The sequence below is a fragment of the Pseudoxanthomonas sp. SORGH_AS_0997 genome (genome assembly GCF_031453535.1).
Taxonomy (GTDB): Bacteria; Pseudomonadota; Gammaproteobacteria; order Xanthomonadales; family Xanthomonadaceae; genus Pseudoxanthomonas_A; species Pseudoxanthomonas_A winnipegensis.
The window spans coordinates 3,922,124-3,977,059 of record NZ_JAVIZI010000001.1 but is presented as its reverse complement, the minus strand read 5'-3'; the positions used below and the strand labels follow the sequence as shown (position 1 = coordinate 3,977,059).

Below are 54,936 nucleotides of genomic sequence, written 5' to 3'. Positions count from 1 at the left end.
CATCAGCGACACCGGCACATTGAGCAGGCCGAAGGTCAGGGTGCCGCTCCAGATCGGTCGGGCCATGACGGGTCCTTCGCACGCGGCAGGCGCCGCAAGGCCCCCGAGTGTGCGAACTGCGCCCGTGGATGGATCGTGACGGGCCGGCGGCGACTCAGTCCGCGTCGGGCAGCGCGTAACTCAGGTCGTAGAAGTGCTGGCCGTGCTCGATGCGGATGGCCAGCGTGCCGGTGATGCCGGCCAGCGCGCCGGTGCCCGATCCGGGCGAGACCTGCACCTCCAGCTGCTGGCGCTCGCCCTGCATCACGCCGCGATGCACCAGCACGAAGCTGCCGGTCCTGCCGTCCAGCGTGCCGGTGACCCGCTCGATGGCCACGTACGAGGCCGAGGTCGGCACCGCGGCGCGCGCGGCCAGCATCTCGCCGACGCCGGTGCCGACCAGGTCGCCGCTGAAGCGCTTGTCCAGCGACAGGCGCGAGAGGCTGTTGCCATCGTCCGCCTCGGGGCCGATCCCGCCCTGGGGCTGCAGCTTGACCTCGAAGGTCCCGGTGGCGTGATGCATGGCAGGCTCCCGTGCGCAGGCGAATGACATCGATGCAAGGCGCCGAGTCTAGCCCAAGCCGCAGTCTTCCCTTCAGTGCCTGGTGGGAGCCGCCATGGCGGCGATGGGGCTCTACCGGTGGAAGCCCGAAATTTCGGGAACGCCACATCGCCGCCATTGGCAAAACAGGCCGCAAGGGTCCCACCCGTGGAGCGGAGCTTGCTCCGCTGGGGCCTTTCCCGCGAACCGAACGAAGAGCAGCGGAGCAAGCTCCGCTCTACAAGGAGGCTCCGACTCGATCTGGGAGACAGTTGCTCCCACCGAGCGCGGAAGGCGCGGCATAACGCCGGCCAAACGCGACGCGCGCGAGCCCCGGCGGCCGGCGCAACTTCAGGGGCACGGGCGTAGCATCGGCGCATCCCCCAAGGCGGGAGTTCCGTCATGAAGCGCTCTGCCCTCTTCGCCAGCGTGCTGCTGGCCGCCCTCAGCCTGCCGGCGCTGGCCGCGCAGTCCAACGTCACCGACCCGAACCTGCCCCGCGCCCTGCCCGCGCAGGGACCGGTATCGGTGTCCTGGACCGATCCGGCGCAGTTCACCGACATCCGCAACAGCCCCAACCGCTGGGAAGCCCAGCGCGGCACCTGGGTCACCGACCTGGCCGGCTATCTGCGCCAGGCCGCCGCCAAGCAGCTGCCGCCCGGGCAGACGCTGGATGTGCGCATCACCGACATCCATCGCGCCGGCGAGTACGAGCCCTGGCACGGGCCGTCGGCCGATCACATCCGCTTCCTCAAGGACATCTATCCGCCGCGCCTGAGCTTCGACTACACCCTGCACGACGCCAGCGGCAAGGTCGTCGACCAGGGTCAGGCCAAGCTGGTGGACCTGTCGTATCTGATGGGCGCCCGGCCGATGGACAGCGATCCGCTGCGTTACGAGAAGCGCATGATCGACCAGTGGACGCGACGCGAGCTGGGCCCGGACACGCGCGCGGCCGGCGCGCCGTGAAGGCCGCGGCGCGTGGGCAGGTACAGTTGAACCCTGCACGCACCGCCGCCATCTTCCAGCCTTCTCCTTGAGACCGCAGGCCCCGCCATGTCCGACTTCGACCTGACGCCCCCCGACACCCTCCAGCGTGCCGAACTGATCGCCGGGCTGAGCGAGGAGGAGCGACATGTCCTGCTCCAGCACGGCACCGAGGCGCCGTTCTGCGGCGCCTTCCTGGACAACAAGCTCGAGGGCGTCTACACCTGCCGGCTGTGCGGGCTGCCGCTGTTCGCCTCCAGCGCCAAGTTCGACTCCGGCACCGGCTGGCCCAGCTTCTTCAAGCCCTTCGATCCGGCCCACGTCAAGACCATCCGCGACACCAGCTACGGGATGATCCGCACCGAGATCACCTGCGCGCGCTGCGGCAGTCACCTGGGCCATGTCTTCCCCGACGGGCCGCCGCCGACCTACGAGCGCCACTGCCTCAATTCGGTCTCGCTGGCCTTCACCGAGGCCGGTCAGCCGCTGCCCGACCCGCTGCGTCGCGGCGGCGCCGAGGCGCAGCTGGCGCAGGCCGCCTGAGCGCGGCGCATCAGCGCCAGCTGAAGTCCCACCGCGTCAGGCGCCCGTCGCCGTCGCGGTCGTACTGGGCCATGGCCTGTTCGGCGTAATCGACAAACTCGGCCTCGCTGATCAGCTTGTCGTAGTTCTTGTCCATCGCCTCGATCCGCGCGCGGGCCGTGCCTTCGCGGCCGATGCCGCCGGTGTTGGGGTCGATCGAGGCGCGCATCTCGTCCAGGGTGATGAAGCCGTCGTGGTCCAGGTCCAGGGCGGCGAAGGAGGCGCGGGCGCCGGCGTCGTACTCCGCCAGGTCCACCACGCCGTCGTGATCGGCGTCGAGCTGTTCGAAACGCGCCTGCGAGACCTGCGCCAGCACGGGCGCGGACAGGCCCAGCAGGACCAGGCCGAGCAGCGGTTCGGGACGGAGACGGGGCATCGCGGGCGCGCCAGGCAGGACGAGGGCGCCATCCTGCCATGCCGCGCGCCGCCGCAGCCAAGCCGGCGCCGGCGATTCCCATGCCCGGCTATGCTGTGCCCATGAGCGTGTACGTGGACGATGCGGTCTGGCCCTGGCGCGGGCGCCGCTGGGCGCACCTGATGGCCGACTCGCTGGACGAACTGCACGCCTTCGCCGCGCGGCTGGGCATGCCGCGCCGCAGCTTCCAGGACAAGACCAGCGGCGCGCATTACGACATCGACGCGGACACCCGCGCGCTGGCCCTGGCGCTGGGCGCGATGGCGATCTCGCGCCACCGCGACCGCGCCCAGGTGCGCGCGGTGATCGCGCGGGCCAAGGCGCAGGGACGCGGGCTGGCGCCATAGCGGGGCTGGGCGGGCCCTGGCCGTCGCCGCCCCAGGGCGTCTTCGGGCGGCGCGAGGCCGATCAGCGGCCCGGATGGGGTTCGTCCGCCTCCCGCCTACGCGGCCGAAGCGAAGATCCGGCCTGCTCCCGCGCCGCGCGCTCAGCCGGCCTCGCTGGCCAGGCGCAGGTCGAAGCCCAGCAGTTGGCTCAGCGCGCGCATGGCCTCGTCGTCGCGGCGCAGCGCCATCCAGCCGCCATAGCCGTCGGCATCGGCGTTCCAGCACCACAGCGTGTAGCCGTGCGGGCGCAGGCTGTCGTAGGCGATGGACAGCAGCTGCGGCACGTCCAGCCCCTCCATGAAGTCCTCGTCGTCGCGGTCGCCGCCCCACTCGATCTGCAGGCCGTAGCGCGCGGCCAGCTCGTCGAGCGCCTCCATCGTGGCGTCGATGTCGTCCGGGCCGACGAAGAAGCCCGAGGTCCAGTCCACGATGTCGCGCAGCAGCCAGGGCAAAGGCTGGTCGTCGCCGGCGGCCAGGCGCTCGCGCAGCAGGTCGAACTGGCGCACGGCGGTGTCCTCGTCGCCCGGATTGATCAGCACCAGCAGGTTCCAGGCCAGCGCCTCGGGCGTGTCGGCCTCGTCCAGGTCCAGACGATCGGCGTCGTCTTCGTAGTCGGCGGTGTTGTCGGGCATGGCGGAACTCGGCGTGCGGGAAAGGGGCCGGCCCTCGCACGGGGTGCGCGCGGCCGGGGCGGCCATTATCCTGTGCGCCCTCGTTGCCCGCAGTGACCGTCCCACCATGTCCGAGACCCCTCCCGACCGCCTGGCCGTCGATCCGTCCAGCCGCTTCCACGATCAGGCCGCGCTGGACCGCGGCGTCGGCGTGCGCTTCAACGGCGTCGAGCGCGACAACGTGGAGGAGTACAGCGTGTCCGAGGGCTGGATCCGCGTGCAGGTGGGCAAGTCGCTGGATCGCCGCGGCCAGCCGATGACGCTGAAGATCAAGGGCAAGGTCGAGCCGTACTTCAAGACCGAGGCGGCTTGATCGCCGCGTTCCCATGGGCCCTTGTGGGCCTTTAGGCCCATGAGAGCAAGGGTTTCCCGAGAAAGCCCCTCGCCGCCATGGCGGCTCCCACTTGTAGAGCGGAGCTTGTGGCAATCCCCTCTTGGGGACTCCGCTGCCCTTCGTTCGGTTCGTGGGAGAAGGCCCCAGCGGAGCAAGCTCCGCTCTACAGGGAGGGGGCTGCAAGATTTGAGGGGGATTTGCTCCCACCTGGCGATAGCGCTCAGCGCTGGCGGGTTTCGAGCAGGTCCAGGTTGCGGACGAGCTTGCGCGAGACTTCTTCGGAGATCTTGCGTTCGCGCGCCAGGCGGAACAGTTCGGCGCGCTCGGCGCGCAGGCCGGCCTGGCGCATCTGGCGTTCGACCTGTTCGATCCGGCGCGCCTGGGCCGGGGCGATGTCGGCCTCGCCGCCCAGGCGGTCGACGTGACGCTGGTAGAGCTGGCTGACGCGCTCGGCGCAGGCGCCGTAGAGCTCCTGGTCCTCGACCGCCTCGGCCGAGGCCACCAGCCGCTGGCGCTCGCTCTCCACCGCCACCAGCGCCGCGCGGGCGGCGGCCTTGCGCGCCAGGTCCTCTTCCAGCTGGTCTTCCTGCTCCTCGGGCAGCTGCAGGTTCTTCAGCAGCGGCGGCAGCGCCACCGAGGCGATCAGCAACGAGACCAGGATCACCGCGGCGGCCAGGAAGATCGCCAGGTCGCGCGCCGGGAACGGCGAACCGTCGCCCATCGCCAGCGGCAGGGTCAGCACGCCGGCCAGGGTGATGGCGCCGCGCACGCCGGCCAGCGAGGTCGCCACGATGATCCGCCAGTTGGGGCTGGTCCGCTCCACGCCGCGCGCGCGGTCGCGCAGGAGGTTCAGACCCAGCGACACCCACACCCAGATCAGGCGCAGCAGGATCAGGCCCAGGCTGATGGCGGCCACGTAGATGGCCAGCCACCACGGCTGCAGGTGGCCGGTCTCGTCGATGCTGCGGATGGCGTTGCGCACGATGCCCGGCAGCTGCTCGCCCAGCAGGGTGAAGACGATGCCGTTGAGGGTGAACTGCACCATGTCCCACACCGCCGTGCGCTGGATGCGCACGCTGGCCGCGGCGCGGCCGGACAGCTCGACATAGCTCATGGTGATGCCGGCCGAGACCGCCGCCAGGATGCCCGAGGCGCTGACCGCCTCGGCCACCACGTAGGCGGCGAACGGGGTCAGCAGGCTGACCAGGATCGACGAGCCGGCCTCCTCGCCAAAGTGGCGCATGATCCAGCGCTGCAGCACGTTGATCGCCCAGGTCACGCCGATGCCGCAGCCCAGGCCGGCCAGCGCCACCCACAGGAAGGTCAGCGAGGCGTCGGCCAGCGAGAAGGCGCCGGTCAGCGCGGCGGCCACGGCGAACTGGAAGCACACCAGGCCCGAGGCGTCGTTGAGCAGCGATTCGCCTTCCAGGATGTGCATCAGGCGCTTGGGGATGGGCACGCGCGAGGAGATCGCCGACAGCGCCACCGGGTCGGTGGGCGAGAGGATGGCCGCCAGGGCGAAGGCCACCGCCACCGGCATCGCCGGGATCATCCAGTGGATCAGGAAGCCCGCCCCGACCACGGTGAACACCACCAGGCCCAGGGCCAGCTCCAGGATCACCGTGCGGTCGCGGGAACAGCCCCTGCTTGGGGATGCGCCAGCCGTCCAGGAACAGCAGCGGCGGCAGGAACAGCAGGAAGAACAGCTCCGGGTCCAGCTCCACGCCGTGGTTGAACATCGAAATGACCGCGCCCAGCCCGATCTGCACCAGCGGCAGCGGCAGCGAGAACGGCAGGACGCGGACCAGGAAACCACTGGCGGCCACGGCCAGTAGCATGGCCAGGACGATTTCGATCGAGTGCATGACGGTGAACTTACCAGACCGACATGCACTGTCTGCTGATCCGGACCGGGCGATGCGTCAGGTCTTGATCTTCCAGCCGGTGCGGAACATCGCCCACACCGCCACCAGGCACAGCACCAGAAAGCCGCAGATCGCCGCCAGGCTGACGCCGACGTCCACGTCGGCCAGGCCGAAGAAGCTCCAGCGGAAGCCGCTGATCAGGTACACGACCGGGTTGAACAGGGTGATCTTCTGCCACACCGGCGGCAGCATCGACACCGAATAGAACGCCCCGCCCAGGAATGTCAGCGGGGTGACCACCATCAGCGGGATCACCTGCAGCTTCTGGAAGTCGTCGGCCCACAGCCCGATGATGAAGCCGAACAGCGAGAAGGTCAGCGCCGTCAGCAGCAGGAAGGCCACCATCCACACCGGGTGCTGGATCTCGTAGGGCACGAACAGCCGCGCGGTCACCAGGATCAGCAGACCCAGCATCAGCGACTTGCTCGCCGCCGCGCCCACGTAGCCCAGCACCACCTCCACGAACGAGACCGGCGCGGAGAGCAGTTCGTAGATCGTCCCGGACCACTTGGGCATGTAGATGCCGAAGGAGGCGTTGGAGATGCTCTCGTTGAGCAGCGACAACATGATCAGACCCGGGATGATGAAGGCGCCGTAGCTCACGCCTTCCACCGACCCCATGCGCGAGCCGATCGCCGCGCCGAACACCACGAAGTACAGCGAGGTCGACAGCACCGGCGAGGCGATCGACTGGGTGATGGTGCGGAAGGTGCGCGCCATCTCGAAGCGGTAGATCGCCAGCACCGCATGCCAGTTCAGGCCAAGATTCATGCGCGCGCCTCCCGCACCAGGTTGACGAAGATCTCCTCCAGCGAGGACTGCGAGGAATGCAGGTCCTTGAAGTCGATGCCCTGCTCGCCCAGGCGCTTGAGCAGCGCAGCGATGCCGGTCTCCTCGGCCTGCACGTCGAAGGTGTAGACCAGCTGGGTGCCGCCGGCATGCAGCTCCAGCGGCAGGTCGGCCAGGGCGGCCGGCACGGCCTCCAGCGGCTGCTGCAGGGTCAGGGCCAGCTGCTTCTTGCCGAGCTTGTGCATCAGCGTGGCCTTGTCCTCCACCAACACCAGCCGGCCGCCGGTGATCACGCCGATGCGGTCGGCCATCTCCTCGGCCTCCTCGATGTAATGCGTGGTCAGCACCACCGTGGTGCCGCGATCGCGCAGGGCGCGCACCAGTTCCCACATGTCGTGGCGCAGCTCGACGTCCACGCCGGCGGTGGGCTCGTCGAGGAACAGCACGCGCGGCTCGTGCGCCAGGGCCTTGGCGATCAGCACGCGGCGCTTCATGCCGCCGGACAGCGCCATGATCTTGGCATCGCGCTTGTCCCACAGCGACAGATCGCGCAGCACGCGCTCCAGCAGCGCCGGGTCGGCCGGCTTGCCGAACAGCCCGCGCGAGAAGCGCACCGCGGCCCAGACGGTCTCGAAGGCCTCGGTCGCCAGTTCCTGCGGCACCAGCCCGACCAGCTTGCGCACGGTGCGGTAGTCGCGCACCACATCGTGGCCCTCGATCTGCACCGTGCCCTCGCCCGGGCGGACGATGCCGCACAGGATGCTGATCAGCGTGGTCTTGCCGGCGCCGTTGGGGCCGAGCAGCGCGAAGATCTCGCCCTTGCGGATCTCCAGGTCGACGCCCTTGAGCGCCTGGAAGCCGCCGTCATAGGTCTTGGTCAGCCCCTTAACCGAGATGGCCGAGGTCATGGTGGCTCCTGTGTTTCATGGATGGAACGACGCGCCGCGCGTGCGGGCGGCGGCGTAGCCTGCGGCAAGCCTCGTGATCGGGCAATGCAGGCCGGCGCGACGCTGTGTCCGTGCGTCGGGTTGGCGAGGGGCCTCTTGCGTTCGACGCGGGTGCCATCAAGGGCGCGCGGCAGCGGGTCGACGCGTGTGCGCTTGAACGCGACGGCGTACCTCCTCGTCGTGGCGAGCGCTGGCTAGCGTTCGCTGGCGCCGGGCTCGCCTGGGGCCAGGTGCGCATTGCGCCGCTGCGGCAGCAGGCGCCAGCCGAAGTTCACCCCAGCCGCCGCCAGCAGGATCAGCAGCGCCCCGAGCACCTGCGTCCAGGCCAGCGACTGGCCGAACGCGATCCGGTCGACCGCGATCGCCACCACCGGATAGACGAACGACAGCGCGCCGGTCATCGCGACGGGCAGCTTCTGGATGGCGCCGTACAGCAGCACGTACATCACCCCGGTATTCACCACTCCGAGCACGACCAGATCGAGCCACTGGCGTGGGCTGGAAGGCAAGGCATCGAACTGCGCGAACGGTGCCAGTAGCACGATGCCGACGCCCAGCTGCAGCAGCGCGAGCAGGTGCGGCGGCGTACCTTTCAGATGCTTGGTGACGATCGAGGACACCGCGTAGAGGAAGGCGGCACCGAGCGCCAGCGCGATCCCGTGCAGATACTCGCCCGGCACCGCGAGGACGGCGGGCGGCACGCGCACCACGCCTACCAGTCCGACGAACGCCAGCGCCAGCCACGCCAGGGTCGAGGCGCTGATGCGCTCGCGGAACACGATCGCACCGATGCCGACGAGCATGAACGGCTGCGTGTTGTAGACCGCGGTGGCCATCGAGATCGAGGCGCGCCCGTAGGCCGCGAACAGCAGCAGCCAGTTGCCCACGATCGCCAGCCCGCCGAACAGGACCAGCGCCAGCATCCGCGGCGAGAACGCCTTGCGCCGCAACAGGCCCAGCGCGGCGCAGACGATGATCAGGGTGGCGGCGCCGAACAGGCAGCGGAAGAACACCACATTGGTCGGCGACTGCTGCGAGGACACGACCAGCCAGCCGATCGTGCCGGACATGAGCATGGCCACGACCATCTCGGCCGCGCCACGGCGAATTTCGTTGGAGGCCATTGCCGGGAGTTCCTATCAAGCGTTCGGACGGCTGAAATTCTAGGAACCCAATCGCCTCGAATACATGCTAAAAATTACGCCAGAACTTGATTCTTCTTTCGGAATAAAGGCCATTATGGCAAAGCACCTTCCAACCCCCAGCGTCGCCACGCTGGACGCCATCGATCGCGCGATCCTCGCGGCACTGGCCCAGGACGCGCGCATGCCGAACAGCGAACTGGCCCGTCAGATCGGCCTGTCGGCGCCGGCCACCGCCGAGCGGGTACGCCGGCTTCAGCACCAAGGCGTGATCGCCGGGTTCGCGGTCGAACTCGATCCGCGCGCGCTGGGCTACACCTTGCAGGCGATCGTGCGGGTCAAGCCGCTACCGGGTCAGCTGCACCTGGTGGAGGAGCTGCTGCAGCGCATTCCCGAGTTCGTCGAATGCGACAAGGTGACCGGCGACGACTGCTTCATCTGCCGGCTCTACCTGCGCACGATCCAGCATCTGGACGGCATCCTGGCCAAGGTCACCGAGCGCGCGGAAACCAGTACCGCGATCGTGAAATCCACCCCCGTGCCGCGGCGGCTGCCGCCGCTGGTCGAAGCAGACTGAGCGAAAGGCAGGAGCCGCTTCGGCGAAGCCCAACGCTCCGCACGCACCCGCCATTGGATCTTGTGCCGCGCCGCGATCGTTCCACCACGGCCCGAACGGCCGTTGGCTCAGGCCGACGGCACACAGGCCGCGGCGCGGGCGCGCATCTGCTCGGCCTCGCGCGCGTTGCGGGTCAGTGCGGCGGCCTGCTCGAAGCAGGCGCGCGCCTCGTCGAGGCGGCCGAGACGTTCGAGCAGATCGCCGCGCACCGCCGGCAGCGCGGGGTACTCGCGCAGCGCGGCCTCGTGGATGAGCGTGTCGGCCAGCGCCAGGCCAGCCTGCGCACCGGCGGCGCGGCCCAGGGCGACGGCACGATTGAGCTCGATCACCGGCGACGGCGCGACCTGCGCCAGGCGCGCATACAGCGCGGCGATGCGCGGCCAGTCGGTGTCCTGGCTGCGCAGCGCGCGCGCATGGCAGGCCGCGATCGCCGCCTGCAGCGTGTACGGCGCGTCAGCGCCGCCCAGCCGCACGGCGCGCTCCAGCGCCTGCAGCCCGCGCGCGATCTGCAGCCGGTCCCAGCGCGCGCGGTCCTGCGCCTCCAGCAGCACCGGCGTGCCATCCGCCAGGGCGCGCGCGGCGGTGCGCGAGGCCTGCAGTTCCATCAGCGCCAGCAGGCCGAAGACCTCCGGCGCGCGCGGCATCAGCCCGGCCAGCACGCGCCCCAGGCGCAGCGCCTCGGTGCACAGCGCCGGCCGCATCCAGTCCTCCCCCGCACTGGCCGAATAGCCCTCGTTGAAGATCAGGTAGAGCACGTCCAGCACCGCGTCCACACGCTCGGGCAGGTCCTCGCGCGCCGGCGCTTCGAAGGCCACCTGCTGCGCGGCCAGCGTGCGCTTGGCGCGCACGATGCGCTGGGCCACCGTCGGCTCGGGCTGCAGGAAGGCGCGCGCGATCTCGGCGGTGCTCAGCCCGCCGAGCAGGCGCAGGGTCAACACCACGCGCGAGTCAGCCGGCAGCACCGGATGGCAGGCGATGAACATCAGCCGCAGCAGGTCGTCGCCGATGGCGTCGTCCAGCTGCGCGGTGCTGTCAGGCCCCGCCACGACCTGGCCCTCCAGTTCGAAGGCGATATCGGCGTGCTTGCGCTGGTGCAGTTGCCGCTGGCGCAGACGATCGATGGCGCGGCGCTTGGCGGTGGCCATCCACCAGGCCGCCGGATTGTCCGGCAGGCCTTCGCGCGGCCAGTGCTCGAGCGCGGCAACCAGCGCGTCCTGCGCCAGTTCCTCGGCCTGGTCGATGTCGCGCAGCATGCGCGTCAGCACCGCCAGCACCTTGGAGGCTTCCATGCGCCACAGCGTGTCGATGGTGCGGTGGAGGTCGGCGGCCATGGTCGGCGATCAGACCACCGGCCGGCGGCGTGCGCAACCGCGCCGGCGCGGTGCATGCGCCGACCTGGCGCGACGTCGCGCGCATCGATGCGGGGACGCGCCGCGGCGCTCCCCTACGCGTCCCGGCCATGCCCGCGACGCCGCCACGCGCCTAGCGCTGCACGAGCGTCTTGAAGCCGCCCCAGAACATGCGCTTGCCGTCGAAGGGCAGATTCTCCGGACCCCACCGCTTGAGGCGTGGATCGTCCATCGCGCGCTTGTTGACCTGATCGCGATGCGCGCGCGATCTGAACACGATGTAGGCGAACACCACGACCTCGTCCGGCTTGAGCCTGACCGCCTGTGGGAACGAGGTGTGCTTGCCGGGTTTGACGTCGTCGGCGATGCATTCGACGTACTGCAGCGCGCCATGGTCCATCCAGACCTTGCTGCCCATCCGCGCCATCGCGCGGTAGGCGACCAGCCTGGCGGTGGGAACGGGGATCACGAAACCATCGACATAGGCCATGTCGGTCTCCTTCGCATTGGACTGGGACGTATCGGGTTGGAACCGGGCTCAGACCTCACAGCCCGGTGCAGGGACGACCACGTTGAGCATCCACGGCGTGCCGAAGCGGTCGGTGAGCATGGCAAAGCCCGGCGACCAGAAGGTCGGCCCCAGCGGCAGCTGGATCTGCGCGCCTTCGGCCAGGGCCGCGTACAGGCGTTCGGCCTGGGCCACATCGTCCAGCTGCAGGCTCACGGTCATGCCGTGCGGCGGCGTGTAGTCCTGCGGCGGGCAGGCGTCGGAAGCCATCAGCGTGACGCCGCCGGCGATCACCATCGCGTGCATCACCGCCTCGTCGGGCATGCCGGGCATCCTGGCGTCCGGCGGCGCCTCGCCGACGGTGGCCATCGCCACCACCGCGCCACCCAGGGTCTGGGCATAGAAGCGCATCGCATCGCGGCAGTTGCCGTTGAAGAACAGGTACGGGGCTACGTTCATGGGCTTGCTCCTTGGGAGGGGGAATCAGGACTGTCCAGCGGTGCATTCGCGCAGCCGGGCTTCCTGCTCGCGCAGTTCCGGCGTCATGGCCTGGCCGAAGTCCTCCATCTCGAACAGCGGACGCACCTCGACCTCGGCCCCGCCGTCGAACGGCGCACGCTTGAGCCACTCGATGGCCTCGTCCAGCGAGCGCACCTGCCACAGCCAGAAGCCGGAGATCAGCTCGCCACTGGCCGCGAACGGGCCGTCGATCACCTCGCGCGCCTTGCCGTCGAACCGCACCCGCGCGCCGCGGCTGGACGGATGCAGGCCCTCGCCGGCCAGCATGATCCCGGCGTTGACCAGCTCCTCGTTGTAGCGGCCCATGGCGGCGAGCAGCTCGGTTGAGGGCATGACCCCGGCTTCCGAATCCGCATCGGCCTTGACGATCACCATCACTTTCATCGCATCGCTCCTCTCGGTGGATACGCAGGCCGCAAGGCCCGCGCTGTGATGGAACGACGCACCAGCGCGTGCCGGATCGACATCGCGGCGCGAAAAGAATTCGCGATTACCGCCAGGCCAGCGCTGCGGACGCGACCGGCGCACCTGCGGCATCATGCGCGCACGCCCTCGCCCAGGAGCCTGACATGCAGTTCCTCATGCTGATCCACGTCGATCCCGCGCTGATGCAGGCCCTGCCGCAGGCCGAGTTCGACCGCCTGATGCGCGGCTGCTTCGAACACGCCGACGCGCTGCAGCGGCAGGGCGTGCTGCTGGCCTCGCAGCAGCTGGAGGACGTACAGACCGCGCGTTCGCTGCGCGTGCGCGGCGGCCAGACGCGCGTGACCGACGGCCCCTTCGCCGAGACCAAGGAGCTGCTGGCCGGCTTCAACCTGATCGAGGCGCCGGACATGGCGGCGGCCGAGGCGATCGCGCGGAAGTTCCCCTGGGCCGCCTACGGCTGCATCGAGCTGCGCCCGGTGCGCGACATGAACCGGGTGCGCGAGCAGGTGGGCGCCGCGCCTGGCGCGCTGGAGCTGGCGCGCGCTTGACGGCTGCTTCACCGCCGCCGCTCCTAAAGTGCGATGTCGTCCGACATCGACGCCAAAGGAGGGCTGCATGTCCGTCTCCACGCCATCGACCGAGCCGGGCGCGCGCGCCATCGTGGTGGATATCCAGCACGAGCTGCGCTGGTGGCGCGAGCACTATCAGCAGACCGGGCGCGGCGGCTTCGCCCAGGCCGAGCCGACGCTGAAGTTCGCCTACGACAGCTATCTGCTGCACCCGCACGAGCGCCTGCACGCGCTGTGGCCGGACATCCACCGGCGCTACGCGCTGCTGCCCGCGCACGAACAGCTCGGCCGCGCCCAGGCCGAACGGATCATCGCCGAGGTCTGGCAGCACATCCACGGCGACGCTCCGACCGCCTAGCGCCGCGTCAGCGCTTACGCGGCTTGCAGCAGCGGGCGAAGCAGGGCCAGGTCGCCGCGCAGCACGTCCAGCGCCTGCGCGCGCGCGTCGGCATCGGGCTGGCGCAGTACCCAGGACGGATGCACGGTGGCCAGCGCACGCGCGCCGTCGGCCATCACCCGCCACTGGCCACGCTGAGCCATCAGCTGGAAGTCGCCGCCCAGCACCGCGCGCGCGGCGTTCGCGCCCAGGCAGACGATCGCCTGCGGATCCAGGCGTACGAGCTCCTGCTGCAGCCAGGGACGGCAGGCGGCCACCTGCGATGAGGTCGGGTTGCGGTGCAGGCGGCGCTTGCCGCGCTGCTCGAAGCGGAAATGCTTGACCGCATTGGTCAGGTACAGCGCGCTGCGGTCGATGCCCAGTTCGGCCAGGACGCGATCGAGCAGCTTGCCGGCCGGGCCGACGAAGGGCCGGCCGCTGAGGTCTTCTTCGTCGCCGGGCTGCTCGCCGACCAGCACAATGCGCGCATCGGGCGGGCCCTCGCCGAACACGGTGCGCGTGGCCGGCTGCCACAGTTCGCAGCGGCGGCACGCGGCGGCGGCGGCGCGCACCGCGTCGAGCGAGTCGTCGGCACGCAGGACGGGTTCGGGTGCGGCCTCGGGAATGCGGCGGCGCGGCGCCTCGGGCATGCGCTCGGCCATCTCGCGCACGCGCGCGCCGGCGGACTGCAGCAGCTCGGGCAGCAGCGCGGCCTCGGGCAGATGCTTCCAGTACTTCTGCGGCATCTCCGAACGCATCATGGTCGGGTTGAGCCGTGCGGGGTTGAAGATGTTGGCGTAGTAGGTGCGCCACAGCGCCTCGCGCGCATCGTCGGCCGGGGCATCGGCGCGCACGCCGCCGGGGCCGAAGGCCAGGGCATCGCCGTCCCAGTGTGCGCTGCGGTAAGGGGTGAGGATCGCCCAGCGCATGCCGGCGAAGCGCCGCGCGAAGAACGGCGCGACGCGATCGACGATGTGATGCTCGGGCTCGAACCAGGCCACGAAGGCGTTGGCCTCGCCGGGCACTTCGCGGAAGCGCACGAAGGCCTTCATCTTGTGGCTGTCGCGCCGCACCGCCTTGGCCAGCACGCCGGCGCGATGCACGTCCGCGTCGGTCGCATGCGCGAGCAGGCCGCGCTCGCCCTGTCCCATCCGCCACAGCAGGCGGTACAGCAGGCCATGCCGATGCGGATCGCGGTGGCAGAGCACGGCGCCGGCCAGCGCGAGGAAGTCTGAGGAGACCCGCGGCGCTTCGCGCTGGGCCGGCAGGGTCGTCACTTCGGGCGTGGCCAGCAGGCCGCCCTGTGCGCCACCTTCCCAATCCAGTTGGTCCGGGGCCACGTTCGCGCACCATGCCGCTCGGGCCGCTACCCGCCAGGCCTCGAGGCTCCATGCCGGCTCTACGCGTGCGCTGAACATCTCAGCCTATCCGCCGTGCGGCGCTGCTGCCTTGAAGCAGTGCACGTACTTTGCGGGAGGGATGTCCTGCGCTCACGCTGATTTGGGCGAAGGGATCCACGCGCGGATGCATCAGCGTGGGTGCATCTCCCGATTGCGGGGTGGCGGGGCGTGCGCGTTCGGGCTTCGGAGGGGCAGCGGTCCGGCGGGCCGTGGCCGCGCGCGTCGAGCTCTTCGACTTCGTGTTGGAAGAAGTCCTGATCCATTTGCTGTGCGGTCTCGACCGGGTCGGGCGCTGCGGGGCGCACGTCAGGATGGTGTGCGGCAGCGAGTCCACCGGAGATGGCGGACCGAGCCGAGGCGCGGCACCCCGTCCAGTCGAAGTGGATGGGCGAAGCGCGCTCACCGGTCCAGCACTCCAGCGCAGGCCCTCAAAACAGCCCCATCTGCCGCGGCTTCGGTGCCAGCATGCCGCGCAGCTTCGCCGTGTCGTCCAGCGCCGCGCGCGGATGATGGTCCAGCACCTGCACGAAGGGCAGCAGCTTCTTCATCGGCAGGCGCAGCCGGGTCAGGTCCTCCACCCGCAGCCGGCGGAAGCGCCGCGAGGCGATGATCCGCTCGACATTGCGCGTGCCCAGGCCGGGCACGCGCAGCAGCAGTTCGCGCGGCGCGGTATTCACGTCCACCGGGAAGCGCTCGGGGTGGCGCAGGGCCCAGGCCAGCTTGGGATCGATGTCCAGGTCGAGCATGCCGCTGGCGGCGTCGGTCGGCGCGATCTCGTCCACCGAGAAGTCGTAGAAGCGCAGCAGCCAGTCGGCCTGGTACAGGCGGTGCTCGCGCTGCAGCGGCGGCGGCTGCAGCGGCAGCTTGCTGGACGCGTCGGGGATCGGGCTGAAGGCCGAGTAGTACACGCGCCGCAGCCGGTAGTTGCCGTAGAGGTTGGTGCTGGTCTGCAGGATGGCGCGATCGTCCGCGCCATCGGCGCCGACGATCATCTGCGTACTCTGCCCGGCCGGGGCGAAGCGCGGCGGCTTGGCGCGCAGTTTCTTTTCCTCGCGGCGCTGCTCCTTGTTCTCCTCGATCCGCCAGCGCAGCTCGCCCATGGCGGCCCGGATGCCGCCGGGCTTCTTCTCCGGCGCCAGCTGCGCCAGGCCGCCTTCGGTAGGCAGCTCGACATTGATGCTGAGCCGGTCCGCATAGCGCCCGGCCGCGGCCAGCAGCTCCGGGGCGGCGTCGGGGATGGTCTTCAGGTGGATGTAGCCGGCGAACTTGTGGTCCTGGCGCAGGCTGCGCGCCACCTCCACCAGCTGCTCCATCGTGTAGTCGCTATTGCGGATGATGCCGCTGGAGAGGAACAGCCCCTCGATGTAGTTGCGCTTGTAGAAATCCAGCGTCAGCCGCACCACCTCGTCCGGCGTGAAGCGCGCCCGGCGCACATTGCTGGTGACGCGGTTGACGCAGTAGGCGCAGTCGAAGACGCAGAAGTTGGTCAGCAGGATCTTCAGCAGCGACACGCAGCGCCCGTCGGGCGTGTAGGAGTGGCAGATGCCCATGCCCTCGGTGCTGCCGATGCCACCGGTACCCAGCGAATGGCGCTTGTCCGCGCCCGAGGAGGCGCAGGAGGCGTCGTATTTGGCCGCATCGGCCAGGATCGCGAGTTTCTCGGTGACGTTCACACCAGGCAGCCTGCCGCAGGCGGGTCTCAATCCGTGAGACGCAAGCGGAGTGGCAACTGAACACGCCCAGCGTGCCCGCCTCGACGCATGCGGCGCACAGGACCTAGCATGCCCGCCGTCCGTTTCCCCCGAGGCGCCCGCCATGAACACGCCGCATCCCGCCCCTGCCGCCAGCCCCGAAGCCCTGTCCCAGCAGGCCGAAGCCGGCGTGCGGCGCCTGGAAGCCGACCTGGGCCGGCCCTTCGACGCCAACAGCGAGCGCCTGAGCGCCAGCCTGGCGGTGCTGGCCAGCGAGCAGGGACTGAGCCGCATCGATCACGTCGTGCTGTCCGAGCGCAATGCGCAGGTCGGCCAGGGCGAGCTGGTCTTCGTCGTCCAGGGCGCGCTGGGCGATCCGGCCCAGCTGCGGGCGCACATGCGCACCGAGCAGGCCGTGGCGATCCCCGCCGCGCAATCGCGCGAGCGCCTGCGCCAGCTGCACGAGCAGCATCAGCTGGCCACGCCCGTCCAGACACACCCCGATCCGCAGCTGTCGCGCTGAACGCGCGCCCTTCGCAGGCGATCAGCCCAGCGCGACGCCCTGCACGCGCTGCAGGGCCAGCTCCAGCGGCTGCGCGCGGCCCAGCAGGAAACCCTGCACCTGCTCGCAGCCGTGGCGCCGCAGCCATTCCAGTTCCTCGGGCCGCTCCACGCCTTCGGCGATCATCTCCAGCCCCAGGCTGTGGCCGAGCATCAGCAGGGACTTGCAGATGCTGGCGTTGCGCGGATCGCGGTCGACGTCGCGCACGAAGGTGCGGTCGAGCTTGATCGAACTCAGCGGCAGGTGGCGCAGGTAGGACATCGAGGAGAAGCCGGTGCCGAAGTCGTCCAGCGAGATGCACACGCCCGCATCGCGCAGGCGCTGCATCGCCGCCATGCCCTGCTCGGGGCGGTGCATCATCACGCTCTCGGTCAGCTCCATATGCAGCGCGTGCGGCGAGATGCCGGCCAGCGCGCAGGCCTGCTCCAGTTCGGACGGCAGATCGGCCTGCAGCACCTGCAGGGTGGACACGTTGACCGCCACCGGCAGGTCGTCGCAGCCCTGGCGCTGCAGCCAGGCCTGGGCCTGGGCGGCGCGGCGCAGGATCCAGTTGCCCAGCGGCACGATCAGGCCGATGTCCTCGCACAGCGGGATGAAGTCGGCCGGCGCGATCTGGGTACCGTCGCGCTGCGGCCAGCGCACCAGCGCCTCCAGCGCGGCCACGCTGCCGTCGACGGTGCGCACGATCGGCTGGAAATGCAGGTCGAACTCGCCGTGCTCCAGCGCCGTGCGCAGGCGCGCGGCCATGCGCAGGCGTTCGCTGTAGCGCCGCGCCAGCGCGCCGTCGTAGCGGGAGATCTCGAACGCCGAGGAATCCAGCGCGTGCGCGGCCAGCGCGGCGTTGTCGATGATGTTCTCCGCGCGCAGGCCACCGCCCTCGTCGCCGGCCAGACCGAAGCGCGCCTCCAGGCGCTGCATCGAGCCGTCGCCGTCACCGACCGGCTCGCGCACCGCCTCGATCGCCGCCTCGATCGCGGCCTGCAGGCGCTCGGCATGCAGCACCGCCAGCACGAAGTCCTCGTCGGGCTGGTGGGCGGCCAGGCCGAACTGCTGGGCCCACAGCTGCAGGCGCGCGGCCAGCGTGCGCAGCACGTCGTCGGCGGTCTGCCGGCCCAGCGCGTCGCGGATCGGCTGCAGCCCGCGCAGCTGCAGGTACAGCACCTGATAACCGGGATGCTGGCCCTGGTCGAGGCGGTCGCTGAGCGTCTGCACGTTGATCAGGCCGGTGGTCTGGTCGTGACGCGCGCGGTAGGCCAGCTCCTTCTCGTACTCCAGGCGCTCGGAGATGTCCTCGGACAGCACCAGCTTGGCCTCGTGGCCGCCGAAGCGGATGTCGCTGACGTACACGCGCGCCTGCAGGGTCGAGCCGTCCTTGCGCCGGTGCTGGGACACGTGCGCGTCCTCGAATCCCGCGGCCACCCCCTGCACCACGCCGCTGCCGCCGGGCAGCCCGGCCGGGCAGATGTCCGACAGGTGCATGGTCAGGAACTCCTCGCGGCCGAAGCCGTACTGCAGCGTCGCCGCCCGGTTGACCTCGAGGAAGCGCCGGGTGCGCGCGTCGTGCACCCAGAACGGCAGCGGGTTACGGTCGAAGATCAGGCGGAACTGGCGCTCGGCATCGCTCAGGCGCGACTGCGCCTCCATGCGTTCGCTGATGTCCACCAGCGTGCCGGTCATGCGCAGGTGACCGCCCGCACCGGCGACCACGCCGCCGCGCGCCACGGCCCAGCGTTCCGCGCCGTCTCGGCTGACCAGACGGAACTCGCAGGAGAACGCGCCGCGGCTGCGCCAGGCGCTGACGAAGCGGCGCGCCAGCATGCGCCGGTCGCGCACGTGCACGTGCCGGATGAAGGCCCACAGCGAAGGCGGCTCGGCCTGGCCCAGGCCGAACATCTGGCTGACGTCGGCGCCCCAGACCACCTGCCGCCCGCCCTGCTCCATCGCCCAGGCGCCCACCTTGCCGGTGTGCTGGGCCAGGTGCAGGTGCTCGGAATTGCGCTGCAGCTGTTCGAGCATGTGGCGCTGGTCGCGGTCGGCGCGCCGCACCACCCGCAGCAGCACCGCCAGCATCGCCCAGTACAGGACGTAGAGCAGCGAGGCGATGGCGACGAAGCGATGCCAGGGCAGCAGCACCTGCTCGGTCGAGAGCCCCGCCCAGATCTGCAGGGGATAGCCGGGCAGCGCGCGCGCGGCCACCACCCGGCGCAGGCCGTCCACCTCGCTGACGCGCTGGGTGACGGCGACCTGCGGCGCCAGCTCGCCAGGCTGCGGCACGGCGATGCGCGTGCCGATGCCCTCGCGCGAGGGCTTGCCGCCCAGGCTGCGCACCAGCAGCTGGTCGTTGGGGCCGACCACGCCGAGTGCGCCGTCGCGACCGGAGTCCAGGCCGTCGATCAGGGCCTGCAGTGCGCGGGTATCCAGCCGCGCCAGCAACCAGCGCGGTCCGCCCTCGCCCTGTACGGTCATCGGCAGGGCCAGCGGCAGCACCGGGTGGCCGTCTTCCAGCCACTGCAGCGGCCCCAGCTGCAGGCGGTCCGAGGGGCCTGCGGCCGCACCGGCCTTCCATTGCGGGAAGCTGGGATCGCCGCGGCCGGGCGTCAGCGCGCGGCCCTGCGCATCGACCATGACGACGCTTTCCAGCTCGTGATGCCGCGAGGCCACACCTTCAATGAGTTGCCCGATCAGCCCGGGCGCACGGTCCGGCGCGGAGGCCAGCAGCGCGGTGGCATCAGCGGCGATGCCGCGCATGGCGCGCTCGAGGTTGCGCAGCTCCAGGCCGATCGCGCGTTCGACGCCGACGACCAGGGCCTGGCTCTGGCGCTCGGCGGCCTGCAGGCGGTTCTGGCGATCGCTGATCACCCACCAGCCAAGCCCGATCCCCAGCGCCGCGCCCAGCAGCAGGCCAAACCCGAGCACCGTGCGGGTCTGCACGACCGACTTGACCGGCGATGGGCCTGGAACCGAACGATCCATGTGCACCCGCTGTTGGACGGAGGTCCTGCCACCCCGGGACGGTCATGGGGCCAGCCGCGCCCCCCGAACCCGCGCGGCGACTCGCCCGAAGCATACGCTGCGGCTCCGCCCGCCGACAGCCCGCGCCACAGGACCGGCTCAGGCCCCCGCAGGCCAGCGCCGCATGTCCGCCACGGGCACGTCCATGCGTGCGCAGGCGTGGGCGCAGGCGCCGTCCGGCAGGGCGATGCGGAACAGCGGTGCCATGCCGCGCAGGCTGGCGGCAGCCGCCGCCGACTGTGCGTGCCGGGCAGTGTCGAATTCGAGCAGCGTCCGTGCCCAGTCCGGCAGCAGCGCCGCGCCCGCGCCGAGGAACACCGCCCGCGACAGCCCGGCCACCGGCACCGGCAGGCGGACCTGTGCCAGCACGTCCATCACCTCGCGCGAGCGCGCATCGAAGCGCAACTGCGGCCGCATCGCCGCGAAGTAGGCCTCCACCTGCGCCTGCGAGGCCGGCACCTCGCGGGCGCCCAGCGCCTGCGCCACGCGCCGGCCCTCGTCGAAGTAGCGATCCGCCATCTCCGGCGGCACCGGCCGGCAGTAACGCCGATAGCCCTGCAGGAAGCCGTGCGCCTCGGTGACGTGGACCCAGGTCAGCAGGTCGGGATCGTCGGCGGCGTAGGGCGTGCCGTCGGCCAGCGTGCCGCGCACGTGCGCATGGATCCCCCGCACCCGGGCGATCAGCCGCTGCGCCTCGGCGGTCGGGGCATAGCTGGTGCCGGCCACGAAGGCCGTGGTGCGGCGCAGGCGGCCGACCAGGTCCTGGCGGAAGTTGGAATGCTCGTAGACCCCGGCCAGCGCGCGCGGGTGCAGCGCCTGCAGCATCAGCGCGGCCAGCCCGCCGGCCAGCATGCCGGGGAAATCGCCATGGATGCGCCAGGTCACGCTGTCCGGGCCGAACAGCCCCGGATCGCCGTGCGGCAGGTCGTAGTCGATTCCCGACTGGCCGCGCGGGAAGGCGCCGAGCACCCAGCGTCGCACCGGCGCGGCGGCGGGGGCGATGAGCGTGCGGAGCAGCGACATGCGCCCATCCTACCGACCACCCGGCGCGGCCTTCGTGGAGGCGCAAACGAAGAAGGCGCCCCGCGGGCGCCTTCCTCCAGGTCCACCACCAGGCCGGCTTCAGCGCGTGATGCGCTGCCAGACCTCGGCGTAGATCGCCCGCGCCTCTTCCAGGCTCAGGCCGCGCGAACGCACCGCCTGGGAGTTGGCATAGAGCGCCGAACCGGTGTCCTGGTCGGTATGCGGGTGGTTGAGATAGACGTCGTAGGCGCTGGACAGCGCCGGCCAGTACAGCTCGAAGGAGCGGTGCTGCGAGGCGCGCGGCATGTTGACGTAGTGCTGGCGCCAGTAATCGCGTTCCCGGTCGATATCGATCAGGACGGCGCGTCCGTGTTCTGCTTGCTGGGGGTGCATGCGACGTGTCCTTGGCTCGGAAGAATGGCCTCAAACAACAGGGTCGCAGCCCACTTGTAAGTGTTAGGTCGAAGTGACGATGAAATTCTCGTTAAACCGCGAGAACACCCTTGCAGGCGTCACAGTTCAGAATTGAGATGATTCATAAAATCGCGTTTTGACGCTCGTGAGGCGTAACGCAGGTTTCTCAACGCCGGGCTCAGGCGTGCGCGGGCATCGGATATTGCAGGCGCGTGGTCGCCCGCTGGATGCGATCCATCACCCGGGCGAAGATCCGCCCCGCCAGGCTGGGCTCCAGGCCATGGTCGATCGCCTCGGGCGAGTTGGCGAACAGCACGGCGCCGACTTCCCGCCCCGCGTTTGGATGGTGCAGGTAGACGTGATAGGCCCGGATCAGCAGCGGCCAGCATGCCTCGAAGCCCAGTCCGGCCTGCCGGCACGGCAGCTCGCTGTAATGGCGTTTCCAGAAGTCGCGCTCTCGATCGATGTTGACGATGATGCACGCCGCGTCGTCGCGGCGGCCCGGTTCGCTGGCCATGGGGGCATCCGTGGGGGTGGAGGCGGGTTCGACTTTCGGATGGCCCGGCTTAGTCATGCGTGAAGAATGTCGCAACGCAACATTCACGGCGCTGGCTGCCCGGTTCATCTTCTACCTTCGTCTCACGGAAACTTCGCGGCGCACCGGCCTATGCTGCGCACAAAGGTGGCGGCGCCGGGCCGGCCACCTGTTCAAGGCGAGGATCGAACCATGAGCCAACTCTTCAAGGGCCTGAACCTGCTGCTGGCGGACAACGAGCTGCACCGCAAGCCGCTGGAGGAACAGGCCGCGCACTGGCTGAGCAAGACCGACCGCGGCATCGAACACGAGATCCATCTGCTGGATATCGCCAAGGGCCAGTGGCTCGCCGGTTCGGTGATCGTGTGGCTGGGCGCGTCGCTGACCGCGCTGGCGATCATCGCCGACAACCTGTGGGAACACAGCTACAACCCCAGCTTTCCCAAGATCATCCTGGTGCTGCTGATCTGGGTCGCGATGCTGTTCGTGCTTTGGCTGATCGCGCAGGTCTTCGACCAGAAGGCGGGGCTGTCGCGCTGGGTCAACGCGTTCTCCAGCCGCGAGCCGGTGAGCAACGAAAGCGATTCGGTCGAGCAGGTGCAGGAAGCGCTGGAACTGGCGCGCACCTATCCCGAGGTGCTGGCCTACAAGCAACGCGTGATCGCGCGCCGACCGCTGCGCCACGAGGACATCCGCATCATGCGCGAGATGGGACGCCAGCACCGCCACGCCGACCTGGCGCGCGAGCTGGTCGCGCTCGGCAACGACTGAAAGCATCCAGGTGCCCGGCGACAAGCCGGGCACCTTCGTTTGGGCGGTCCGTTGCGCGCGATGGCGCACGGCACGGACACGCCAAGCGGAGGCCAACGGCCATACCGCGACGGCGCCCTGCCGCACCCGATGCGGTCACCTCCTTCTGACATCCGAGCGTGACAGCATGGGCCATGCTGTCCTGCATCCTGCCCGCCCACGACGAAGCCGCACTGCTGCCGGGCACGCTGGCCTGTCTGCAGCGCGCGATCGCCACGTGCGGCGTGGCGGCGGAGATCGTGGTGGTCGACGATGGTTCCACCGATGCGACCGCCGCGCTGGCGCTGGCGGCCGGCGTGCGCGTGCTGTCGATCCAGGCGCGGCACATCGCCGCGGCGCGCAACGCCGGCGCGGCCGCCGCTCGCGGCGATCGCCTGTGCTTCATCGATGCCGACACGCACGTCGACGCCGAGGCGCTGCGCGCGGCGCTGGCGGCGCTCGATGGCGGCGCCGTCGGCGGGGGCGCGCGGGTGCGCCTGCAGCGCCCGGTGGCCTGGCATGCGCGTCTGGGCGAAGCGGTCTTCGGCACGCTGCTGCGCTGGGCGCGGATCGCGCCGGGCTGCTTCCTGTTCTGCACGCGCGCGGCCTTCGAGGCCAGCGGCGGCTTCGACCTGCGTTTGTTCGCCGGTGAGGACGTGGCCATGAGCCGCGCGCTGGCCCGGCATGGCCGCTTCGTACTGCTGCGCCAGACGGTGTGGACCTCGGCGCGCAAGCTGCAGACCTTCAGCGCGTGGGAACACCTGCGCCTGGCGCTGGCCCTGGCGCGCCATGGCCGCGGGCTCCTGCACAGCCGCGACCGGCTGGCGTTCTGGTACGGCCCGCGACGGCGCGACTAGCGCGCGTGGCCGCCACGTGTCGGTGCGTGGCAGCGGCCGACATGAAGCGTGCAGGCGCCGGTTTTAAGGATTGCGCGCCGGCGTCCGACAGCGCGGCGCAAGGCGTCCGCCGCATCGGTTCCCTCTGCGCAATGGCACGTGCCGCCATCGCGGCCGTTCGCGAATCTGCACGAATTGGCCACGGCTGATCGGAAGCGTGCGCGAGGTCCGGCGTACGAGCGAACCGAGCGGTTAGAGTTCGCTCCGGGGAATGAACACGGTACATGGAGCGCACGGGGCGATGGGGCGGGCGAGGATCATCGTCGCGGCGACGGGACTGGCGCTGTTGGGCGTCGCCGTGCCGATCATCGCCACCCTGGCGATGTCCTGGCATCTGGCCGTGCGCAACGAACAGCAGCGTCTGGACCAGTTCGCCGCGCTGGCGCTGGAGCGCGCGCAGAGCACGATGGACGAGGCGACACAGGTGCTGCGCACCATGCAGCGCAGCCGCCTGGTGCCATGTTCGGATGCGCATATCGCGCAGATGCGGCGGGCGGCGATGGACTCGGCCGCGGTCAAGGAAGTCGGCTTCTTCCAGGGCGGTCTGCTGCGCTGCACGTCGTGGGGGCCGACCAAGGTGCGCGTGCCCGACGACCTGCCCGCCGATGCGGTCGGCCCGGACGGGCTGCGCCTGTACGCGCGCGTGCTGCCGCAGATCAGCGGCGGGCGGCAGATGCTGGTCCTGCATCAGCACCACTACAACGTCCTGATCGACCCGGCGCGCTTCTCCGATCTGGTGCTGGAACCGGATATCGGCCTGCTGGTGCGCAATGCCCAGGGCGTGGTGCTGAGCGAGCGCAACCTCAGCGATGAGGCGCTGTCGCGCGCCATGCGCCAGCGCCGGGACAACGGAAGCGACGCGGCGCATCTGTTCTCGGTGAAGCGGCACGATGGCTGGATGGTGGTGGTCAGCGCGCCCATGGCACGCGCCGCCGCCGGGCTGCCGCGCCAACAGGGCATGCTGCTGCCGATCGGCCTGCTCATCGCCGCGGTGGCCGTGGCGATGGTGATCCTAGGCTTCAAGCGCAGGCTCTCGCCCACCGGCGCCCTGACCCGCGCGGTGCAGCGGCAGGAGTTCTTCGCGCACTACCAGCCGATCGTGCGGCTGGCGGACGCGGCCATCGTCGGCGCCGAGGCGCTGGTGCGTTGGCGCCGGCCCGACGGCACCCTGGTGCGTCCTGACCAGTTCATCCCGCTGGCCGAGCAGACCGGGCTGATCGACGCGATCACCGACCAGGTGCTGGCCGCGATCGTGTGCGACCTCGGGCCCCTGCTGGCGGCCCACCCGTGTCTGCACGTGAGCCTCAACCTCAGCGCCGCGGACATGCGCAGTGGCCGGCTGCTGGCGGTGCTGGCGCAGGCGCTGGAAGGCAGCGGCATCGCCCCGCGGCAGCTCTGGCTGGAAGCCACCGAGCGCGGCTTCGTGGACATCGCCGCGGCCCGCCGCACCATCGAGCAGGCGCGCCTGGCGGGCCACCGCGTGGCGATCGACGACTTCGGTACCGGCTACTCCAGCCTGCAATACCTGCAAGGGTTGCCGCTGGACGCGCTGAAGATCGACAAGACCTTCATCGATGCCATCGGCACCGGCGCGGCCACCTCGGCGGTGACCGGGCACATCATCGACATGGCCCGCGAGCTGGGCCTGGACTGCGTGGCCGAGGGCATCGAGACGACCGCGCAGGCCGACTTCCTGCGCGCGCAGGGCGTGGGCTACGGCCAGGGCTGGCTGTTCGGCAAGGCGGTGCCGGCGATGACCTTCATCGAGCTGTACCTGACCCAGCAGGCGGCGCGCGCGGCCGCCGCGGCGCGGGAGAACGAGGCGGGGCACTGAGCGGCTTCAGGACTCGGCGTCGCCGAGCAGGTAGTGCAGCTGGCGTTCGGGGTTTTCCAGGAACGCGCGCGTGACCAGGTAATGCTCGGTCTCGCGATAACTGACGCGCTGCAGGCCCTGCGGACCGATCTGCACGATCTGCGCATCCGGATAGGCCATCAGGATCGGCGAATGCGTGGCGATAATGAACTGCGCGTTGCGCCGGACCAGCGCATGGATGCGGGCCAGCAGGGCCATCTGCCGGGTGGGCGAGAGCGCGGCCTCCGGCTCGTCCAGTACATAGAGCCCCTCGCCCCTGAAGCGATGCTCGACCAGCGACATGAAGGACTCGCCATGCGACTGGGCATGCAGCGACTCCCCACCGTATGCCCCGACCACGTCACCACCCAGCGCGTCGATGTTGCTGGCGACGTTGTAGAAGCTCTCGGCGCGCAGGAAGAAGCCGTCCCTGGCCCGCCTCCCGCTGCGCCCCAGGCGCAGGTAGTCGTGCAGCGTCGAATGCGAGGCGACCGTGCTGAAATTAAAGTTCCTGGTGCCGCCCTCGGCGTTGAAGCCCCAGGCCACCGCGATCGCCTCCAGCAGCGTGGACTTGCCGCTGCCGTTCTCGCCGACGAGGAAGGTCACCGCGGGGTCAAGACCAGGCGTTCCTCGGCCAGGCCGCGGATGCCGGGCAGGCTGAAGGGATACCGGTCCATCGGCGGATCCTTCTCGCGCTTGAGCGCGACATCCAGCAGATAGTGCGTGGCATCCCAGGAGGGCATGGGCGATCCTTCGAAGCGGAGACTCCGCCTGCAAGCATGACCCGATCGCCTGCGCGAACGCACGCGCCGCGATCAGCCGGCCTTGCCACACCCCGACAGCTGCTTGTCGGCGTACCACAGCGCGCGGCGTGACAGGTCGTAGGCCGCGTCGATGGCCTGCGGCAGCTGGTACTGGGCGCGGGCCGGGTCGGCGCCGTGGGCCAGCGCGTTCTCGCTGCGTTCCAGCGCCTGCAGGTTGCTGCGCACGTCGGCCAGCCACTTGTCCTTGCGCGGGTCGTGACACATCAGCGCGCGGCCTTGCAGCGCGTCGAGCTGAGCGCGGATGGCCTTGGTCGCCTCGCCGGTGGGCTGCGGCGCCTTCTCGAACGCGATCGGCGCGGCCTTGTAGGCATCGCCGGTGGCCTCGCTGCCGAGGTCGTCGCGGTTCTGCGCCAGCGCTGGGTTGAAGCGCGTGTCCGGCGGCGGCCGGGCGGTGGGCGAGCTGCGCCCGCTCTTGAACATGTCGGCGATGGCGCGGTTGACCTTCTGCGCGGCGACATCGCCCAGCGTGCCCTTGGACACCCAGTCCTTCTCGAACCGGGTTTCGTTGTACTGCACCGGATTGGGGCGCTCCATCAGCGCCTTGGTCTTGGCCGCGTCGCGGGCGTTGGCCAGGCCCGGCGGGCTGCCCTGCGGCTGGCCCGGCTCGGCGGCGACGCCGGGGGGCAGCTTGGCCCGCCCGTCGCGGTCGTACACCGCACGGGCGACCTGACCCTGATCGGCGGGCGCGGTGACCCGAGGCGTAGCCAGCGGCGGCGGAATGGTGGCCGGCGGGCGCTGGTGGGCTGCGATGGGCGGCGGTGGGCGTGAGGGCACGGCCGGTGTCGCGGCGGCGGCGGCGCGCGGCGGCGCGGCGACCGGCGCGGCCGGGCGCGCGGGCGCGGCGGCCTGTGGCCGGGCGATGAACTCCAGCCGCAGCCGCTGCTCCTGGCTGCGCGCCGGGGCCAGTCGTGCCATCGGCGCCTGCAGCAGGACCAGGGCGATGAGGGCCATGATCGCCAGGCTCAGGAGCGCCGCGGGGACGCGCAGGCGCGACTCGTCCCATTCCATGTGTGCTACTGCCGCCAAGTGTCCCCGCCATTGCGCAAATCAAGCGCGGCATTGTGCGCAAGCGTCCGCACCGAATTGATGGCATTGCGTTACGCGCCTTCACGGCATGCGCCCGGCATTCAGCAAGGCCAGGGCGCTGTGATGTTGCGGTGCCGCTCGCCAGGTCCGCCGGGCCCTGCCAGCATCGCCGCATGAGAACGGTTACAGCGAGTGCGATCATGGGGATGCGCGGGCGGACGGGCGCGGCGCTGCGCCGGGGCGTGCTGATGGGTTGGCTGTGCATCGCCCTGCCGGCGATGGCCGCCGACGGACTGCCGCCGCGCAGCCAGTGGAAGGCCAGCAGCTCGGCCACCGAGGCCCCGGCCCTGGCCTCGGCGCATGCCTTCGATGGCGACCCGGCCACGCGCTGGGGCGGGCCGTTCTCGCCGGGCCACTGGCTGCAGCTGGACCTGGGCGCGGCCGCCGACCTCGGCGGGGTGCGCATCCAGTGGGACGTCAGCCACGCCAACGCCTATCAGCTGCAGGCCTCCGACGATGGCCAGGCCTGGCGCACCATCTACGCCACCACCGACAGCCCGGGCCGCACCGAGTACGTGCTGTTCCCGGCGGTGCGCACGCGCTACCTGCGCCTGGCCGCGCCGGCGCGCACGGCGGACTGGGGCGTGGGCATCTTCGAATTCCAGCCGCTCACCGTGGCGCAGGCGCCGCGCATCGCCGGCCTGGCCGGCACGGGCGACCCGGCGGCCCTGTGGAGCCGCGGCCCGGCCCGCGCGCTGGGCCGTCAGCAGGGCGGCTACGGGCTGGAGGTGCGCTTCCCGCAGCCGCAGGACGTGGCCGGGCTGCAGGTCGACTGGGGCACGACCCCGGCCAGTGTGGCGCTGGAAGGCCGCGATGCCTCGGGCCGCTGGACGCCGCTGGCGCAGGAGCCGCACGCCTTCGGCGCGTCCTCCTACCTGGCCGGCGATGCGCCGCGCACCGTCAGCGCGCTGCGCCTGCTCGCCCGTGCCGGCACCGCGCCCAGCGTGACCCGTGTGCGCGTGCTCGGCCCCAAGGCGGTGATGACGCCGATGAAGCGCTACCAGCTGGCCGCCACCGGGCCGGAGGCGGCGCTGTTCCCGTCCTCGCTGCAGATGAAGCAGGTGTACTGGACGGTGGTGGGGGTGCCGGCGGGGCGGCAGAAGGCGGTGTTCGACGAGTACGGCAACCTGGAGGCGTTCAAGGGCGCGCCGCTGGTGCAGCCGGTCTGGCGCGATGCCGGCGGCAAGGCGGCCGCAGCCACGGTGGACACGCCGATCCGGCACGCCCTGCGCGAGGGCTGGATGCCGATGCCGCAGGTGCAGTGGACCGCCCAGCCCGGCCTGGAGCTCACCAGCCAGGCCATCGCCCTGGAGCACGACGGCGCGCCGGTGGTGCTGGTGCGCCATCGCCTGCGCAACACCGGCACCACCGCGGTGGACGGCACACTCTCGCTGCTGACCCGGCCGCTGCAGGTCAGCCCGCCCTGGCAGAACGGCGGCCTGTCGCCGATCCGCGACATCGCCGTCGAGACCGGCCGGGGCAGCGCCGGCGTGCGCGTCAACGGACGGCTGCTGTTCCAGAGCGCGAGCGCGCCCGACCTGCACGGTGTGGCCGCGTTCGGCGCGCATGGCGAAGACGAGATCACCCGCTTCGCCGCGACCGGCACCGCGCCGCAGGCGCAGCAGGCCAACAACCCGCAGGGACTGGCGGCCGGCCTGCTCGGCTGGCGCGTGCATCTGGCGCCGGGCGCGCAGCGCGACATCGTGCTGGCCTTCGCGCTGGGCGACGAGGTGATCGACGCCAAGGCGGTCGAGGCCGCGCACTGGCCGGCCGCGCCGGCGCTGGACATGCAGGCCCTGCTGGGCGACGGCGATGCCGGCGCCCGCTTCGACGCCCTGGCCGATGCGCAGGCGGCGCAGTGGCAGCAGCGACTGGGCCGGATCGGCCTGTCACTGCCCGATCCCTCGCTGGTGGACATGCTGCGCGCGCAGGCCGCGTACATGCTGCTCAACCAGAGCGGCCCGGCGATGCAGCCGGGCCCGCGCAACTACAACCGCTCCTTCATCCGCGATGGCTCGGCCACCGCCGCGGTGCTGCTGCGCATGGGCATGGCCGACACCGCGCGCGACTACCTGCACTGGTACAGCACCCACGCGGTGCACGACAACGGCCTGGTCTCGCCGATCCTCAACGACGACGGCAGCGTCAACACCGGCTTCGGCTCGGACCTGGAGTACGACGCCCAGGGCCAGTACCTGTGGCTGGTGGCCGAGGTCGCGCGCCTGGACGGCGGCGCGCAGACCGTGCGCGCGTACCAGCCGCAGGTGAAGCGCGCGCTGCAGTTCCTGCAGGCGCTGCGCGAGCGCACGCTGGTGCCGGGCTATCAGGCCGATCGTCCGGCGCCGGAGCGCTTCGCCGGCATCCTCGCGCCGTCGATCAGCCACGAGGGCTATTCGGTGCCCACGCACAGCTACTGGGACGACTACTGGGCGCTGCGCGGCTGGCACGACGGCGCCTGGCTGGCCGAACAATGGGGCGACACCGCCACGGCGCAGTGGGCGCGCGCGCAGTACACGCTGCTGCGCGATGCACTGGCCGCCTCGATCCGCGCCACCATGCGCTGGAAGGGCATCGACACGATTCCCGCCGATGCCGACCAGGGCGGCTCCGACCCGACCAGCGTGTCGATCGCGCTCGATCCCACCGGCGCGCAGGACGTGCTGCCGGCCGACGCGCTGGAACGCACCTTCGATGCCTACCTGGCGCAGGTGCACCAGCGCGACGCACCCGATGCGCTCTACGCCTACACCCCTTACGAGATGCGCAACGTGCTGACCTTCGTCCACCTGGACCGGCCGGCCGATGCGCAGTTCATGCTCGAGCACGTGGTGCGCGACCGCCGGCCGACGGCGTGGCAGGAGCTGGCCGAAGTCGTGTACTCGGACAAGCGCCACGCCATCTATCTGGGCGACATGCCGCACACCTGGATCGGCGCCGAGTACGCGCGCAGCGTGTTCGGCATGCTGATGTTCGAAGGCGACCGCGCGCTGTCGCTGCTGCCCGGCACGCCGCCGTCCTGGGTCGCCGGCCCCGGCCTGAAGGTCGACGGCCTGCCCACCGCCTACGGCACGCTGGCCATGCAGGCCCGGCAGGAGGGCCAGCGGCTGACGATCACGCTGGGCCAGGGGCTCAGGGCCGACAGCGCGCTCAAGGTCTACTGGCCCAACCGCCAGCGGCCGCGCAGCGTCACCGTCGATGGTCGGGCCATGCGCGAGTTCGATGCGCAGGGCGTCGCGCTGAAGCGGCCGTTCTCCACCCTGGTAGCGCAGTGGTGAGGCCGGCGCCGACGGCCTCTCCGCCGGCGCCCCTGCCCGAGGCTCAGTCCGGGCGGAAGGCCATCGTCGCCTGCACGGCCTTCTTCCAGCCGCCGTAGCGGCGCTCGCGGTCGGCCGCCGGCATGGTCGGCTCGAAGCGCGCGTCGATGGCCCACTGGTTGGCGATCTCCTCGCGGCTGGACCAGAAGCCGGTCGCCAGTCCGGCCAGGTAGGCCGCGCCCAGCGCGGTGGTCTCGGACACCTTGGGACGGACCACCGCCGTGTCGAGGATGTCGGCCTGGAACTGGGCCAGGAAGTCGTTGGTGATCGCGCCGCCGTCGGCGCGCAGTTCCTTCAGTTCCAGCTTGGCATCGGCCTGCATGGCCTCGAGCACGTCGCGGGTCTGATAGGCCATCGACTCCAGCGTGGCGCGGATGAAGTGCTCCTTGCTGGTGCCGCGGGTCAGGCCGAAGAATGCGCCGCGGACCTCGCTGTCCCAGTAGGGCGCGGCCAGGCCGACGAAGGCCGGCACCATGTAGACCCCGTCGGTGTCCGGCACGCGCTCGGCATAGGCCTGCGTGTCGCGGGCCTTGCCGAACATGCGCAGGCCGTCGCGCAGCCACTGCACCGCCGAACCGGCGACGAAGATGCTGCCCTCCAGCGCGTATTCCACCTTGCCGTCGATGCCCCAGGCGATGGTGGTGAGCAGGCCGTTGCTGGACTGGACCGCCTTCTCGCCGGTGTTCATCAGCACGAAGCAACCGGTGCCATAGGTGTTCTTGGCCATGCCCGGCGTGTAGCAGGCCTGGCCGAACAGCGCCGCCTGCTGGTCGCCGGCGATGCCGGCGATCGGCACCTTGTGCCCGAAGAAGTGCCGGCCGGCGGTATGGGTATAGACCTCGCTGGACGAACACACCCTGGGCAGCATCGAGCGGGGCACGCCGAGGATGTCCAGCAGTTCCTCGTCCCAGCGCAGCGCGTGGATGTCGTACATCAGCGTGCGCCCGGCGTTGGTCTGGTCGGTGACGTGGGCGTGGTCCTCGGAGAGGTTCCAGATCAACCAGCTGTCGATGGTGCCGAACAGCAGGTCGCCGGCCTGCGCCTTCTCGCGCACGCCCTCGACGTTGTCCAGGATCCACTTGAGCTTGGTGCCGGCGAAGTACGGGTCGATCAGCAGGCCGGATCTGGCGCGGAACAGCGCATCGTGGCCCGCCTCGCGCAGCTCCTTGCACACGCTCTGCGACTGGCGCGACTGCCAGACGATGGCGTTGTACACGGCCTGGCCGGTGTGCTTGTCCCACACCACGGTGGTTTCGCGCTGGTTGGTGATGCCGATGGCCGCGACCTGCGATGCGTCGACGTTGGCCTGGGTCAGCACGTCGGTCATCGTGGTCAGCACGGTGGACAGGATCTCGCGCGGGTTGTGCTCGACCCAGCCCGGCTGCGGGAAGATCTGGGTGAACTCGCGCTGGGCGATGCCTTTGACCGCGCCGCTGCGGTCGAACAGCATGGCGCGCGAACTGGTGGTGCCCTGGTCGATCGCCAGCACGTATTGCTTGTCCATCGGGTGACTCCCTGCGGGTTGTAAGAGCCGGCGCGGCGCGCGCGGCGGAAAACGGTGACGCGTGGCCGGTCCTTCAGACCTTACGGCTTCTGCGCGGCGCGCTGGCGCGCCGGCAGGAACGGATAGATCAGCCACTGATAGGCCGCGGCGCCGACCACGCCGCCGATCAGCGGGCCGACGATCGGCACCCACCAGTAGTTGTGCGGCGCGGGGAAGGCCGAGCGCCCCCAGCCGGCGAAGAACGCAAACACGCGCGGGCCGAAATCGCGGGCCGGGTTGATCGCCCAGGCCTCCAGGTAGCCCATCGACGCGCCGATGGTCGCCACCAGCAGGCCGATGATCAGCGCGCCGGAGTTGGCGCCCGGCGCCATCTCGTTGTACTGCTCGGTGATGGCGAAGATGCCGAAGATCAGGAACGCGGTGAGGATGGCCTGGTCGGTCAGCGCATGGAGCGGTGTGACCGCGAGCCCCGGCGCGGTGAAGAACACCCCGGCCGCGCCACCGGCTGCGCGCGTGAGCTGCTTGACCTCGTTGTAGTGATCGATCACCGGTGCGTACAGCGCATAGACGATGGCCGCGCCGACCATGCCGCCGATCACCTGCGCGCCCCAGTAAGGCAGCACCTTCTTCCACGAGAACCCGCGGAACAGCGCCAGCGCCAGCGTCACCGCCGGATTGGCGTGGGTGCCCGAGACCGAACCGGTGGCATAGATGGCGATGGTGACGCCCAGCCCCCAGGCGATGCAGACACCCCAGTAGCCGCCGGCATAGGGATTGGGATCGTAGAGGGTGTACATCGCCGCGACCGAATCGCCGAAGGCGATGATGATCGTCATCGCCACCGCCTCCGAGATCAGCTCGCCGAGAAACTGCCGACTCATCGCCGACCTCCTGTCGGACCAGCGGCGATGGTGCGGGGCTTGGTGGACATGTCAGCAACCTCCCAGTGATGACGTGCGGCCGCACGACGCGGCCAAGGATGTCGGATGGATCAGGCGCGCGTGGCCATCGTCGCGGCGGGCGCGCGCAGCACTTCGGCCAGGCGGCGCTGCTGGGCCGGCGTCAGGCGCAGGCCCAGCTTGCTGCGGCGCCAGAGCAGGTCTTCGGCATCGACGACCCATTCGTGGTGCCGCAGGTAGTCGACCTCGGCCCGATAGAGATCGGCGCCGAAGTGCTCGCCCAGGTCGGCCAGCGTCGTCCCCTCGCCCAGAATGCGCTCGGTGCGCGAACCGTAGTTGCGCACCAGCCGCCAGGCCAGTTCCTTGGGCAGCCAGGGCCGCGCCGTGCGCAGCAGCGCCAGGGCCTGATCGAAGGGCAGCATGTCCCCGCCCGGCAGCGGCGCCCCGTCCGCGGTCCAGGGCTGCGGCTTGCGGCCCAGCTGCGACTCGAGCTTGTCCACGGCCTGCTCGGCCAGCTTGCGATAGGTGGTGAGCTTGCCGCCGAACACGCTCAGCAGCGGCGGCCCGTCCGCATCGACTTCCAGCCGGTAGTCGCGGGTGACCTCGGAGGCGTTGTCCTCCTCGTCCTCCAGCAGCGGGCGCACGCCGCTGTAGGTCCACACCACATCGCCGGGGGCGATGGCCTTGCGGAAGTAGCGGTTGGCCGCCGCGCACAGGTAGTCGACCTCGTCCGCGTCGATACGCGGGTGCCCAGGATCGGCCTTGTACTCCATGTCGGTGGTGCCGATCAGGGTGAAGTCGCGCTCGTAGGGGATGGCGAAGACGATACGGCGGTCGGGTTGCTGGAAGATGTAGGCATGGTCGTGCGCGAACATGCGCGGCACCACGATGTGGCTGCCCTTGACCAGACGCAGCGCATAGTCGTGCTGCAGATGCGCGACCTGGTCCAGGAACTGCACCGCCCAGGGACCGGCGGCGTTGACCAGCGCCCGGGCCTCGACCGTGATGCGCTGGCCCTGCGCGGTCTCCAGTTCGGCCAGCCAATGCGCGCCATCGCGGCGTGCGCTGACGCAGCGGGTGCGGGTGTGGACGGAGGCGCCGCGCTCGGCCGCGTCCATCGCATTGAGCACCACCAGCCTGGCGTCCTGCACCCAGCCATCGGAATAGGCGAAGCCGGTGGTGAATTCCTCCTTCAGCGGCACGCCCACCGGCGAGCGGCGCAGGTCGACCCGGCGCGAGCCTTCCAGCGTGCGCTTCCCGCCCAGGCGGTCGTAGAGGAACATGCCGATGCGGATCATCCAGGCCGGCCGCAGATGCGGCTGGTGCGGAAGCAGGAAGCGCAGCGGCCAGGCGATGTGCGGTGCCAGGCGCAGCAGCACCTCGCGCTCGGCCAGCGCCTTGCCGACCAGGCGGAACTCGTACTGCTCCAGATAGCGCAGGCCGCCATGGATCAGCTTGGTGCTGGCGCTGGAGGTATGCGCGGCCAGATCGTCGGCCTCGCACAGGCACACGCTCAGCCCGCGGCCGATCGCGTCGCGGGCGATGCCCACTCCGTTGATCCCGCCGCCCACCACCAGCACATCGACGCGTTCGACCATCTCACCGCTCCTCGACCGGGCCCCCGCCCGCGCGACGACCGCCGCATGGCGCCGTTCGCGTCTGGACAAAGACGGACAACAACGATCTTAAACGAACATTTACGAACATTTCGTGAGCGCGGTATGCCCCATTGGGGCTCGCGGGATTAGACGATGGTCGAAGGCGCCGCCGATCTGGAGTTCGTTTCGACACCGCCGACGGCACGCCCACAGGCCGCCTGCTCGGGGCGGCCTCCGGTGGCAATGCATGTCGGTGAGCCGCCTCCTGCCGACGGCGGCGCCGGCCTGGCTTGCACCCGGCCTGGGGCCAGCGCCAGATGCCCCGAACCCGCCGTCAGTCGCCGACGACGTGGACCCGGGTCTTGCCCGCGGCCAGCACCTCGGCCAGGACGTCCGGCGGGGCACGGTCGGTGAACCAGTCGTCCACCAGCGCGATCGGCCCCAGCCGGCACAGCGCGTTGCGGCCGATCTTGCTGGCGTCGGCGGCCAGCAGCACCTGCCGCGAATGCTCGACGATGGCCTGGGCCACGCGCACTTCCTGGAAGTCGAAGTCCAGCAGCGTGCCGTCCAGTTCGATGCCGGAGATGCCGATGATCCCGAAGTCCACGGTGAACTGGCGCACCAGATCGATGGTCGGCTGGCCGGTCACGCCCTGGTCGCGCGCGCGCACCATGCCGCCGGCCACGATCACCTCGAAGCTGGGATTGGTGCTCATCAGCACCGCCACGTTGAGGTTGTTGGTGATCACCCGCAGCCCCTGCTTGTGCATCAGCGCCGCGGCCACGTCCTCGTTGGTCGTGCCCAGGTTGATGAACAGCGAGGAATGGTCGGGGACATGCGTGGCCACCTCCCGGGCGATGCGACGCTTCTGCTCGGCCTGCAGGGACTTGCGCGTGGCGTAGGCGGTGTTCTCGACGCTGGAGGGCAGGCTCACCCCGCCGTGGTAGCGACGCAGCAGGCCGGCCTCGCACAGCAGCATCAGGTCGCGGCGGATGGTCTGCTGGGTCACGTCGAACTGCGTGGCCAACCCGTCCACCTCGGCATAGCCGAGCTGGCGCACCAGCGCCACCAGTTGCTCCTGGCGCCGGTTGAGGACCGGATGTTCCATGCGTACCGCCTGTGCCTGCGAGGTGCCCGCATGATCGTCGATGCGGCGCGCAATGCAACACCGCAGCGCGCAAGGCCTGCATCCCGCACGCGCCTGCGACGCAAGAACAACACACTGCGTCCGCGCGATCGCGCTGCCCGGCGCGGGCGACTCCACTAGGCTGAGCGCCTGCGTAGAGGATCCCCGATGAGCGACGCCACACCAGGCCTCAACATGATCCGGACCGGCCCGCGCGGCAGCGTGCCGCTGCTGTTCCTGCATGCGCTCGGTCTGGATCTTTCGGTATGGGAACAGCAGATCCACGCCTTCGCACGCGACCGCGATGTGATCGCGATCGACCTGCCCGGCCACGGACGCTCGCCGCACGGGCAGGACGCGCCGAGCTTCGCCGGCCTCGCCGAGGCGCTGATCACGCTGCTCGGCGCACTGCGCACCGGCCCGGTCGATGTCGTCGGCATCTCCGTCGGCGGCATGATCGCGCAGACCCTGGCGGTGACCTCGCCGACGCAGGTGCGCTCGCTCACGCTTGTCGCCACCTCCTGCACCTTCTCCGATGCGGTCAGGCAGCTGCTGCGGCAGCGCGCGGAGACCGTGCGCGCGATCGGCATGGAAGGCATCGCGCCGTTGCACCTCGCGCGCTGGTTTCCGGCGGAGTTTCTCGCGGCGCGCCCCGAAATCGGCGACCGGCTGGGCAAACTGCTGCTGCGCAACGATGCGGCCTTTCACGCCCAGCTCTGGGACATGGTCGCGGGCCTGTCGCTGGAGGAGGCGATTGCCTCCTTGCCCCATCCGACCCTGGTCGTCGCCGGCGCGGACGATGCCAGCGCGCCGCCGGCGGCCGGTCAGCTGATCGTGGATCGCATGGCGCACGCGCGGCTGGCGGTCGTGCCTGCGTGCGGACACTTTCCGCCGCTGGAGCATCCGGACGCGTTCAACGCCTTGCTGCGCGACTTTCTCACCCGGCTTTAGGCGCACCAGGCACCCGCGGGCTTGACGCGCCTACTTGAGCAGGCGCCACCAGGCCGAACCCGCGGTCGGCTGCCGCAGGTCGACGCGCTCGCCGATCACCGGCGTGGACAGCGCGACACCGCGCTCGGCGGCCAGGGCGCTGATGCGCTCGAACGGCTCGAACCATGGATGCAGCGCCAGGTCGAAGGTACCGTTGTGGATCGGCAGCATCCAGCGCCCCTGCAGGTCCAGATGCGCCTGCAGGGATTCCTCGGGCCGCATGTGCACGTGCGGCCACTGGCGATCGTAGGCGCCGGTCTCCACCAGGGTCAGGTCGAACGGCCCGAAGCGCTCACCGATCTGTCTGAAGCCATCGAAGTAACCGCTGTCGCCGCTGAAGAACACGCGCAGCCCATCGTCGATCAGCACCCACGAGCACCACAGCGTGGCATTGCCGTCGCGCAGCCCGCGCCCGGAGAAATGCTGGGCGGGCGTGGCGACCAGGCGCAGCCCGTCGATGACGGTGGACTGCCACCAGTCCAGCTGTTGCACCTTGGCCGCCGGCACGCCCCAGCGCACCAGCGTGTCGCCCACGCCCAGCGGGGCGACGAAGTGCTCGGCCGAGCCGGCCAGCGCGCGCACGGCCGCCTTGTCCAGATGGTCGTAGTGGTTGTGCGAGAGGATCACGCCCTTCAGCGGCGGCAGATCCTTCAGCGCGATCGGCGGCGCATGGAAGCGCTTGGGCCCCATCCACGGCAGCGGCGAGGCGCGCTGGGCGAAGACCGGGTCGGTGATCCAGAACTGCCCGCGCAGCTTGAGCAGCACGGTCGAATGGCCGAGCCGGTACAGGCTGAAATCCGGCGCGGCCAGCAGTTCGGCACGGGTCAGCGGGCGGACTGGAATCGGGCGGTCCGGCACGCTGGTGCGCGGCTTGTCGAACAGCACGCTGCGGAACAGCCGCAGCGATTCCAGCAGCCCGGTGCGCGGGATCGCGATCGCATTGCGGAAGCGCCCTGCGCTGGACTGCAGCGACGCAGCGCGGGATCCGGGTTCGTTGGAGTCGGCCATGGCAGCACCATGGGGACAACCACCTCGCCTGACAAGCCCAGGCGCTGTCGATCCTGCGCGCGACGCGGCGCGCGACCGCCATCAGCCCGCGCGATGGGCCTGCTGATGTTGACGGTACATCGCCGCGGTCAGTTCCAGCCCGACATGCGAGAGCTGGGTGGCCGCGGCCTCGGCCGATTCCTGCGCCACTTCGGCCACGCGCTCGAACATGCACGCCTCGTAGCGACACACCGCGTCATGCAGCGCACCCTGCGCCAGCTGCTCGGCCAGTTCGGCGGCATCGAGCATGGCCGCGTTGACGCCTTCGCCGGCGAAGGGCGACATCAGATGCGCCGCGTCGCCGATCAGGGTCAGGCCGGGACGGTGGTTCCAGCGATGCCCCACGGGCAGCGCGTGGATCGGCCGCGCGACGAAGTGGTCGTTGGCCGCGTGGAACAGGTCCAGGATCTCCGGCGCGAACCCGGCGAACTCCTCGAGCAGCCCGGCCCGCACGGCCTGCGGATCGCTGCAGTCGAAGCGCTGCTGCGCCCAGTCCGCCGGCACGCGGAAGATGGCGTAGCCGCGCACATGCGCATGCCCGTTACGCTGGGCGATGAGCATCCTGCCCTCGCCTTCGATGTCGAGCTTGCCCGGCCCGACCAGCGCGGACAGCGCCGGATGGTCGCGATCGACCTGGTCGATGCCGAACTCGACGAAGGTCAGGCCGCTGTACTGCGGACGGTAGGACGACAGCAACGGGCGCACCTTGGACCAGGCGCCGTCCGCGCCGACCACCAGGTCGAACGGGCCGGCCAGGCCGCTGGCCAGTTCCAGCTGCCAGCGGCCTTCGTCCAGCGCATGCACGGCCTGCAGCGGCGCGCCCCAGCGCACGGTGCCGGGGGCGAGCGCATCGAGCAGCATCGCGCGCAGCGCGGTGCGGTCGACCTCGGGCCGGCTGCGGTCGAAGCCCTCCCGGTCCTCGAAGAGCACCTCGCCGCGGTGGTTGAGCAGGCGCTCGCCCTGGTCTTCGTAGCGGGCGATGCGCGCGAAGGCGTCCTGCAACCCGGCGCGTTCGATCGCCAGCAGGCCCGAGCCCTGATGCAGATCGAGCGAGCCGCCCTGGGGGCGCTCCAGCGGATGCGCCTCGCGCTCGAACACCTCCGGCACGAGCCCCTGCAGCTGCAGCAGGCGGGCCAGCGTCAGGCCGGCCGGGCCGCCCCCGACGATGGCGATACGCGGAAGGTTGGCCATGCGTGCTGCTCCGGATATGATAGGTGCCTATATTTAAAACATAGTCACCTATGGAAAGTCAAACCAGCGAACTCGAGCACGCCGCCCGCCACGATCCGCTCAAGCTGCTCGGCATCGCCTATCGCACGTTCTCGCGGCTGGTCGACGCACAGCTGCGCGAGCATGGCTTCGCCATGGGCCAGCTGCCGGTGCTGGTGGCGCTCAAGCACGGCGATGCGCTGTCGCAGGGCGAACTGGCGCGACGCGCGCGGGTCGAGCAACCGAGCATGGCCCAGCTGCTCAACCGGATGGAGCGCGACGGGCTGATCCAGCGCACGCCGGATCCGGCCGATGGCCGCAGCAAGCTGATCTCGCTGACACCGCTGGCGCGCAGGCGCCTGCCCAAGGCCAAGGCGGTGATGGACGCCACTGGCGAACAGGCTCTGGCCGGCTTCGACGCGCAGGACCTGGCCCAGTTCGCCACGCTGATGCTGCGGATCAACCGCAACCTGGACGCGTTGGAGTAGGCACCGCGCCGGCCCGCGTGTGGGCCGGCGCGGCACGACGGAGGCTACTTGGCTACGCCGAAGCGATAGATCGTGGTCTGCGTGTAGGTCTGGCCCGGGTCCAGGCGCGTGCTGGGGAAGTCGGCGTGGTTGGGGCTGTCGGGGAAGTGCTGGGCTTCCAGCGCCAGCGCGCCCCAGTGCAGATAGGGCTTGCCGCCTTTGCCGCCTTCGATGCGGTCGATGGCGTTGGAGGTGTACAGCTGCATGCCGGGCTCGGTGGTGAACATGGTCAGCGTGCGCCCGGTGGTGGGCTCCTCGACGACGACCGCCGGCGTCTCCAGGCCCGGCGCATCGAGCACCCAGTTGAAGTCGTAGCCGCCCTGTTTGGGCTCGGCATGGCGCAGGTCGGCGTTGTCTTCGTGGATGCGCTCGCCCAGGGCGTGCGGCGTGCGGAAATCCAGCGGCGTGCCGGCCACGGGCAGCAGCTTGCCGGTGGGGATCAGCTGCGCATCGGCCTGGGTGTAGAGCGCGGCGTTGATCTGCACACGGTGGTCCAGCACCGAGGCGGCCCCGGCGCCGGCCAGGTTGAAGTAGCCGTGGCTGGTGAGATTGAGCACGGTCGGCTTGTCGGTGGTGGCGCGGTAGTCCAGCTTCAGGCCATCGTCCTGCAGGGTGTAGACCACGCTGACGTCGAGCGTGCCGGGGAAGCCCATCTCGCCATCGGGCGAGCGGTAGCGCAGGGTCACCGACGGGGTCCCGTCGCTGGCGGGGCTGGCCTCCCACAGCCTGGTGGCGAAGCCTTCCGGACCGCCGTGCAAGGTGTTGCCATTGTTGTTGGTCGGGATCTGGTAGGTCTTGCCGTCCAGGGTGAAGCGCCCCTTGGCCAGGCGGTTGGCGTACCGCCCGATCAGCGCGCCGAAGTTGGTCTGCACGGTGGCGGCGTCCTTGAGGTAGCCGTCCAGCGTGTCGTAACCCAGCACCACGTCGTCGGCCTTGCCGTTGCGGTCGGGCACGGTCAGCGCCTGCAGGATGCCGCCGTAGGTGATGATCGAGGCGGTCATGCCGTGGCCGTTGTCCAGCACGAACTTCTGCACCTTGCGCCCATCGGGCAGCGTGCCGAAGTCGCTGGCGACCACATGCGCGGGGGCCGCGGCCGGCGCGGACGAGGCCGCAGGCGCGGCGGCGCCGGAAGCATCGGGCTGGGCGCGCGTGGCCGGATCTTCCGGCGGTTGCGAGCAGGCGCCCAGTCCCATCGCCGTCACGGCGGCCAGCAGTGCGATACGCATTCGATGTCTCCCTCCCAGGTGAGGGCGCCAGTGTGCCTCAAGCCGCATGCGGGCGCAGACGACGCGGGCAGGCCAGGGGCCAGGGGCCAGGGGCCAGGGGCCAGGGATCAGAGATCAGGGGCCAGCCGATGAAGCAGTGCACTGGCTCGCGCGCTGAGTGCCGCATCGCCGGCTACCACTTTCCCTTGCCTCTGATCCCTGATCCCTGATCCCTGATCCCTGATCCCTGATCCCTGATCCCTGATCCCTGATCCCTGATCCCTGATCCCTAATCCCTAATCCCTAATCCCTAATCCCTAATCCCTAATCCCTAATCCCTAATCCCTAATCCCTGATCCCTGATCCCTGGCCCCTGCTTTCCTCCCGCACCCGCAGAAAGCGGGCGAAGCGTGGCAGGCCGCGCCCGGTCAGGCCGTTGTACTGATACGTCACCCACGTGCCCAGCGGCGGCGGCGCATCGCGCTCGGCGTCGCGCAAGCCGCTGCCGATGCGGAAGCGGCGGCCGTCCGGCGTCTCCACCAGCAAGGCGCCCAGCCTGCCGGCGTGCTGGCCCTGCCCCGGCACGTGTCCGACCACGCGCGCCTCGGCATCGTCCAGGCGCTTGTACTTGAGTAGCGTGTCGCTGCGCCCGGGCAGGTAGCGCGCCGCCCGGTGCTGCAGCATCAGGCCTTCGCCGCCGGCCTGCACCACGCGGTCCAGCTCGGCATCCAGCGCGGCCCGGCTGTCGAAGCGGCGCTGCTCGAGCATCCGCAGCTGAGGATGCGTGCCGGTGCCCAGCAGCGCCTGCATCCGCGCCACGCGCGCGGCGAACGCGCCGCCCGCGGCGGGCAGGTCGAACACCATGAAGCGCAGCGTGCGCCAGCGTGGGTCGTGCGGATCGCCCGCGCGCACCAGCGCGCTGGCCACGTCGAACTGGCCGCGCCCGATCCACAGCTCGCCCTCCATCGGCACCGGCGGCCAGCCCCGGGTGAACCAGGCCGGCACCGCGATCGGCTCGCCGCCGCGCGTCCACAGCGCCCGTCCGTCCCAGCGCCCGCGCACGCCATCGAGCTTCTCGCTGACCAGATACGCGGCGACCTCGCCCTGCCCGCGATACGCAGTGGCCAGCATCGGCGGCGCCTGCGGCGCCGCTGCGTCCGCCACGCCCGGCCCGGCCAGACAGGCCACCAGCACCATTCCCGCCACGACGCGCATCGCCTGCTCCACGAAAGTCCATTCCGGGCTCCAGCGTGGCCCTGCGCGGCCGCGGTGTCCGTCGGCAAACATCCCGACGCAGCGTCGGACGATGCACCTACACGATCCGCATCCGCCGTCGCCAGCTGGCGATCTGGTTCCAGCGGATGAAGGTCACCAGGCCCGAGGCCAGGATCAGGGCGATGCCGACCCAGGTGATCGCATCGACGCGGCTGTGGAACAGCCAGGCGCCGAAGCCGATCGCCCACAGCATCTGGCTGTACTGGGTCGGCGCGACCGCGCTGACCGGCGCCAGCCGCGTGGAATACATCATCAGGATCGCCGCCAGCCCGGCCAGCAGCCCGTAGCCGGCGATCAGGCCCCATTGCGTGGCGCTAGGCCAGACGAAGTGCGGCAGCATCAGGATGCCGCCGGCCACCAGGGGGCCGATCACGCCGGCGCCGTACAGGGTGACGCGCTTCTCCTCCGGGCCGGCCATGCGCAGGCTGATCACCGACACCGCGCCGGTCAGCCCGCACAGGATCGCCGCCACATGGCCCTGGCTGAGCTGGCGGAAGCCGGGTCGCAACACCACCAGCACGCCGATGAAGCCCACCGCCACCGCCGTCCAGCGGCGCCAGTGCACCTCCTCGCGCAGCAGCAGCACCGACAGCACGGTGACGAAGATCGGCATCAGGAAGATCAGGGCGAAGGCCTCGGCCATCGGCAGATGGGTGAAGGCGATCACCGAGGTCAGGTTGCCGGCCGCGCCGCAGAAGGCGCGCAGCAGCCAGATCGTCGGCTTGCGCGCCACCACCACCTCGCGCCAGCGGTCCTGCGGCTTCTTCAGGAAGGGCACGGCCACCAGCATGAGCAGGGCGCCGAAGAACACCACCTCGTAGGACGGCAGGCTGCCGTCGAGCAGCTTCACGAACGCATCGCTGATCGCATAGGCCGCATAGCAGGCGAAACCCAGCAGCACACCCTTGAACATCGTGTCGGTTCCGCAAGCTCGTCGGGCGCGGCGCGCCGGCACCACAGTCTACGGGCAGCGCGGTCAGGCGCCGCGCATGGGCGTTGCGAAACTTCATGCCAGGCCGATCCCGGCCGTGCTGAAATGGCGCACGCCCGCCGCTGGTCTTCCTCTGCATGCTTCGTCCGCTCCTCCCGCCCCGCTGCCGGCCCGCCCCCGCTTCATGCCGACAGCGCTCGCGATTGGCACACGGGAACGCGGCATGAGCCAGCCCTGGTTCCCCGCCGGCGGCAGCGCCATGGCCGCCAAGATCCGCGCGCACGACTGGGCCGCCACCCCGCTGGGCCCGGTGGAGACCTGGCCGGCGCCGCTGCGTGCGGCGGTCAACCTGATGGTCAATGCGCCCGAGTGCATGTTCATGGTCTGGGGCGAGGAGGTGACCTTCCTCTACAACGACGTCTACGCCCCGATCCTGGGGCCGCGCGCGCCCGGCGCGCTGGGCGCCTCGATGCGCGTGCTGTGGGGCGATGTGTGGGACTCGGTGCGCGGCCCGATCGAGAGCGCCTACCGCGGGCAGTCCGAGCGCCACGTGGAGATGTACATCCAGATGCACCGCTACGGCGTGCCGGAGGACACCTGGTGGACGTTCTCCTTCACCCCGATCTACCTGGAAGACGGTCGCGTCGGCGGCGCGTTCTGCCTGACCAACGAGGTCACCGAGAAGATCCAGGCCGAGCGGCGCCTGGCGCGCGAGCATGAGCGCCTGGCGCAGCTGTTCGAGCAGGCGCCGATGTTCATGGCCTTCCTCAGCGGACCCGAGCATCGCATCGAGGTGGTCAACCCCGGCTACCTGCGCCTGATCGACCACCGCGACGTGGTCGGCAAGACCGTGGCCGAGGCCCTGCCCGACGCGGTCGAACAGGGTTACCTGGACCTGCTGGACGGGGTCTACCGCACCGGCGAGGTCTATGCGGCCAACAGCGCCGCCTACGCGGTGCGGGCCGAGCCGGGCGGGCCGGTGCATCCGCGCTACGTGGACATCGTCTTCCAGCCGATCCGCGACGAGCGCGGGCAGATCACCGGCGTGTTCGTGCAGGGCGTGGACGTGACCGCGCGCATCGAGGGCGAGGCCGCCATGCGCGCGCTGGACGCGCACAGCCGCCAGGTCATCGACAGCGCCACCGACTACGCGATCCTGGCCACCGACCTGCAGGGGCGCATCACCCACTGGAACGCCGGCGCACAGCTGATCCTGGGCTGGAGCGAGCGGCAGATGCGCGGGCATACGACCGAGCGGCTGTTCACCGAGCAGGACATCGCCAACGGCGTGGCCGAGCGCGAGCTGCTGGACGCGCTGGAGACCGGGCGCGTGGTACGCGAGCGCTGGCAGGTGCGCCGCTCCGGCGAGCGCTTCTGGGCCAGCAGCGCCACCACCGTGCTGCGCAACGCGGACGGCACGGCGATCGGCTTCGTCAAGGTGCTCGGCGACCGCACCGCCGAACGCATGGCCATCGACGCGCTGCGCGACAGCGAGGCGCGCCTGACGGCGCTGGTCAGCGCCTCGTCGGACGCCTTGTTCATGATCGACGCGCACTGGACGCAGATGCGCCAGCTGACTGGCACCGGCGCGGCCCGCGACAGCTTCGCGCCGATCGAGCGCTGGATGGCGCGGCACATCCCCGATTCGGATCAGCACCGGGTCGTCGCCGCGGTCCACGAGGCGGTGAACAGCCGGCAGCCGCTGACGCTGGAACATCCGGTGCGCCGCAACGACGGCAGCCTGGGCTGGTCGCTGTCGCGCGCGGTGCCGCTGTTCGATGCCGAAGGCAAGCTGCACGGCTGGTTCGGCGCGGCCACCGACATCACCGCGCGCCGCGATGCGGAGAACCGCCTGCGCGAGCTGACCGCCTCGCTGGAGGAGCGCGTGCGCGAGCGCACCGACGAGCTGCTGCTGGCCGAGGAGAAGCTGCGCCAGAGCCAGAAGATGGAGGCCGTCGGCCAGCTCACCGGCGGGCTGGCGCACGACTTCAACAACCTGCTCACCGCCGTCACCATGGGGTTGGACCTGCTGCAGCAGCGCATCGAGGCCGGTCGCTACGACCGGCTGGAGCGCTACCTGGAGATGGCCCGCTCCGGCGCCTCGCGCGCCGCGTCCCTGACCCAGCGCCTGCTGGCGTTCTCGCGCCGGCAGACGCTGGCGCCCACGGCGGTGGACGTCAACCAGCTGGTCGATGGCATGGGCGACATCCTGCGGCGCACGCTGGGGCCCTCGATCCAGACGCATTTCCAGCTGGCCAGCCCGCTGTGGCGCGTGCTGGTGGATGCGCCGCAGCTGGAGAACGCGCTGCTCAACCTGTGCATCAACGCGCGCGATGCGATGCCCGAAGGCGGCCAGCTGATCATCGAGACCCACAACATCGAGCTGGACGCTGAGGCCGCCGCGTCGCTGGAGCTGGCGCCAGGCCCGTACGTGCGCCTGGGCGTGCAGGACACCGGCACCGGCATGAGCGCCGAGGTGATGGAGCGCGTGTTCGAGCCCTTCTTCACCACCAAGCCGATCGGCCAGGGCACCGGACTGGGGCTGTCGATGATCTACGGCTTCATGCGCCAGTCCGGCGGCCAGGTGCGCATGGCCTCGCGGCTGGGCCACGGCACCACGATGCAGCTGCTGCTGCCGCGCCTGGACGGTGCCGAGGACGCCATCGCGGCGGACGGCGTCGAACCGGCCGCGCTGGACCCGCACACCCGCGGCGAGGTGCTGCTGGTCGAGGACGAGGCGCCGGTACGCGCACTGATCGCCGAGGTGCTGGGCGAGGCCGGCTGCCGCGTCACCGCGGTGGCCGACGGCCACGCCGCGCTCGAATACCTGCGCGGCGCCGCGCCGATCGACCTGCTGCTGACCGACGTCGGCCTGCCTGGCGGCCTCAACGGCCGCCAGGTCGCCGACGCCGGCCGCCAGCTGCGGCCCGGCTTGCGCGTGCTGTTCGTGACCGGCTACGCGGCCAACGCCGCGGTCGGCGCCGGCCAGCTGGAGGCCGGCATGGAGGTGATGACCAAGCCGTTCCAGGCGGCCGAACTGGCGCGCCGCGTGCAGGCGATCCTGGCCCCGTCGCGCTAGCCTGCCCAGGACTTAGCGGCCCGGCGCGGTGCCCGCGTTGGTTAACGCGCCCAGCGACGCCGCCGGCGTGAGGGCGGCCGCCCGATAGGCCTCGCCTTCGGAATGGCGCAGCGCGGCCCCTGCCGGACGCGCTCGAACGCGCGATGCGCCCATCATTCAGACCACCGGCATGCAGCTCTTCACAGCCCGCCCAGGGCCACGTACTTGATCTCCAGGTAGTCGTCGACGCCGTACTTCGACCCCTCGCGTCCGAGACCGGAAGCCTTGACCCCGCCGAATGGCGCGACTTCCGTGGAAATCAGGCCCTCGTTGACGCCGACCATGCCGAACTCCAGCTGCTCGACCACGCGGAAGATGCGACCGACATCGCGCGCATAGAGGTAAGAGGCCAGGCCGAACGGCGTGTCGTTGGCCAGGGCGATGGCCTCCTTCTCCGTCTCGAACCGGAACAGGGGCGCGACCGGGCCGAACGTCTCCTCGCTGAAGATCTTCGCCTCCCGCGGCACGTCGGCCAGCACGGTCGGTTCGAAGAACGAGCCACCCAGCGCATGGCGGCTGCCGCCGACGACGATCCGCGCGCCCTTGGCCACGGCGTCGTCGATGTGCTGCTCGACCTTGAGCACCGCCGCCTCGTCGACCAGCGGGCCCTGCACCACGCCTGGCTCCATGCCGTCGCCGACCTTGAGGGCGGCGGCGGCGGCGGCCAGCTTGCCGGCGAACGCCTCGTAGATGCCGGACTGGACCAGCAGGCGGTTGGCCGCGACGCAGGCCTGTCCCATGTTGCGATACTTCGCGGCCAGCGCGCCTTGCACGGCGGCGTCGACGTCGGCGTCGTCGAAGACGATGAACGGCGCGTTGCCGCCCAGCTCCATGCTGGTCTTCTTGATGGTCGGCGCGCACTGCGCGAGCAGCTGCGCGCCGACTTCGGTCGAACCGGTGAACGAGAGCTTGCGCACGATCGGATTGGCGGTGAGTTCGCTGCCGATGGCGCGCGCCGCACCGGTGACGATGTTGCACACGCCCGGCGGCAGGCCGGCGCGTTCGGCCAGCACGCCCAGCGCCAGTGCGGACAGCGGCGTCTGGCTGGCCGGCTTGATCACGCCGGTGCATCCCACCGCCCAGCCCGGCCCGGCCTTGCGGGTGATCATCGCCGCGGGAAAATTCCACGGCGTGATCGCCGCGAACACGCCGATCGGCGCCTTCTGGACGAGGATGCGGCGGCCATCGGCATTGTGCGGGATGAGGTCGCCGTAGACGCGCCGCGCCTCCTCGGAGAACCACTCCATGAACCCAGCGGCGTAGAGGATTTCCCCACGCGATTCGACCAGCGGCTTGCCCTGCTCGGCCGTCATGATGACGGCCAGGTCGTCGATGTGCTCGATCATCAGATCGTAGAGCCTGCGCAGCACCACCGCGCGCTGCTTGGGCAGGACGCTGCGCCAGCGCGGCAGGGCGCGCTCGGCGGCTTCGATGGCGCGGCGGGTCTCGGCGCCTCCCGCGTCGGGGACGCGCGCGATCAGCGCTCCGGTGGCGGGATTGCGCACCTCCAGGGTCCGACCGCTGTCGGCCTGCTCCCATCGTCCATCGATCATGATGGCCTGGCGCAACAGGTCCTTGTCCTTCAGCGGCAGGGATACGGGCTCGGTCATGGCGTGCTCTATCAGCAGGGGTTGCGGCCGATGAAGAAGGCTTCATCGGGATCCTGGGTCGGCTGCAGGCCGGATGCTTCCTGGCCGCGGCGCAGCGCGACCATGTCGCGCTGGTATACGCGCGCCGTCGGGTGGCGCAGCGGCCCGCCGTTGTAGCCCTGCAGCCAGCTCTCGTACTTCCACATCATCCGATTGATCAGGCCGTTGCCGGCCTGCGGCACGCTGCCGAAGGCTTTGCGCGCGGCATCGAGCCGGTGGAAGATCGCGGTGGCCTCTTCGTAGCGGCCGGCCTGGATCAGCCGGTGCACCTGCGGCAGCACCGGACCGTAGTACGCGGAGAAATTGGTGCCGCAGAAGGGAATCGGGATGATCTGCGCCAGCGGGACGTACTCGTGCTCCATCGGCGAGGAGATCACCACCTCCTTGTGGAAGTGACGATGCACCTCGATCGCGGCCATGATGTGCGGCGCGCCGCCTTCGGCCTTGATGGACGCGACATTCGGGCACTCGTCGATCAGGCGCCGCAACAGCGCGATCGGCATGTCCGAGGGATCCAGGCGGGAGAATCCCCAGGTCGGAATCGGAAACAGCATCACGGCCAGGTCGGTCGCATCGCACAAGGCCTTGGTATACGCGAAGACCTCGTCCAACGACTTCGGGTAGAAGTACGGCGGATAGCCCAGCAGCACCAGCTCGGCGCCGGCCGCCTGGGCCTTCTGCACCGCATCGATGTTGTCTTCCAGGGTGTTGAACACGGCGTGGTGGACGATGAAGATGCGTCCTGCCGCCTGCTCCACCGCGATGCGCACGAACTGCTCGTATTCCTCGGGCGTGATCGCCACTTCCGAACAGGTCAGGGTGCCGACGAAACCGTGCTCCACGCTGAGCTCGACATCGTGGCGGATGGCCTTGTGGTTCAGTCGCTTGAAGTCGGACGTCATCGTGGGAATGGTGACGTTGGCGACCCCAACGAGTTTTTCGCGCGCCCACTCGCGCGCCTCCTTCTTGGTGTAGCTGGCCATCTTCGGTTCCTGTGAGATGCGGAATCAGTGCTTGGTTTCGAAACGCATCGGCAGCGGCGTGGCCAGCCCGGACTCCAGCGCCCGGGTCAGGATGAGCTCGGCGACCACGATGTCCTGCAGCCCGCCGCCGACCGACTTGTACAGAGGCGCCCTGCTCGCCCCGACCCGCTCGTCCTGGCTGCCGGAGAGCAGATCGGCCAGGCCGATGGCCTTGGCATGGAACGCGATGCCGGCTTGCCGCGCGGCGATCATGTCTCCGGTCTGTTCGAGGACTTCTTCGAGTGCGTCGGCCACGATCAGGTCGCTGCGTTCGACCACCGACACGTCGATCTCGCGCTGCTCCGGAACGGTCGAGCCGATCGACACCACCATCGCGCCGGGCGCGAGCCAGTCCGCATGGAGGATGGGGCGCTCGCCGTGCGATCGCGCCGCCGCCAGCACGACCCCGGCGCCTTCGACCGCCGCCTCGGCGCTTGCGACGGCACGGGTCGGAACGCCCAGATCGCGCGTCGCCGCCTCGGCGAACGCCTCGCGCTTGCCCGGCGTAGGGCTGAACACCGCGATCTCCGACAGGGGGCGGACGCTGGCGAAGGCCCGCACATGCATCGACGCTTCCAGCCCGCTGCCCAGCACCGCGAGTTTCGTCGCCCCGGCCGGGGCGAGCCTGTCCAGCGCCGTGGCCGAGGTGGCCGCCGTGCGCAGACCGGTGACGCTATTGGCATCGACGAAGCCGGCGATGCGGCTGGTCTGGCGATCGAACAGGACGATGACGTATTCCACGCCCGGGGTCGGCGCGCCGGTGGCCATGCCCATGAGCTTGGCGCCGAAGTATCGGCCGCCCGGCGGGATCGCCGGCAAGGTGCGCAGCCAGTTGCGCTCGGCGGAGCCGATGCTGCGCGGAGGAATCGCGCCGGGAGGAATCGGGCGCGCATAGGTCGCCCGCAACGCATCGATGGCCTCTTCCCAGCGAAACACCTTCCGGGCCGTTTCACCGGACACAAACACGGGAGCAACGCTCATCGATACCGTCCTCGGGAAGCAGGATGCCGGTGGGATCAGCTCGCACTCCCGCCTTGCAGGACAAGCCTAGAGTCCTGGCTTGGCCTGCATCAAATTGAAAATCGACATGCCACGCATCAATAATCCAAATGCGTGGACCGCTCGGATTTGGTTATCGTTTCGCGCCAGGCATTCCCGCGAACGCGGCCATGAGACGCGAGGGCGAACGGACCAGGCAGCGCACGTGCGTCGGGTGGCTTTGCGCCACCCCTGCAGGCCAGGCTGAAAGACATAGCGCGCGCGCCCAGCGCCCCGCCACAGACCACCGACCGCGAACACCGCGACATCGTCGAGACCCCCCGCTCCCACAACCCGACCGAGACCGGGCAGGCGATGCGCCGACCCTTGCGCTCGCTTCGCACGCACGTCTCTGGCCCGCGCCAGGCGCGGCACAGTTCAAACCCGCTGCGCCGCCCGCGCCGGATGCCATCCTCTCCAACGACGAGATAGACCATGATCAAGACCATCGCCGCGATCCGGCGCAAGCCCGGCATGACGCAGCAGGAGTACTTCCGCTACATCCTTGAGGTGCACGGCGCCTTGGCCAAGGCCAGGCCGCTGACGGTGCGCCGCTATGTGCAGAGCCACGTCCTCGATGGCGCGTATGGCGCCGCGACGGACAGCGCCTATCAGGTCGCCTTCCATCGCGACTCGGTCACCGAACTGCACTTCGACAACGTCGAATCCATGATGCAGAACTTCGGCGACCCCTATGTCCGCGACGTGCTGGGACCGGATGGCGCGCACTTCAACGACTTCCCCTCCGCGCTTGCGCTGTTGGCCGAAGATACCGACATCAGGGTCGCGCACCCTGGCGACGGCGCGGTCAGGGTGATGTACTTCCTGGGGAGACAGCCCGAAGTGACGGATCGGCAGTTCCGGGATGCGCTGCGGCAGGCCGTGCAGGACGGGCTCGATGATGCGCCAGACGGGGCGCCCGCGGTCCGTCGCGCGGTCCTCTCCCACGCCATCCACGACGAGACGGGACTGATCGCCTACTTCGGATCCAGCGATATGCCCGCCTATGACGCGGTGCTCAACCTGTGGTTCGACCCGGCGCAAGCCCTGGCCGAATGGCGCGCATGGCAGGCGGGCTTCGAACTCCGGATGCAGCAGTCCACGTCCCATGACCGGTCGCATGCGTTCTTCCTGATGACACGCGAACACGTGATCATCTGAACGCCCGCGCCCCATCGAGAACAGCCGCCCCTGCAAATGCCGCTGCAGGGGCGCTGCGATGGGCGATGGATGCCTTCGCGATCCAAAGGCCTACCGCCGGGCCGCGCCATTGCCCTTGGACAAGTCCAGCTACAGCAGCGCCACCGCGCGGCACCAGCCCGCCGATCCGCCCTTGATCTTGACCGGCAGGCAGGAGATCGTGAAACCCGTGGGCGGCAGGTCCTCCAGGCGCGTCAGCTTTTCCATGTGCATGAAGATGCCTTCGCGCGCCGCCTTATGCCCTTCCCAGACCAGACTCGCATCCCCGCTCTCGGCGAAGCGCTTGGCCGTGGCGGGAAACGGCGCATCCCAGGACCAGGCATCCGTGCCGGCGATGCGGATGCCTTGCGACATCAGCCAGTGCGTCGCCTCGCGGCCGATGCCGCAGCCGCGCCCCAGGTAGTCCGGGCGACCGTAGGCCGCGCCGGCGGCGGTGTTGATCAGCACGATGTCGAAGGGCTGCAGGTCGCGCCCGGTCGCGGTCACCGCGGCCTGAAGCTCGGCGGCGCTCGCCACGTGGGCATCGGGCAGATGGCGCAGGTCCAGCTTGACGCCCGGCCCGATGCACCACTCCAGCGGCACTTCGTCGATCGTCCAGGCACGCTCGCCATTGTTCATCGTGGAAGCGAAATGCCAGGGCGCGTCGAGATGCGTGCCGGCGTGCGCCGTCAGGCTCAGCTGCTCGACCGCCCATCCCTCGCCGCCCGGGATGTCCTTGATGTCCAGGCCCGGGGGAAGAAGCGCAGCATTTCGGCCGCCCCTTCGGCATGGTTGGTGTAGGTGATCCGCGGCCCGAGCCCCGGCGGGTCGGCGGGGACGTCGTTTTCGATGGCGACGGACAAATCGATGATCTTCATCCTGGGTCTCCTGAGAGGGCGGCGCGGGCCATCGCCTCGAGATCGGCATCCGCATGGAAGCCGAGCGACAGCGCGGGGGTTGCATCGAGCGCAGGCATCGCGCCGAAGAGCGTGCGCAGCCCTTCGTCGCGGCCCCACGTGATCAGGGCGGGACGTCCGGTGACGCGGGCGGTCGCGTCGGCCACCGCTTCCAGGCTGGCATGCAGCACGGGTGGCTGGACCACGGTCGCCGCCGCGTCTTCCAGCTGCGCCGCCCTCAGCAGCACCTCCACCGCCGCCCGACGCGACATCCACCAGCAGCTGCTCTCGGCGGGGATGGGGCAGGCGAAGGGCTGGCCGGCGGCGATGTGGTGGAAGAGCTGACTCATGAAGGCCGAGCCATGGCCGCTCAGTTCCGGCGGGCGGGCCACCAGGCCCGGAAAGCGCACGCTGACCGCGGACAGCGCGCCACGTCGCGTCATGTCCTCCAGCAGGACCTCGATCATCCGCTTGTGCGCGCCGTAGGTGATGAGCGGAGCGCTCGGCGTGTGCTGCGACACCGTCGCCTCGGTCAACGCGCCATAGACGGCAATGGAAGAGGCGAAGACGAAACGCGCGCCGGGCCGGCGCGCCGCCACCAGAGCCGCGAGCGCGATGGGCGCGAGGAGATTGATGCGCAGACCCGCCTCCTGCTCGCGCTCGGCCAGGCTCCCGGGGAGACTGGCGAGATGAAAGACCAGGTCGAAACCCGGCTCCAGCAGCGCGGCCTGGAAGGCGGGATCGGCGAGATCGCCCGGCACGATGTCCGCGCCGGCGATCGCCAACCCTTCGGCCCGTCGATCGGTGAGGACCAGCCTGGCGTCCTGCGGCAGCCACCCGACGAGCCGGGCGGCGAGGCCGCGGCCGAGGAAGCCACCGGCACCTGTCACGAGCACGCGCATCAGGCTTTCACGACCTTCTGGTCGATGAAGCCGAAGGGCGCGGACCCATCCGGCAGGCGCGCTTCCATCCGCACACGGTCGCCAAAACCGAGGAAGGGCGTCCGCGCCGCGCCCTCGCCCAGCATCTCGATCACGCGGATCTCCGAGATGCAGGACGATCCCGCAGCGGCGTCGGCGTTGGAGACCGTGCCGGAGCCGACGATCGTGCCCGGCGAGAGCCGGCGCGTGCCGGCGCAATGGGCGATGATCTGGCCGAACGAGAAATGCATCTCGCCCCCTCTCGCGCGGCCGACTTCCCGGCCGTTGATCGCGACATGGAGGCCCAGGTCCAGACGTCCGTCGTGCCAGCACGGTCCACACTCGTCCGGCGTGACGGCGACAGGGGCGAAGGCCGTGGAGGGCTTGGCCTGAAGGAATCCGAAGCCGGCGCGCATCTCGCGCGGCGCGACCCCGCGAAGCGACCAGTCGTTGATCTGCACCAGAAGCCGGACCGCGCTCAGCGCGGTCTCCGCATCGGCGCCCATGGGGACCTCATCGACGATGACGCCGAACTCGCCCTCCATGTCGATCATCAGCGCCTCATCCGGAAACCCGACATCACCCAAAGGCCCGCGGAAGTCGTCGCTGGCGCCCTGATAGACCAGCGGTATCGTCTCGAAATCCGGATTCGCCGGATTGCCGAACGCCTTGTCCATCAGCCGCCCATGATTGAGGAAGGCGGACGCGTCCAGCCACTGCGGCGCGCGGGGAAGCGGAGCCAGGCACCGGCGCGGATCGAACTGCGTCGCGGCAGGCGCCTGGCCTGCGTTCAAACGATCCGAGAGCGCGGAGAGCCCGGGCGCGAGGCTGGCCCAGTTCTCCAGCGCCTCCAGCAGGGATCTGGCGATGGGCGCGGCGCAGACCGCGCGGGTGAGATCACGCGAGACAATCCATAGCTGTCCATCGCGGGTGCCGTCGTGATAACTGGCGAGTTTCATGGGGGGTTACTCCTGCCTTCTATCGATGTCCAGGTTGCTGCCGGCCTCGCCTTGCGGCGATCTCAACGGCGCGAAAGGCTTGCGGCGATGTCCGGGTCGTAGGTGCCGGAGAGCAGCACGAAGAGCATCCGGCACGGTCGCCCCGAGCGATTGGCCCAGGCGTGGTTGGTGCCGCGCTGGATGACGACCGAACCGGGCTTCAACAGCACCTCGCCCTCGTCCACGACCAGGGTCACCTCGCCTTCGATGACCACGCCGTAGTCCACCGATTCGGTCCGATGCATCAGCGGGTGCGGCGAGGCCTCGCGCACGGTGGAGGCGGTGGCGTCCCCGAGCTGCGAGAACGCCTCGCCCATGTGGCGCGCCCCGTCCTTCAGGAAGTCCTCCGTGTCCGGCGGAATGTCGACGAAGCGCAGGCGTGTGCCGCCGGGCGGCGGTGGCAGCGTGAGCGGACCGAGCGTGGGATCGGCCCCGTTGTCGATCGGCACCGGGCTCGCGTGCGTGGCCCAGACCTCGTGGAACGCCGTGCCCGGAATGGCGGGGATCTCGACGACGGTGCGGAGCGGGCCGACCTCGGTCACGATGGCCGCGCCATCCGCGCGGTGGCCGGTGACGATGCGGGTGATGTGCGGGAAGGATGTCATTGCGCTTTCGCCTTGGAGAAGCAAGTGATGGAGAGGGCGGCGACGAGGACGGCCGCGATACCGAGTGCGCCGAAGCCCAGATGCTCACCGAGCGCACCGCCGACGATGGGGCCCAGCGCCGCGCCGATCATGAGCATGGCCGGCGTGGCGGCCACCGCGCGGCCGGAGGGCTCGAGCCGGGCCAGCAGGCCGAAGGCGAAGGTGTGGGTGAAGATCTGCACCGCGACGAAGACCGAGGCGGCAGGCGCCCAGAACACGAACGCCGTCGCACCGGTGACGACCAGGGCCAGCACGGCCTGCACGGCCGGACCGATCTGCACCACGGCCGTCGCCCGTACGCGGTTCTGCAGGAATGCCGCGAGCGGCGCGGGAAACAGGAAATTGACGATGCCGAGCGTGAGCAGGACGGCGAGCACATGGGCGGGCGCGAAGCCGCGCGCCTTGCCGATGACCTCGACGAAGGAAAACACCATGGCCTGGTTGTAGGTCATGATGCTGATGCCCAGGATGGTGAGCCAGGTGGCGCGGTTGAACGGCGCCACGGCCCCGGGCTGCAGCGATGTCGGATTGCGGAACAGCAGGGCGCATGCCACGGCCGCCAGCGCCATCAAAACCGCGAAGACCTGGAACATCGCCTGGCCGCCGTGGCTGATCAGCAGCTGCGGGATGCCGCCCAGCATC

Annotated in this window: 54 protein-coding genes and 1 pseudogene (2 of these 55 only partly in view); 16 read left to right on the top strand and 39 right to left on the bottom strand. The window is 70.3% G+C overall.

Features of this window, described 5'->3' with window-relative positions:
• On the bottom strand, window positions 1-66 hold the 5' end (the start) of the coding sequence (locus QE438_RS17320) for a Ku protein (protein WP_131658629.1). 894 nt of this gene lie to the left of the window's left edge; the window shows 66 of its 960 coding nt (coding positions 1-66); its start codon is at window positions 64-66; the stop codon falls past the left edge of the window.
• A gap of 88 nt (window positions 67-154) precedes the next feature.
• Window positions 155-562, bottom strand: a complete 408-nt coding sequence (locus tag QE438_RS17315; protein ID WP_130523815.1) for a DUF3224 domain-containing protein — start codon at window positions 560-562, stop codon at window positions 155-157.
• A gap of 420 nt (window positions 563-982) precedes the next feature.
• On the opposite strand from QE438_RS17315, the gene QE438_RS17310 reads away from it, so the two are divergent.
• Window positions 983-1,549, top strand: coding sequence for a DUF3016 domain-containing protein (locus QE438_RS17310; RefSeq protein ID WP_130536054.1), 567 nt, complete (start codon window positions 983-985; stop codon window positions 1,547-1,549).
• A gap of 87 nt (window positions 1,550-1,636) precedes the next feature.
• On the top strand, window positions 1,637-2,110 hold the full coding sequence (gene msrB / locus QE438_RS17305) for a peptide-methionine (R)-S-oxide reductase MsrB (protein ID WP_286576421.1): 474 nt from the start codon (window positions 1,637-1,639) through the stop codon (window positions 2,108-2,110).
• 10 nt (window positions 2,111-2,120) lie between these two features.
• Here the strand turns inward: msrB and QE438_RS17300 are convergent, their stop codons facing one another.
• Window positions 2,121-2,525, bottom strand: a complete 405-nt coding sequence (locus tag QE438_RS17300; RefSeq protein ID WP_306993841.1) for an EF-hand domain-containing protein — start codon at window positions 2,523-2,525, stop codon at window positions 2,121-2,123.
• A gap of 101 nt (window positions 2,526-2,626) precedes the next feature.
• Between QE438_RS17300 and QE438_RS17295 the strand changes: the two genes are divergently transcribed.
• Window positions 2,627-2,911, top strand: a complete 285-nt coding sequence (locus QE438_RS17295) for a DUF4031 domain-containing protein (RefSeq protein ID WP_307184065.1) — start codon at window positions 2,627-2,629, stop codon at window positions 2,909-2,911.
• A 140-nt stretch (window positions 2,912-3,051) separates the two neighbouring features.
• Here QE438_RS17295 and QE438_RS17290 read toward each other — a convergent pair whose 3' ends face one another.
• Window positions 3,052-3,582, bottom strand: coding sequence for a hypothetical protein (locus QE438_RS17290; RefSeq protein WP_306993843.1), 531 nt, complete (start codon window positions 3,580-3,582; stop codon window positions 3,052-3,054).
• A 106-nt stretch (window positions 3,583-3,688) separates the two neighbouring features.
• Here QE438_RS17290 and QE438_RS17285 point away from each other — a divergent pair, with 106 nt between their 5' ends.
• A complete protein-coding gene (locus QE438_RS17285) occupies window positions 3,689-3,934 on the top strand; it encodes a DUF3297 family protein (RefSeq protein WP_130515047.1) in 246 nt (81 codons plus the stop codon).
• Window positions 3,935-4,175: 241 nt separating this feature from the next.
• Here the strand turns inward: QE438_RS17285 and QE438_RS17280 are convergent.
• The 4 genes and pseudogenes from QE438_RS17280 to QE438_RS17265 form a co-directional block, all read right to left on the bottom strand.
• A pseudogene (locus tag QE438_RS17280) lies at window positions 4,176-5,820 on the bottom strand (Na+/H+ antiporter).
• Between the two features lie 57 nt (window positions 5,821-5,877).
• Window positions 5,878-6,639 carry an ABC transporter permease gene (locus tag QE438_RS17275; protein ID WP_130524203.1) on the bottom strand — a complete coding sequence of 254 codons (762 nt, stop codon included), beginning with the start codon at window positions 6,637-6,639 and terminating at the stop codon, window positions 5,878-5,880.
• An 8-nt stretch (window positions 6,640-6,647) separates the two neighbouring features.
• Window positions 6,648-7,577 (bottom strand): ABC transporter ATP-binding protein, encoded by a 930-nt coding sequence (locus QE438_RS17270; protein WP_306993847.1) that lies wholly within the window; start codon window positions 7,575-7,577, stop codon window positions 6,648-6,650.
• Window positions 7,578-7,810: 233 nt separating this feature from the next.
• The gene (locus QE438_RS17265; RefSeq protein ID WP_306993848.1) at window positions 7,811-8,740 is read right to left on the bottom strand and encodes a DMT family transporter; all 930 of its coding nucleotides are present in this window, start codon (window positions 8,738-8,740) and stop codon (window positions 7,811-7,813) included.
• Window positions 8,741-8,855: 115 nt separating this feature from the next.
• Here QE438_RS17265 and QE438_RS17260 point away from each other — a divergent pair, with 115 nt between their 5' ends.
• On the top strand, window positions 8,856-9,335 hold the full coding sequence (locus tag QE438_RS17260; RefSeq protein WP_130515039.1) for an Lrp/AsnC family transcriptional regulator: 480 nt from the start codon (window positions 8,856-8,858) through the stop codon (window positions 9,333-9,335).
• A 107-nt stretch (window positions 9,336-9,442) separates the two neighbouring features.
• On the opposite strand, the gene QE438_RS17255 is transcribed toward QE438_RS17260, so the two are convergent.
• The 4 genes from QE438_RS17255 to QE438_RS17240 form a co-directional block, all read right to left on the bottom strand.
• On the bottom strand, window positions 9,443-10,705 hold the full coding sequence (locus tag QE438_RS17255; protein WP_306993851.1) for a sigma-70 family RNA polymerase sigma factor: 1,263 nt from the start codon (window positions 10,703-10,705) through the stop codon (window positions 9,443-9,445).
• Between the two features lie 151 nt (window positions 10,706-10,856).
• Window positions 10,857-11,213: a DUF1428 domain-containing protein gene (locus QE438_RS17250; protein WP_306993853.1), complete on the bottom strand. Its 357-nt coding sequence runs from the start codon at window positions 11,211-11,213 to the stop codon at window positions 10,857-10,859.
• Window positions 11,214-11,261: 48 nt separating this feature from the next.
• Window positions 11,262-11,690 (bottom strand): VOC family protein, encoded by a 429-nt coding sequence (locus tag QE438_RS17245; RefSeq protein ID WP_306993855.1) that lies wholly within the window; start codon window positions 11,688-11,690, stop codon window positions 11,262-11,264.
• Window positions 11,691-11,714: 24 nt separating this feature from the next.
• Window positions 11,715-12,134: a YciI family protein gene (locus QE438_RS17240; protein ID WP_306993857.1), complete on the bottom strand. Its 420-nt coding sequence runs from the start codon at window positions 12,132-12,134 to the stop codon at window positions 11,715-11,717.
• Between the two features lie 185 nt (window positions 12,135-12,319).
• Here QE438_RS17240 and QE438_RS17235 point away from each other — a divergent pair, with 185 nt between their 5' ends.
• The gene (locus tag QE438_RS17235; RefSeq protein WP_306993859.1) at window positions 12,320-12,724 is read left to right on the top strand and encodes a YciI family protein; all 405 of its coding nucleotides are present in this window, start codon (window positions 12,320-12,322) and stop codon (window positions 12,722-12,724) included.
• Window positions 12,725-12,791: 67 nt separating this feature from the next.
• Entirely contained in the window at window positions 12,792-13,103 is a 312-nt protein-coding gene (locus QE438_RS17230; RefSeq protein WP_286576412.1) for a hypothetical protein, read from the top strand.
• A gap of 14 nt (window positions 13,104-13,117) precedes the next feature.
• Here QE438_RS17230 and QE438_RS17225 read toward each other — a convergent pair whose 3' ends face one another.
• Window positions 13,118-14,539, bottom strand: a complete 1,422-nt coding sequence (locus QE438_RS17225; protein WP_306993861.1) for a UdgX family uracil-DNA binding protein — start codon at window positions 14,537-14,539, stop codon at window positions 13,118-13,120.
• A gap of 410 nt (window positions 14,540-14,949) precedes the next feature.
• Window positions 14,950-16,194: a putative DNA modification/repair radical SAM protein gene (locus tag QE438_RS17220; RefSeq protein ID WP_130523828.1), complete on the bottom strand. Its 1,245-nt coding sequence runs from the start codon at window positions 16,192-16,194 to the stop codon at window positions 14,950-14,952.
• A 142-nt stretch (window positions 16,195-16,336) separates the two neighbouring features.
• Between QE438_RS17220 and QE438_RS17215 the strand changes: the two genes are divergently transcribed.
• Window positions 16,337-16,735, top strand: coding sequence for an XVIPCD domain-containing protein (locus QE438_RS17215; RefSeq protein ID WP_306993864.1), 399 nt, complete (start codon window positions 16,337-16,339; stop codon window positions 16,733-16,735).
• Window positions 16,736-16,756: 21 nt separating this feature from the next.
• Here QE438_RS17215 and QE438_RS17210 read toward each other — a convergent pair whose 3' ends face one another.
• The 4 genes from QE438_RS17210 to QE438_RS17195 all read right to left on the bottom strand — a co-directional run bounded on the left by QE438_RS17210 (window position 16,757) and on the right by QE438_RS17195 (window position 21,848).
• Complete coding sequence (locus QE438_RS17210) at window positions 16,757-19,747, bottom strand: EAL domain-containing protein (protein ID WP_306993866.1); 2,991 nt, start codon at window positions 19,745-19,747, stop codon at window positions 16,757-16,759.
• 138 nt (window positions 19,748-19,885) lie between these two features.
• Complete coding sequence (locus QE438_RS17205; RefSeq protein WP_306993868.1) at window positions 19,886-20,809, bottom strand: oxygenase MpaB family protein; 924 nt, start codon at window positions 20,807-20,809, stop codon at window positions 19,886-19,888.
• A 99-nt stretch (window positions 20,810-20,908) separates the two neighbouring features.
• A complete protein-coding gene (locus QE438_RS17200) occupies window positions 20,909-21,202 on the bottom strand; it encodes a hypothetical protein (RefSeq protein WP_130515017.1) in 294 nt (97 codons plus the stop codon).
• Between the two features lie 199 nt (window positions 21,203-21,401).
• Window positions 21,402-21,848, bottom strand: a complete 447-nt coding sequence (locus tag QE438_RS17195; RefSeq protein ID WP_306993870.1) for a hypothetical protein — start codon at window positions 21,846-21,848, stop codon at window positions 21,402-21,404.
• Between the two features lie 102 nt (window positions 21,849-21,950).
• Here QE438_RS17195 and QE438_RS17190 point away from each other — a divergent pair, with 102 nt between their 5' ends.
• From QE438_RS17190 to QE438_RS17180, 3 genes are all read left to right on the top strand, one after another.
• On the top strand, window positions 21,951-22,529 hold the full coding sequence (locus tag QE438_RS17190; RefSeq protein ID WP_130515013.1) for a hypothetical protein: 579 nt from the start codon (window positions 21,951-21,953) through the stop codon (window positions 22,527-22,529).
• A 173-nt stretch (window positions 22,530-22,702) separates the two neighbouring features.
• The gene (locus QE438_RS17185; RefSeq protein ID WP_306993872.1) at window positions 22,703-23,404 is read left to right on the top strand and encodes a glycosyltransferase; all 702 of its coding nucleotides are present in this window, start codon (window positions 22,703-22,705) and stop codon (window positions 23,402-23,404) included.
• A 250-nt stretch (window positions 23,405-23,654) separates the two neighbouring features.
• Window positions 23,655-25,277: an EAL domain-containing protein gene (locus QE438_RS17180; RefSeq protein ID WP_307184066.1), complete on the top strand. Its 1,623-nt coding sequence runs from the start codon at window positions 23,655-23,657 to the stop codon at window positions 25,275-25,277.
• A 6-nt stretch (window positions 25,278-25,283) separates the two neighbouring features.
• Here QE438_RS17180 and QE438_RS17175 read toward each other — a convergent pair whose 3' ends face one another.
• From QE438_RS17175 to QE438_RS17165, 3 genes are all read right to left on the bottom strand, one after another.
• Window positions 25,284-25,901, bottom strand: coding sequence for an AAA family ATPase (locus QE438_RS17175; RefSeq protein WP_306993876.1), 618 nt, complete (start codon window positions 25,899-25,901; stop codon window positions 25,284-25,286).
• Complete coding sequence (locus QE438_RS17170) at window positions 25,898-26,038, bottom strand: hypothetical protein (RefSeq protein WP_306993878.1); 141 nt, start codon at window positions 26,036-26,038, stop codon at window positions 25,898-25,900. The genes QE438_RS17175 and QE438_RS17170 overlap by 4 nt, the downstream gene beginning before the upstream one ends.
• A gap of 72 nt (window positions 26,039-26,110) precedes the next feature.
• Complete coding sequence (locus QE438_RS17165; RefSeq protein WP_306993880.1) at window positions 26,111-27,127, bottom strand: hypothetical protein; 1,017 nt, start codon at window positions 27,125-27,127, stop codon at window positions 26,111-26,113.
• A gap of 266 nt (window positions 27,128-27,393) precedes the next feature.
• Here QE438_RS17165 and QE438_RS17160 point away from each other — a divergent pair, with 266 nt between their 5' ends.
• Window positions 27,394-30,480: a discoidin domain-containing protein gene (locus QE438_RS17160; protein ID WP_306996227.1), complete on the top strand. Its 3,087-nt coding sequence runs from the start codon at window positions 27,394-27,396 to the stop codon at window positions 30,478-30,480.
• A 43-nt stretch (window positions 30,481-30,523) separates the two neighbouring features.
• Here QE438_RS17160 and glpK read toward each other — a convergent pair whose 3' ends face one another.
• The 4 genes from glpK to QE438_RS17140 all read right to left on the bottom strand — a co-directional run bounded on the left by glpK (window position 30,524) and on the right by QE438_RS17140 (window position 35,628).
• Window positions 30,524-32,023 carry a glycerol kinase GlpK gene (gene glpK / locus QE438_RS17155; protein WP_306993882.1) on the bottom strand — a complete coding sequence of 500 codons (1,500 nt, stop codon included), beginning with the start codon at window positions 32,021-32,023 and terminating at the stop codon, window positions 30,524-30,526.
• Between the two features lie 80 nt (window positions 32,024-32,103).
• Entirely contained in the window at window positions 32,104-32,904 is an 801-nt protein-coding gene (locus QE438_RS17150) for an MIP/aquaporin family protein (protein WP_306993884.1), read from the bottom strand.
• A 110-nt stretch (window positions 32,905-33,014) separates the two neighbouring features.
• A complete protein-coding gene (gene glpD / locus QE438_RS17145; RefSeq protein ID WP_306993886.1) occupies window positions 33,015-34,520 on the bottom strand; it encodes a glycerol-3-phosphate dehydrogenase in 1,506 nt (501 codons plus the stop codon).
• 334 nt (window positions 34,521-34,854) lie between these two features.
• Window positions 34,855-35,628: a DeoR family transcriptional regulator gene (locus QE438_RS17140; RefSeq protein ID WP_130515000.1), complete on the bottom strand. Its 774-nt coding sequence runs from the start codon at window positions 35,626-35,628 to the stop codon at window positions 34,855-34,857.
• Window positions 35,629-35,814: 186 nt separating this feature from the next.
• Here QE438_RS17140 and QE438_RS17135 point away from each other — a divergent pair, with 186 nt between their 5' ends.
• A complete protein-coding gene (locus QE438_RS17135) occupies window positions 35,815-36,597 on the top strand; it encodes an alpha/beta fold hydrolase (RefSeq protein ID WP_306993888.1) in 783 nt (260 codons plus the stop codon).
• 30 nt (window positions 36,598-36,627) lie between these two features.
• Here QE438_RS17135 and QE438_RS17130 read toward each other — a convergent pair whose 3' ends face one another.
• Together QE438_RS17130 and QE438_RS17125 are read right to left on the bottom strand one after the other, a co-directional pair.
• Window positions 36,628-37,644, bottom strand: a complete 1,017-nt coding sequence (locus tag QE438_RS17130) for an MBL fold metallo-hydrolase (RefSeq protein ID WP_306993890.1) — start codon at window positions 37,642-37,644, stop codon at window positions 36,628-36,630.
• Between the two features lie 81 nt (window positions 37,645-37,725).
• Window positions 37,726-38,874 (bottom strand): NAD(P)/FAD-dependent oxidoreductase, encoded by a 1,149-nt coding sequence (locus QE438_RS17125; RefSeq protein ID WP_306993892.1) that lies wholly within the window; start codon window positions 38,872-38,874, stop codon window positions 37,726-37,728.
• 50 nt (window positions 38,875-38,924) lie between these two features.
• Here QE438_RS17125 and QE438_RS17120 point away from each other — a divergent pair, with 50 nt between their 5' ends.
• Window positions 38,925-39,380 carry a MarR family transcriptional regulator gene (locus tag QE438_RS17120; RefSeq protein ID WP_130514993.1) on the top strand — a complete coding sequence of 152 codons (456 nt, stop codon included), beginning with the start codon at window positions 38,925-38,927 and terminating at the stop codon, window positions 39,378-39,380.
• A gap of 44 nt (window positions 39,381-39,424) precedes the next feature.
• Here the strand turns inward: QE438_RS17120 and QE438_RS17115 are convergent, their stop codons facing one another.
• From QE438_RS17115 to QE438_RS17105, 3 genes are all read right to left on the bottom strand, one after another.
• On the bottom strand, window positions 39,425-40,645 hold the full coding sequence (locus QE438_RS17115; RefSeq protein WP_306993894.1) for an aldose epimerase family protein: 1,221 nt from the start codon (window positions 40,643-40,645) through the stop codon (window positions 39,425-39,427).
• A 324-nt stretch (window positions 40,646-40,969) separates the two neighbouring features.
• The gene (locus QE438_RS17110) at window positions 40,970-41,839 is read right to left on the bottom strand and encodes a DNA ligase (protein WP_306993896.1); all 870 of its coding nucleotides are present in this window, start codon (window positions 41,837-41,839) and stop codon (window positions 40,970-40,972) included.
• A 97-nt stretch (window positions 41,840-41,936) separates the two neighbouring features.
• Entirely contained in the window at window positions 41,937-42,812 is an 876-nt protein-coding gene (locus QE438_RS17105) for a DMT family transporter (protein WP_130530380.1), read from the bottom strand.
• A 241-nt stretch (window positions 42,813-43,053) separates the two neighbouring features.
• On the opposite strand from QE438_RS17105, the gene QE438_RS17100 reads away from it, so the two are divergent.
• Entirely contained in the window at window positions 43,054-45,909 is a 2,856-nt protein-coding gene (locus tag QE438_RS17100) for a PAS domain-containing protein (protein ID WP_306993900.1), read from the top strand.
• A gap of 179 nt (window positions 45,910-46,088) precedes the next feature.
• On the opposite strand, the gene QE438_RS17095 is transcribed toward QE438_RS17100, so the two are convergent.
• Genes QE438_RS17095 through QE438_RS17085 form a run of 3 tightly spaced genes read right to left on the bottom strand, consistent with a single transcriptional unit; the run spans window position 46,089 to window position 49,600 of the window.
• Window positions 46,089-47,558, bottom strand: coding sequence for an NAD-dependent succinate-semialdehyde dehydrogenase (locus QE438_RS17095; protein WP_306993902.1), 1,470 nt, complete (start codon window positions 47,556-47,558; stop codon window positions 46,089-46,091).
• Window positions 47,559-47,569: 11 nt separating this feature from the next.
• Entirely contained in the window at window positions 47,570-48,580 is a 1,011-nt protein-coding gene (locus QE438_RS17090; protein ID WP_306993904.1) for a dihydrodipicolinate synthase family protein, read from the bottom strand.
• Between the two features lie 24 nt (window positions 48,581-48,604).
• Complete coding sequence (locus tag QE438_RS17085) at window positions 48,605-49,600, bottom strand: ornithine cyclodeaminase family protein (protein ID WP_306993906.1); 996 nt, start codon at window positions 49,598-49,600, stop codon at window positions 48,605-48,607.
• A gap of 492 nt (window positions 49,601-50,092) precedes the next feature.
• On the opposite strand from QE438_RS17085, the gene QE438_RS17080 reads away from it, so the two are divergent.
• On the top strand, window positions 50,093-50,818 hold the full coding sequence (locus tag QE438_RS17080) for an EthD domain-containing protein (RefSeq protein WP_306993908.1): 726 nt from the start codon (window positions 50,093-50,095) through the stop codon (window positions 50,816-50,818).
• A gap of 129 nt (window positions 50,819-50,947) precedes the next feature.
• Here the strand turns inward: QE438_RS17080 and QE438_RS17075 are convergent, their stop codons facing one another.
• The 6 genes from QE438_RS17075 to QE438_RS17050 all read right to left on the bottom strand — a co-directional run.
• Window positions 50,948-51,529 carry a cyclase family protein gene (locus QE438_RS17075; protein ID WP_309736379.1) on the bottom strand — a complete coding sequence of 194 codons (582 nt, stop codon included), beginning with the start codon at window positions 51,527-51,529 and terminating at the stop codon, window positions 50,948-50,950.
• Window positions 51,530-51,531: 2 nt separating this feature from the next.
• The gene (locus QE438_RS17070) at window positions 51,532-51,714 is read right to left on the bottom strand and encodes a hypothetical protein (protein WP_309736405.1); all 183 of its coding nucleotides are present in this window, start codon (window positions 51,712-51,714) and stop codon (window positions 51,532-51,534) included.
• The gene (locus tag QE438_RS17065) at window positions 51,711-52,634 is read right to left on the bottom strand and encodes an NAD-dependent epimerase/dehydratase family protein (RefSeq protein WP_306993911.1); all 924 of its coding nucleotides are present in this window, start codon (window positions 52,632-52,634) and stop codon (window positions 51,711-51,713) included. The genes QE438_RS17070 and QE438_RS17065 overlap by 4 nt, the downstream gene beginning before the upstream one ends.
• Window positions 52,634-53,611, bottom strand: coding sequence for a fumarylacetoacetate hydrolase family protein (locus QE438_RS17060; protein ID WP_306993913.1), 978 nt, complete (start codon window positions 53,609-53,611; stop codon window positions 52,634-52,636). Before QE438_RS17060 ends, QE438_RS17065 begins: the two co-directional genes overlap by 1 nt.
• A 62-nt stretch (window positions 53,612-53,673) precedes the next feature.
• Entirely contained in the window at window positions 53,674-54,255 is a 582-nt protein-coding gene (locus QE438_RS17055; RefSeq protein ID WP_306993915.1) for a cupin domain-containing protein, read from the bottom strand.
• Window positions 54,252-54,936, bottom strand: partial view of an MFS transporter gene (locus QE438_RS17050; RefSeq protein ID WP_306993917.1) — the 3' portion only. 434 nt of this gene lie beyond the right edge of the window; 685 of the gene's 1,119 nt are visible here — the last part of the coding sequence; its start codon lies beyond the right edge, outside the window; it ends in the stop codon at window positions 54,252-54,254. Before QE438_RS17050 ends, QE438_RS17055 begins: the two co-directional genes overlap by 4 nt.

Coding starts and splice junctions, on each gene's coding strand:
- QE438_RS17315 (WP_130523815.1), bottom strand. CDS start 562: ATGCATCACGCCACCGGGACCTTCGAGGTCAAGCTGCAGCCCCAGGGC.
- QE438_RS17310 (WP_130536054.1), top strand. CDS start 983: ATGAAGCGCTCTGCCCTCTTCGCCAGCGTGCTGCTGGCCGCCCTCAGC.
- msrB (WP_286576421.1), top strand. CDS start 1,637: ATGTCCGACTTCGACCTGACGCCCCCCGACACCCTCCAGCGTGCCGAA.
- QE438_RS17300 (WP_306993841.1), bottom strand. CDS start 2,525: ATGCCCCGTCTCCGTCCCGAACCGCTGCTCGGCCTGGTCCTGCTGGGC.
- QE438_RS17295 (WP_307184065.1), top strand. CDS start 2,627: ATGAGCGTGTACGTGGACGATGCGGTCTGGCCCTGGCGCGGGCGCCGC.
- QE438_RS17290 (WP_306993843.1), bottom strand. CDS start 3,582: ATGCCCGACAACACCGCCGACTACGAAGACGACGCCGATCGTCTGGAC.
- QE438_RS17285 (WP_130515047.1), top strand. CDS start 3,689: ATGTCCGAGACCCCTCCCGACCGCCTGGCCGTCGATCCGTCCAGCCGC.
- QE438_RS17270 (WP_306993847.1), bottom strand. CDS start 7,577: ATGACCTCGGCCATCTCGGTTAAGGGGCTGACCAAGACCTATGACGGC.
- QE438_RS17265 (WP_306993848.1), bottom strand. CDS start 8,740: ATGGCCTCCAACGAAATTCGCCGTGGCGCGGCCGAGATGGTCGTGGCC.
- QE438_RS17260 (WP_130515039.1), top strand. CDS start 8,856: ATGGCAAAGCACCTTCCAACCCCCAGCGTCGCCACGCTGGACGCCATC.
- QE438_RS17255 (WP_306993851.1), bottom strand. CDS start 10,705: ATGGCCGCCGACCTCCACCGCACCATCGACACGCTGTGGCGCATGGAA.
- QE438_RS17250 (WP_306993853.1), bottom strand. CDS start 11,213: ATGGCCTATGTCGATGGTTTCGTGATCCCCGTTCCCACCGCCAGGCTG.
- QE438_RS17245 (WP_306993855.1), bottom strand. CDS start 11,690: ATGAACGTAGCCCCGTACCTGTTCTTCAACGGCAACTGCCGCGATGCG.
- QE438_RS17240 (WP_306993857.1), bottom strand. CDS start 12,134: ATGAAAGTGATGGTGATCGTCAAGGCCGATGCGGATTCGGAAGCCGGG.
- QE438_RS17235 (WP_306993859.1), top strand. CDS start 12,320: ATGCAGTTCCTCATGCTGATCCACGTCGATCCCGCGCTGATGCAGGCC.
- QE438_RS17230 (WP_286576412.1), top strand. CDS start 12,792: ATGTCCGTCTCCACGCCATCGACCGAGCCGGGCGCGCGCGCCATCGTG.
- QE438_RS17225 (WP_306993861.1), bottom strand. CDS start 14,539: ATGTTCAGCGCACGCGTAGAGCCGGCATGGAGCCTCGAGGCCTGGCGG.
- QE438_RS17215 (WP_306993864.1), top strand. CDS start 16,337: ATGAACACGCCGCATCCCGCCCCTGCCGCCAGCCCCGAAGCCCTGTCC.
- QE438_RS17210 (WP_306993866.1), bottom strand. CDS start 19,747: ATGGATCGTTCGGTTCCAGGCCCATCGCCGGTCAAGTCGGTCGTGCAG.
- QE438_RS17205 (WP_306993868.1), bottom strand. CDS start 20,809: ATGTCGCTGCTCCGCACGCTCATCGCCCCCGCCGCCGCGCCGGTGCGA.
- QE438_RS17200 (WP_130515017.1), bottom strand. CDS start 21,202: ATGCACCCCCAGCAAGCAGAACACGGACGCGCCGTCCTGATCGATATC.
- QE438_RS17195 (WP_306993870.1), bottom strand. CDS start 21,848: ATGAACCGGGCAGCCAGCGCCGTGAATGTTGCGTTGCGACATTCTTCA.
- QE438_RS17190 (WP_130515013.1), top strand. CDS start 21,951: ATGAGCCAACTCTTCAAGGGCCTGAACCTGCTGCTGGCGGACAACGAG.
- QE438_RS17185 (WP_306993872.1), top strand. CDS start 22,703: ATGCTGTCCTGCATCCTGCCCGCCCACGACGAAGCCGCACTGCTGCCG.
- QE438_RS17180 (WP_307184066.1), top strand. CDS start 23,655: ATGAACACGGTACATGGAGCGCACGGGGCGATGGGGCGGGCGAGGATC.
- QE438_RS17170 (WP_306993878.1), bottom strand. CDS start 26,038: ATGCCCTCCTGGGATGCCACGCACTATCTGCTGGATGTCGCGCTCAAG.
- QE438_RS17165 (WP_306993880.1), bottom strand. CDS start 27,127: ATGGAATGGGACGAGTCGCGCCTGCGCGTCCCCGCGGCGCTCCTGAGC.
- QE438_RS17160 (WP_306996227.1), top strand. CDS start 27,394: ATGGGTTGGCTGTGCATCGCCCTGCCGGCGATGGCCGCCGACGGACTG.
- glpK (WP_306993882.1), bottom strand. CDS start 32,023: ATGGACAAGCAATACGTGCTGGCGATCGACCAGGGCACCACCAGTTCG.
- QE438_RS17150 (WP_306993884.1), bottom strand. CDS start 32,904: ATGAGTCGGCAGTTTCTCGGCGAGCTGATCTCGGAGGCGGTGGCGATG.
- glpD (WP_306993886.1), bottom strand. CDS start 34,520: ATGGTCGAACGCGTCGATGTGCTGGTGGTGGGCGGCGGGATCAACGGA.
- QE438_RS17140 (WP_130515000.1), bottom strand. CDS start 35,628: ATGGAACATCCGGTCCTCAACCGGCGCCAGGAGCAACTGGTGGCGCTG.
- QE438_RS17135 (WP_306993888.1), top strand. CDS start 35,815: ATGAGCGACGCCACACCAGGCCTCAACATGATCCGGACCGGCCCGCGC.
- QE438_RS17130 (WP_306993890.1), bottom strand. CDS start 37,644: ATGGCCGACTCCAACGAACCCGGATCCCGCGCTGCGTCGCTGCAGTCC.
- QE438_RS17125 (WP_306993892.1), bottom strand. CDS start 38,874: ATGGCCAACCTTCCGCGTATCGCCATCGTCGGGGGCGGCCCGGCCGGC.
- QE438_RS17120 (WP_130514993.1), top strand. CDS start 38,925: ATGGAAAGTCAAACCAGCGAACTCGAGCACGCCGCCCGCCACGATCCG.
- QE438_RS17115 (WP_306993894.1), bottom strand. CDS start 40,645: ATGCGTATCGCACTGCTGGCCGCCGTGACGGCGATGGGACTGGGCGCC.
- QE438_RS17110 (WP_306993896.1), bottom strand. CDS start 41,839: ATGCGCGTCGTGGCGGGAATGGTGCTGGTGGCCTGTCTGGCCGGGCCG.
- QE438_RS17105 (WP_130530380.1), bottom strand. CDS start 42,812: ATGTTCAAGGGTGTGCTGCTGGGTTTCGCCTGCTATGCGGCCTATGCG.
- QE438_RS17100 (WP_306993900.1), top strand. CDS start 43,054: ATGAGCCAGCCCTGGTTCCCCGCCGGCGGCAGCGCCATGGCCGCCAAG.
- QE438_RS17095 (WP_306993902.1), bottom strand. CDS start 47,558: ATGACCGAGCCCGTATCCCTGCCGCTGAAGGACAAGGACCTGTTGCGC.
- QE438_RS17090 (WP_306993904.1), bottom strand. CDS start 48,580: ATGGCCAGCTACACCAAGAAGGAGGCGCGCGAGTGGGCGCGCGAAAAA.
- QE438_RS17085 (WP_306993906.1), bottom strand. CDS start 49,600: ATGAGCGTTGCTCCCGTGTTTGTGTCCGGTGAAACGGCCCGGAAGGTG.
- QE438_RS17080 (WP_306993908.1), top strand. CDS start 50,093: ATGATCAAGACCATCGCCGCGATCCGGCGCAAGCCCGGCATGACGCAG.
- QE438_RS17070 (WP_309736405.1), bottom strand. CDS start 51,714: ATGAAGATCATCGATTTGTCCGTCGCCATCGAAAACGACGTCCCCGCC.
- QE438_RS17065 (WP_306993911.1), bottom strand. CDS start 52,634: ATGCGCGTGCTCGTGACAGGTGCCGGTGGCTTCCTCGGCCGCGGCCTC.
- QE438_RS17060 (WP_306993913.1), bottom strand. CDS start 53,611: ATGAAACTCGCCAGTTATCACGACGGCACCCGCGATGGACAGCTATGG.
- QE438_RS17055 (WP_306993915.1), bottom strand. CDS start 54,255: ATGACATCCTTCCCGCACATCACCCGCATCGTCACCGGCCACCGCGCG.